61 protein-coding genes (1 of these 61 cut by a window edge) are annotated in these 54,766 nt (G+C 60.1%); 19 read left to right on the top strand and 42 right to left on the bottom strand.

All coding sequences use genetic code 11. The annotated features are described in order from the left end of the window. Positions 1-116: 116 nt before the first annotated feature. From HOP51_RS07240 to HOP51_RS07310, 15 genes are all read right to left on the bottom strand, one after another. Entirely contained in the window at positions 117-587 is a 471-nt protein-coding gene (locus tag HOP51_RS07240; protein WP_234273277.1) for a hypothetical protein, read from the bottom strand. A gap of 103 nt (positions 588-690) precedes the next feature. Beyond that, positions 691-1,233, bottom strand: a complete 543-nt coding sequence (locus HOP51_RS07245) for a hypothetical protein (protein ID WP_234273278.1) — start codon at positions 1,231-1,233, stop codon at positions 691-693. Positions 1,234-1,677: 444 nt separating this feature from the next. Beyond that, entirely contained in the window at positions 1,678-1,995 is a 318-nt protein-coding gene (locus HOP51_RS07250; RefSeq protein ID WP_234273279.1) for a DUF1889 family protein, read from the bottom strand. A 93-nt stretch (positions 1,996-2,088) separates the two neighbouring features. Then, the gene (locus HOP51_RS07255; protein ID WP_234273280.1) at positions 2,089-2,454 is read right to left on the bottom strand and encodes an SH3 domain-containing protein; all 366 of its coding nucleotides are present in this window, start codon (positions 2,452-2,454) and stop codon (positions 2,089-2,091) included. Between the two features lie 67 nt (positions 2,455-2,521). Beyond that, positions 2,522-3,406 (bottom strand): hypothetical protein, encoded by an 885-nt coding sequence (locus HOP51_RS07260; protein WP_234273281.1) that lies wholly within the window; start codon positions 3,404-3,406, stop codon positions 2,522-2,524. A gap of 103 nt (positions 3,407-3,509) precedes the next feature. Further along, positions 3,510-4,142, bottom strand: coding sequence for a hypothetical protein (locus tag HOP51_RS07265; protein WP_234273282.1), 633 nt, complete (start codon positions 4,140-4,142; stop codon positions 3,510-3,512). An 85-nt stretch (positions 4,143-4,227) separates the two neighbouring features. Beyond that, a complete protein-coding gene (locus HOP51_RS07270; protein WP_234273283.1) occupies positions 4,228-5,793 on the bottom strand; it encodes a P-loop ATPase, Sll1717 family in 1,566 nt (521 codons plus the stop codon). 264 nt (positions 5,794-6,057) lie between these two features. Then, positions 6,058-6,675, bottom strand: a complete 618-nt coding sequence (locus HOP51_RS07275; protein WP_234273284.1) for a DUF1294 domain-containing protein — start codon at positions 6,673-6,675, stop codon at positions 6,058-6,060. Positions 6,676-7,073: 398 nt separating this feature from the next. Next, on the bottom strand, positions 7,074-9,272 hold the full coding sequence (katG, locus tag HOP51_RS07280) for a catalase/peroxidase HPI (protein WP_234273285.1): 2,199 nt from the start codon (positions 9,270-9,272) through the stop codon (positions 7,074-7,076). A 532-nt stretch (positions 9,273-9,804) separates the two neighbouring features. Next, positions 9,805-9,987, bottom strand: coding sequence for a hypothetical protein (locus tag HOP51_RS07285; RefSeq protein WP_234273286.1), 183 nt, complete (start codon positions 9,985-9,987; stop codon positions 9,805-9,807). Between the two features lie 259 nt (positions 9,988-10,246). Then, the gene (locus HOP51_RS07290; protein WP_234273287.1) at positions 10,247-10,675 is read right to left on the bottom strand and encodes a pyrimidine dimer DNA glycosylase/endonuclease V; all 429 of its coding nucleotides are present in this window, start codon (positions 10,673-10,675) and stop codon (positions 10,247-10,249) included. A 150-nt stretch (positions 10,676-10,825) separates the two neighbouring features. Next, positions 10,826-11,542, bottom strand: coding sequence for a class I SAM-dependent methyltransferase (locus HOP51_RS07295; RefSeq protein WP_234273288.1), 717 nt, complete (start codon positions 11,540-11,542; stop codon positions 10,826-10,828). Between the two features lie 64 nt (positions 11,543-11,606). Further along, complete coding sequence (locus HOP51_RS07300) at positions 11,607-12,047, bottom strand: DUF1801 domain-containing protein (RefSeq protein ID WP_234273289.1); 441 nt, start codon at positions 12,045-12,047, stop codon at positions 11,607-11,609. Between the two features lie 17 nt (positions 12,048-12,064). Beyond that, complete coding sequence (locus HOP51_RS07305) at positions 12,065-12,466, bottom strand: ester cyclase (protein ID WP_234273290.1); 402 nt, start codon at positions 12,464-12,466, stop codon at positions 12,065-12,067. A gap of 154 nt (positions 12,467-12,620) precedes the next feature. Beyond that, positions 12,621-13,478: a helix-turn-helix transcriptional regulator gene (locus tag HOP51_RS07310; protein WP_234273291.1), complete on the bottom strand. Its 858-nt coding sequence runs from the start codon at positions 13,476-13,478 to the stop codon at positions 12,621-12,623. 247 nt (positions 13,479-13,725) lie between these two features. On the opposite strand from HOP51_RS07310, the gene HOP51_RS07315 reads away from it, so the two are divergent. Continuing rightward, entirely contained in the window at positions 13,726-14,832 is a 1,107-nt protein-coding gene (locus tag HOP51_RS07315) for an MFS transporter (protein WP_455423584.1), read from the top strand. A gap of 8 nt (positions 14,833-14,840) precedes the next feature. Here HOP51_RS07315 and HOP51_RS07320 read toward each other — a convergent pair whose 3' ends face one another. Next, positions 14,841-15,512 (bottom strand): TetR/AcrR family transcriptional regulator, encoded by a 672-nt coding sequence (locus HOP51_RS07320; protein WP_234273293.1) that lies wholly within the window; start codon positions 15,510-15,512, stop codon positions 14,841-14,843. 88 nt (positions 15,513-15,600) lie between these two features. Between HOP51_RS07320 and fabF the strand changes: the two genes are divergently transcribed. Then, entirely contained in the window at positions 15,601-16,866 is a 1,266-nt protein-coding gene (gene fabF / locus HOP51_RS07325; protein WP_234273294.1) for a beta-ketoacyl-ACP synthase II, read from the top strand. Positions 16,867-16,982: 116 nt separating this feature from the next. Here the strand turns inward: fabF and HOP51_RS07330 are convergent, their stop codons facing one another. The 4 genes from HOP51_RS07330 to HOP51_RS07345 all read right to left on the bottom strand — a co-directional run bounded on the left by HOP51_RS07330 (position 16,983) and on the right by HOP51_RS07345 (position 18,762). After that, positions 16,983-17,372, bottom strand: coding sequence for a DUF1801 domain-containing protein (locus HOP51_RS07330; RefSeq protein WP_234273295.1), 390 nt, complete (start codon positions 17,370-17,372; stop codon positions 16,983-16,985). Further along, positions 17,362-17,550 carry a thioredoxin domain-containing protein gene (locus HOP51_RS07335; RefSeq protein WP_234273296.1) on the bottom strand — a complete coding sequence of 63 codons (189 nt, stop codon included), beginning with the start codon at positions 17,548-17,550 and terminating at the stop codon, positions 17,362-17,364. Before HOP51_RS07335 ends, HOP51_RS07330 begins: the two co-directional genes overlap by 11 nt. Then, positions 17,551-18,201, bottom strand: coding sequence for a dihydrofolate reductase family protein (locus HOP51_RS07340; protein ID WP_234273297.1), 651 nt, complete (start codon positions 18,199-18,201; stop codon positions 17,551-17,553). It lies immediately after the preceding gene. A gap of 84 nt (positions 18,202-18,285) precedes the next feature. Continuing rightward, entirely contained in the window at positions 18,286-18,762 is a 477-nt protein-coding gene (locus HOP51_RS07345; RefSeq protein WP_234273298.1) for a LabA-like NYN domain-containing protein, read from the bottom strand. A gap of 192 nt (positions 18,763-18,954) precedes the next feature. Here HOP51_RS07345 and HOP51_RS07350 point away from each other — a divergent pair, with 192 nt between their 5' ends. The 5 genes from HOP51_RS07350 (at position 18,955) to HOP51_RS07370 (ending at position 23,790) form a co-directional block, all read left to right on the top strand. Beyond that, positions 18,955-19,803: a MurR/RpiR family transcriptional regulator gene (locus HOP51_RS07350; protein WP_234273299.1), complete on the top strand. Its 849-nt coding sequence runs from the start codon at positions 18,955-18,957 to the stop codon at positions 19,801-19,803. Between the two features lie 286 nt (positions 19,804-20,089). Beyond that, positions 20,090-21,127: a TRAP transporter substrate-binding protein gene (locus tag HOP51_RS07355; protein ID WP_234273300.1), complete on the top strand. Its 1,038-nt coding sequence runs from the start codon at positions 20,090-20,092 to the stop codon at positions 21,125-21,127. A gap of 15 nt (positions 21,128-21,142) precedes the next feature. Beyond that, the gene (locus HOP51_RS07360) at positions 21,143-21,784 is read left to right on the top strand and encodes a TRAP transporter small permease subunit (protein ID WP_234273301.1); all 642 of its coding nucleotides are present in this window, start codon (positions 21,143-21,145) and stop codon (positions 21,782-21,784) included. Beyond that, a complete protein-coding gene (locus tag HOP51_RS07365; protein WP_234273302.1) occupies positions 21,781-23,085 on the top strand; it encodes a TRAP transporter large permease in 1,305 nt (434 codons plus the stop codon). The genes HOP51_RS07360 and HOP51_RS07365 overlap by 4 nt, the downstream gene beginning before the upstream one ends. 3 nt (positions 23,086-23,088) lie before the next feature. Continuing rightward, a complete protein-coding gene (locus HOP51_RS07370) occupies positions 23,089-23,790 on the top strand; it encodes an aspartate/glutamate racemase family protein (RefSeq protein ID WP_234273303.1) in 702 nt (233 codons plus the stop codon). A gap of 9 nt (positions 23,791-23,799) precedes the next feature. Here HOP51_RS07370 and HOP51_RS07375 read toward each other — a convergent pair whose 3' ends face one another. The 6 genes from HOP51_RS07375 to HOP51_RS07400 all read right to left on the bottom strand — a co-directional run bounded on the left by HOP51_RS07375 (position 23,800) and on the right by HOP51_RS07400 (position 28,920). Continuing rightward, positions 23,800-26,010 (bottom strand): OsmC domain/YcaO domain-containing protein, encoded by a 2,211-nt coding sequence (locus HOP51_RS07375; protein ID WP_234273304.1) that lies wholly within the window; start codon positions 26,008-26,010, stop codon positions 23,800-23,802. Between the two features lie 231 nt (positions 26,011-26,241). After that, positions 26,242-26,508, bottom strand: a complete 267-nt coding sequence (locus HOP51_RS07380; RefSeq protein ID WP_234273305.1) for a hypothetical protein — start codon at positions 26,506-26,508, stop codon at positions 26,242-26,244. Between the two features lie 318 nt (positions 26,509-26,826). Further along, on the bottom strand, positions 26,827-27,573 hold the full coding sequence (locus HOP51_RS07385; protein ID WP_234273306.1) for an SDR family oxidoreductase: 747 nt from the start codon (positions 27,571-27,573) through the stop codon (positions 26,827-26,829). 25 nt (positions 27,574-27,598) lie between these two features. Next, the gene (locus HOP51_RS07390) at positions 27,599-28,117 is read right to left on the bottom strand and encodes a GNAT family N-acetyltransferase (RefSeq protein WP_234273307.1); all 519 of its coding nucleotides are present in this window, start codon (positions 28,115-28,117) and stop codon (positions 27,599-27,601) included. Between the two features lie 30 nt (positions 28,118-28,147). Then, positions 28,148-28,555 (bottom strand): nuclear transport factor 2 family protein, encoded by a 408-nt coding sequence (locus HOP51_RS07395; RefSeq protein ID WP_234273308.1) that lies wholly within the window; start codon positions 28,553-28,555, stop codon positions 28,148-28,150. Next, a complete protein-coding gene (locus HOP51_RS07400) occupies positions 28,552-28,920 on the bottom strand; it encodes a glyoxalase superfamily protein (protein ID WP_234273309.1) in 369 nt (122 codons plus the stop codon). The genes HOP51_RS07395 and HOP51_RS07400 overlap by 4 nt, the downstream gene beginning before the upstream one ends. 171 nt (positions 28,921-29,091) lie before the next feature. Here HOP51_RS07400 and HOP51_RS07405 point away from each other — a divergent pair, with 171 nt between their 5' ends. Continuing rightward, positions 29,092-29,514 (top strand): DCC1-like thiol-disulfide oxidoreductase family protein, encoded by a 423-nt coding sequence (locus HOP51_RS07405; protein WP_234273310.1) that lies wholly within the window; start codon positions 29,092-29,094, stop codon positions 29,512-29,514. Positions 29,515-29,733: 219 nt separating this feature from the next. Here HOP51_RS07405 and HOP51_RS21155 read toward each other — a convergent pair whose 3' ends face one another. Then, entirely contained in the window at positions 29,734-29,889 is a 156-nt protein-coding gene (locus HOP51_RS21155) for a GFA family protein (RefSeq protein WP_455423585.1), read from the bottom strand. A 55-nt stretch (positions 29,890-29,944) separates the two neighbouring features. After that, complete coding sequence (locus HOP51_RS07415) at positions 29,945-30,817, bottom strand: DUF3626 domain-containing protein (protein WP_234273311.1); 873 nt, start codon at positions 30,815-30,817, stop codon at positions 29,945-29,947. Positions 30,818-31,004: 187 nt separating this feature from the next. Between HOP51_RS07415 and HOP51_RS07420 the strand changes: the two genes are divergently transcribed. After that, the gene (locus HOP51_RS07420; protein WP_234273312.1) at positions 31,005-31,691 is read left to right on the top strand and encodes a type 1 glutamine amidotransferase domain-containing protein; all 687 of its coding nucleotides are present in this window, start codon (positions 31,005-31,007) and stop codon (positions 31,689-31,691) included. Positions 31,692-31,764: 73 nt separating this feature from the next. Beyond that, positions 31,765-32,358: a LysE family translocator gene (locus tag HOP51_RS07425; RefSeq protein WP_234273313.1), complete on the top strand. Its 594-nt coding sequence runs from the start codon at positions 31,765-31,767 to the stop codon at positions 32,356-32,358. An 8-nt stretch (positions 32,359-32,366) separates the two neighbouring features. Here HOP51_RS07425 and HOP51_RS07430 read toward each other — a convergent pair whose 3' ends face one another. After that, positions 32,367-33,200 carry an AraC family transcriptional regulator gene (locus HOP51_RS07430; RefSeq protein WP_234273314.1) on the bottom strand — a complete coding sequence of 278 codons (834 nt, stop codon included), beginning with the start codon at positions 33,198-33,200 and terminating at the stop codon, positions 32,367-32,369. Between the two features lie 217 nt (positions 33,201-33,417). Next, positions 33,418-34,041: an FMN-dependent NADH-azoreductase gene (locus HOP51_RS07435; RefSeq protein WP_234273315.1), complete on the bottom strand. Its 624-nt coding sequence runs from the start codon at positions 34,039-34,041 to the stop codon at positions 33,418-33,420. Positions 34,042-34,171: 130 nt separating this feature from the next. Here HOP51_RS07435 and HOP51_RS07440 point away from each other — a divergent pair, with 130 nt between their 5' ends. Next, the gene (locus tag HOP51_RS07440; RefSeq protein WP_234273316.1) at positions 34,172-35,119 is read left to right on the top strand and encodes a LysR family transcriptional regulator; all 948 of its coding nucleotides are present in this window, start codon (positions 34,172-34,174) and stop codon (positions 35,117-35,119) included. On the opposite strand, the gene HOP51_RS07445 is transcribed toward HOP51_RS07440, so the two are convergent. After that, positions 35,100-36,449 carry a cytochrome P450 gene (locus HOP51_RS07445; protein WP_234273317.1) on the bottom strand — a complete coding sequence of 450 codons (1,350 nt, stop codon included), beginning with the start codon at positions 36,447-36,449 and terminating at the stop codon, positions 35,100-35,102. The two genes, HOP51_RS07440 and HOP51_RS07445, sit on opposite strands and share 20 nt — an antisense overlap. 102 nt (positions 36,450-36,551) lie before the next feature. Then, complete coding sequence (locus tag HOP51_RS07450) at positions 36,552-38,267, bottom strand: methyl-accepting chemotaxis protein (RefSeq protein WP_234273318.1); 1,716 nt, start codon at positions 38,265-38,267, stop codon at positions 36,552-36,554. 209 nt (positions 38,268-38,476) lie between these two features. Between HOP51_RS07450 and HOP51_RS07455 the strand changes: the two genes are divergently transcribed. From HOP51_RS07455 to HOP51_RS07465, 3 genes are all read left to right on the top strand, one after another. Continuing rightward, the gene (locus HOP51_RS07455; protein WP_234273319.1) at positions 38,477-39,382 is read left to right on the top strand and encodes a cation diffusion facilitator family transporter; all 906 of its coding nucleotides are present in this window, start codon (positions 38,477-38,479) and stop codon (positions 39,380-39,382) included. A 97-nt stretch (positions 39,383-39,479) separates the two neighbouring features. Then, positions 39,480-40,100, top strand: coding sequence for an exopolysaccharide biosynthesis protein (locus tag HOP51_RS07460; protein ID WP_234273320.1), 621 nt, complete (start codon positions 39,480-39,482; stop codon positions 40,098-40,100). A 9-nt stretch (positions 40,101-40,109) separates the two neighbouring features. Beyond that, positions 40,110-41,057 (top strand): threonine ammonia-lyase, encoded by a 948-nt coding sequence (locus HOP51_RS07465; RefSeq protein ID WP_234273321.1) that lies wholly within the window; start codon positions 40,110-40,112, stop codon positions 41,055-41,057. 18 nt (positions 41,058-41,075) lie between these two features. Here the strand turns inward: HOP51_RS07465 and HOP51_RS07470 are convergent, their stop codons facing one another. Then, on the bottom strand, positions 41,076-41,678 hold the full coding sequence (locus HOP51_RS07470) for a LysE family translocator (RefSeq protein ID WP_234273322.1): 603 nt from the start codon (positions 41,676-41,678) through the stop codon (positions 41,076-41,078). Between the two features lie 97 nt (positions 41,679-41,775). On the opposite strand from HOP51_RS07470, the gene HOP51_RS07475 reads away from it, so the two are divergent. Further along, positions 41,776-43,170 carry an aminotransferase-like domain-containing protein gene (locus tag HOP51_RS07475; RefSeq protein WP_234273323.1) on the top strand — a complete coding sequence of 465 codons (1,395 nt, stop codon included), beginning with the start codon at positions 41,776-41,778 and terminating at the stop codon, positions 43,168-43,170. A gap of 153 nt (positions 43,171-43,323) precedes the next feature. Here HOP51_RS07475 and HOP51_RS07480 read toward each other — a convergent pair whose 3' ends face one another. The 9 genes from HOP51_RS07480 to HOP51_RS07520 all read right to left on the bottom strand — a co-directional run bounded on the left by HOP51_RS07480 (position 43,324) and on the right by HOP51_RS07520 (position 51,722). After that, the gene (locus HOP51_RS07480) at positions 43,324-44,319 is read right to left on the bottom strand and encodes a substrate-binding domain-containing protein (protein ID WP_234273324.1); all 996 of its coding nucleotides are present in this window, start codon (positions 44,317-44,319) and stop codon (positions 43,324-43,326) included. A 96-nt stretch (positions 44,320-44,415) separates the two neighbouring features. Continuing rightward, the gene (locus HOP51_RS07485) at positions 44,416-44,943 is read right to left on the bottom strand and encodes a gluconokinase (protein ID WP_234273325.1); all 528 of its coding nucleotides are present in this window, start codon (positions 44,941-44,943) and stop codon (positions 44,416-44,418) included. A 28-nt stretch (positions 44,944-44,971) separates the two neighbouring features. Continuing rightward, on the bottom strand, positions 44,972-46,255 hold the full coding sequence (locus tag HOP51_RS07490; protein ID WP_234251018.1) for a TRAP transporter large permease: 1,284 nt from the start codon (positions 46,253-46,255) through the stop codon (positions 44,972-44,974). A gap of 3 nt (positions 46,256-46,258) precedes the next feature. Further along, positions 46,259-46,849, bottom strand: a complete 591-nt coding sequence (locus HOP51_RS07495) for a TRAP transporter small permease (RefSeq protein WP_234251017.1) — start codon at positions 46,847-46,849, stop codon at positions 46,259-46,261. Between the two features lie 61 nt (positions 46,850-46,910). Further along, positions 46,911-47,981: a TRAP transporter substrate-binding protein gene (locus HOP51_RS07500; RefSeq protein WP_234273326.1), complete on the bottom strand. Its 1,071-nt coding sequence runs from the start codon at positions 47,979-47,981 to the stop codon at positions 46,911-46,913. A gap of 216 nt (positions 47,982-48,197) precedes the next feature. Next, positions 48,198-49,301, bottom strand: coding sequence for a serine hydrolase (locus HOP51_RS07505; protein WP_234273327.1), 1,104 nt, complete (start codon positions 49,299-49,301; stop codon positions 48,198-48,200). Then, a complete protein-coding gene (locus HOP51_RS07510; protein ID WP_234273328.1) occupies positions 49,298-50,404 on the bottom strand; it encodes an acyltransferase family protein in 1,107 nt (368 codons plus the stop codon). Before HOP51_RS07510 ends, HOP51_RS07505 begins: the two co-directional genes overlap by 4 nt. Before the next feature lie 234 nt (positions 50,405-50,638). Further along, positions 50,639-50,980: a hypothetical protein gene (locus HOP51_RS07515; RefSeq protein ID WP_234273329.1), complete on the bottom strand. Its 342-nt coding sequence runs from the start codon at positions 50,978-50,980 to the stop codon at positions 50,639-50,641. Between the two features lie 91 nt (positions 50,981-51,071). Then, complete coding sequence (locus HOP51_RS07520; RefSeq protein WP_234273330.1) at positions 51,072-51,722, bottom strand: LysM peptidoglycan-binding domain-containing protein; 651 nt, start codon at positions 51,720-51,722, stop codon at positions 51,072-51,074. Positions 51,723-51,987: 265 nt separating this feature from the next. Here HOP51_RS07520 and glnH point away from each other — a divergent pair, with 265 nt between their 5' ends. The 4 genes in view from glnH to HOP51_RS07540 are tightly spaced (at most 46 nt apart) and all read left to right on the top strand, a layout consistent with a single transcriptional unit that may run on beyond the window. Continuing rightward, the gene (gene glnH, locus HOP51_RS07525) at positions 51,988-52,725 is read left to right on the top strand and encodes a glutamine ABC transporter substrate-binding protein GlnH (RefSeq protein WP_234273331.1); all 738 of its coding nucleotides are present in this window, start codon (positions 51,988-51,990) and stop codon (positions 52,723-52,725) included. A gap of 46 nt (positions 52,726-52,771) precedes the next feature. Next, positions 52,772-53,428 carry a glutamine ABC transporter permease GlnP gene (glnP, locus tag HOP51_RS07530; RefSeq protein ID WP_234273332.1) on the top strand — a complete coding sequence of 219 codons (657 nt, stop codon included), beginning with the start codon at positions 52,772-52,774 and terminating at the stop codon, positions 53,426-53,428. Then, positions 53,425-54,153, top strand: a complete 729-nt coding sequence (glnQ, locus tag HOP51_RS07535; RefSeq protein ID WP_267957648.1) for a glutamine ABC transporter ATP-binding protein GlnQ — start codon at positions 53,425-53,427, stop codon at positions 54,151-54,153. The genes glnP and glnQ overlap by 4 nt, the downstream gene beginning before the upstream one ends. Continuing rightward, a protein-coding gene (locus HOP51_RS07540) for a C45 family autoproteolytic acyltransferase/hydolase (RefSeq protein ID WP_234273333.1) crosses the window boundary here: on the top strand, positions 54,143-54,766 show its 5' portion. Its footprint extends 432 nt past the window's final position; the window shows 624 of its 1,056 coding nt (coding positions 1-624); its start codon is at positions 54,143-54,145; its stop codon lies beyond the right edge, outside the window. Before glnQ ends, HOP51_RS07540 begins: the two co-directional genes overlap by 11 nt.

The following is a 54,766-nucleotide window of genomic DNA, read 5'->3' on the forward strand; positions in this document are numbered from 1 at the left end:
GTCCATGACCACAGCGGCTTTGCGCTTGGCGGTCCAGCGTTTGACGGTGGGTTCGTTGCTCATTTCGTCCTCCTGATGGCTGCACTATAGCCTGTGCAGCTCTGGAGGGGGTCACTTCAATGCTCCCATTCATAAACACTCTTCCCAAGATCTTCATCAAACTGAAGCCTCGGAAAGAATGCTTCCTTTGATTCAATTTCATGGGCTCGCTCTACAGCAGGCCCAAAAAAACCCAGTTCATCAATAAACACATCGCCAAATGCTACGCCCCCTCTTGCGAGGAAGCCTTTACTCATTAATCTAAGGATTGTTAGAGAAACGTTGTATGCAGCAATATAAGAAAGGTTCACATCGTTTTTTCTTTCATCTTCAACGCCATCTTTATAGTAGAAAAAGAAATACGCACAATCTGAAAACCCAAAAACTTTTCTATCATAGATGACATGAGCTATTTCTGCTTGGCGCTGCCCGTGAATAGCCACCTCCTCATGAAAAAGCCGATGAAGCTCGTATTTTTTTGAGAATTCAGTGGTATTTTTGTACCCAATCACGTCGACAAAAATAGCAACCATTTTTCTATAAGACATCAGCTATCACTCATTGTTGGCTAACGCGAAGCTTTGCGGCGATTTTGGAGCCGCAAAGCGGTGGAAAAATTGTCCGGCAACAGCGCATTGTTAGACCTTATCATCAGGAGTCTGCCAGCAACTTGCCTAATAAGAGCGCCAGCTTAATTGCCCAATACAGAAGCAGCCCAAACCCAGATAACATGAGTATAGTGGCAACTACAGTTAGCCATTTTGGGTAGATGGGCTGGAACTGAACTTGGATTAGCTGCGCTGGCCCTTGATCTGACCTCACCCTGAGCAGAACAGGCGATTTAATGTGACTGAGGTACTGAATATTAAGGAATTCTTTAGGGCCTAGACTGGCAATCTTGACCACATACTCGCCGTTCGGGTTTTGGTCCTCTGAATAAGAAATTGCCTGAGAAAACTGAAAATGATCTGGGCGTTCCTTATGGACGAGTTCGATATTGGTGGCGGCCTTTCTACCAGCATTTTGCAGCGTAAGGGAGTCAGTCTGGAGAGTTACCTTCGGATCGGTCACGTTAAACACGAACGTTCCCGGAATGAAGTACTGAAGTTTGGGTTTGTCCGCAAACCTTTGTAGAGCTAGCCCTACAACCAACGCAACAACGCCGGTGAGTACATGTCCCAGAACAGGGTCCATACCTTCTCCCTAAAGTCTAACGCCTGAATTAAGCCGCGCCGCGAAGCGGCGTCGGCTTGAATGATTTGTTAGGCATTAACCACAAGAATTTCTCTATCCCAAGCGCTGTGCCTCCCAGATGGAAACGGCCTGCGCCCAGGGAACCCCTGGCCTGTGATGGAAAGCGCGGAGATTTTTGCGAGGTCAAAGCGACGCCACTCGGGGAGCGGGCCGCCCGAGCTGCTGGAGCCGCCAATCTGATAGCCAAGGAATTGCACTACTCCGTCCTTAATGCCGAGGACGTGAGGCTCTGCTACACGGGGGTGGCCGCTGTAGGTGAATGAAACTACTGACTTGGAATGGATGGCTTGCTCGATCAACTGCTGGTTCATACGTGAATCCTCCATTGATGCCTAACGTCTGAATTAAGTCGACCCGCGAAGCGGGTTCGGCTTGAATGAATTGTTAGGCCTTACCCGATGCGATTTCGGCCTTGAGTCTTGCAACAGTTGGCTCACCCCAGTCGCGGGGGTGTTTAATAGCTACTCGACCACCATTGCCAATTCGTTCTGCCAGCTCCGCAAGGAATTTAGCATGGCGTTCTGGCCATTTATTGGCGAGTGCCAACTCCTCTATAGCATCATAGGTCAGCTGCTCTCCATCTGCTCGGAGTGCCTTGAAGAGTTCCTTTGCACGGGCCTCATCCAATGGGTGGGTGATGCCTGTTGCAATATTGACGATGGAGCTCAATGCCTTGATGGATCGCTTTACTAATTCAGACACTTATTGTTCTCCGAGTAAGGCCTAACGCCGGAATTAAGCCGCGCCGCGAAGCGGTGTTAAATGGACTGTTAGTCCGCTGCCAAATGATGGGCTTCATTGGCGGACCTCTTGAAGATTTTCAAGTGGAACCCACCCTGACTCCAGGCTGTCAGTGCTCTTACACCAGGCCCAGCCGTTCAAAGTCCTTGAACCGAGAAGCAAGCCACCTTTCCGCACATTCAGCTCTCGAGCCGTGTAGTCCTCACGGGCGCGGGCAGTCTTGTCATTGACGATTTCGAGTATCTGCACTGGAACCCAGCCGCCTTTCTGTCCAGGTGTTTCACAGAATACCCAGTTATCCCAGCCTTCCGGGCCTTCGTATTTCTCACCCACACTAAGAAGAGCGCCTTTTTTTAACGTAATGGGCTCGGGGTATTCGCTGGTGTGATCTTGAATCACTAGATATTGCTTGGCTTCCATGTTCGTATCCTGCGGACTAACGCAGCAATCACGCGCTAGTCGCGTGCATTGCATTGTTAGCAATCAGTTATCTAGTTATAAGACGATAATCAAGATACTCAGCCCCCTCACACCAAATATTGATGTACCCATTTTTAACACGCGGCCCTGTCTCTGAGAGAACAAAAACCATCTTTGGTTTGTTATCAGCTATTTTGTCCAGGGTGTTCAGATTGAAGCGCCTAAAACCCGATGCTTCTAACGTATTTATCGACATATAGGTCGAGGGCTTCTTGGTGGTTTCATTAAGAGCTAGGGTTTTCTCAAAAACAATAGAGTAGCCACTTTCTCTTTTATTGAACCACGCTTTGCCATAGAAAATTCTGAAATCATCTTCGAGTTCAGATACGTCTTGCCCATTAATTTCATAGAATAAATCGTTTATATGGATGACACCTGTTTCTGGCAGCTGCACCGTTATTGATTCTTTGGCCAAATACGCATCAATTAATGATGATAGCGTTTTCGAGCGTTGAATTTTACGCTTTCCCGCCTCTGCGTAATCTTTCGGCCGCGCCTTACCTTTTCCATCACCCTTTTCATTGGGGTCACCAGAACCCTCTGGCCGATTTGTGCTTGGAGGCTGCAAGTTTAGGCGGATTGCGTTATCCGTATACTCATCGCTGTCACTGTAGATATCTGAGCTCGTTCTTGGGCCATTCCTTTGGGCTCTGATATCTTTAGCTATATCACATTGAGGGCTGTGCTTGCCTACAACCTTGTAATAAGGATCTCGTTTCCTTTTGTGTTTTGGGCGATCCAGATTAGCACATGTGACAGGGGCGTCGCATTTTTCATCGGGGCACTGAAAGTTAAATTTTGACTTAATATTTCCTTCGTCAAACTTCCGGTCTGCATCTTGGGCAGTTATGCATAAATTGATATCTTCCGAGAATGCCTTTTCCAACTTCATGCGATTGCTCCCAATATTCTTCTAGTGCTAACGCCGCCAGCACGCGCGGCTTTTTAGTGAAGGCGAAGCCGTAACGGAAAAGCCGTCGCCGTGCCTGGCCTTGTTAGCCATTGCGTTTTAGTGCCTTTTCCGCTTCGGCCAAGTCTGCCAACGTAACCTTTGGGTTATTCTTCGCCATCTGAAGGAAAAGCTCGGAGTTCTGTAGAATGAGATGGGCGAAAGTACCCTTCTCAAGCTTGCTATTCTTGTGGCCTAGATCCTTCCGAATCTCTCTGAAAAAGTCTTCCATTAAGAAGATGGAGTCAGCGTCTGGGTTCCCCTTTTTAAGGTGGGTCATCCACTTAATATACTTGAGCAAAACATCTTGACCGCCCCACAACACCATTTTACGTTGCCATTCACGTAAGAAATCAACAAGACTCTTATCTTCCGCCTCTTCATCCTCTCCATGTTCTGAGTAGAAGACTTTGAAAAACTCTCTCAGAAACTCGTCGTATATCTCTGTTTTTGCTTGGCGATAATGTGCCTCTATATCTTTTTTCCGTTCATAGTACTTGCCCAACACAACCGTCAATGTTGACACAGATACTGTCGTAAAAGCAGTTATCGCAGCTAGTGCAACCCTTGAGTCTAAGGCTTTGAATTGGCCCCATATCTGAGAAATCAGCCAATACGCTCCCCAGAAGATACCGATGAGAAGTGCGAGACCGAACAAAAATGACAGAGCTTTCCTCATGAGTCTCCTTGATGGCTAACGCCATGCGAAGCGGCCGATTTGGAGGCGCAACCGCCCCGGAAAAGCGGTCCGCTTACGCTACTGGTTATGAGTACCCCCTATTAGTGCAGCATACCTTCAAAGCGCTGTGGATTATTATTCCTTGACTTTTATCGAACTCGTAGTTATCTGTACTGGGCTCTCGGTGCTTGAAATAAATAAAACCATTTTCCCCCATTCCACCAATTAAAGAACGGTAGTACATGTCCTCTAAAATATCTGAAGCCGAAACACCAGAGCAGTTCTCTTCAATAATTTCTTCAGCTTTTTCGTAGGGTATTGATTTCGTGGCTGGGCCTCTGAGGTAGTTACTCATTTGACCAAAAGCATTAAAAATCATCGCTATTTCGTCAGACGCATAGAAACTTGAAAGCTCATTCTTTAACTCATTCATAACTTCGTCACAATATCGACCTATGAGATGGTTTACGTCCTGCTTTGATAACGGCATTTTATAGCTGTGTGTTGACAGCGGCTTAAAAAATAACAATAAATCTCGAGGCCTAAAGAAAGTGTGGTCGAGTATATATTTAAAAGAGGATTTTGGTGCGTCTTTGCTACCACGAAAAGGGTCTTCAACCAACGAAAGCCAAGGATCATCTTGCTGAAAGCTGATACCTTCTATTTCAAAAGCATACCTAATACGGTCATTAATAAACTTTCTTATATTAAGATCTGTTTCGTCATCCCCCATATGGTATTCATCCTGATACCATTTTATTGGAAGAGAATATGACGCAAATATTTTTGCGGTATCCGAGCTTTTCGTTGAGAGCGTTTTGCTAATATCGTCCCGCAAAAGAATTACTACCTTGGAGTCGAGGTTATTTTTAGCAAAAAACTCATTATTCATTTCCTTGGACACCCTAAGCAGAGATATCAAGGAATTAACGGTATCATCTTTCTTGGCATCGAAGGTTATATCCAAGTCATCAAAAAACAAGACATAACTGTTGTCATTGTCACGCTCCTGAGGACTGGTTAGAACTTTCAAAATAACTTCTTTGAGGTGAGGAATAAGCTTGTAGAATGGAGCCCGCTCTTGCCTGATCTCCAAACTTCGATTCATTTTGCTCGAAAAGAACCTCTTCAGATAATTTATATCTACCGAGAACCCTTGCTTTTTAATAAGCTCCTTTGTCTCAGATTCTCGGACATCAATAAATCCAGAATTCCGTTTTATAAAATTCTTTAATAGACTGTAATCTTTATTGTTCTCTACCGCCTTATTATCGGCAAACAGCTTCAAAATATTGGTCAGTATAAGCCATTTATAGAGATTTTCTTTTTCAATCTCATGTCCAACATCAGCGCCAAACTGAACAATCTGTTCTAAGTTCGACTCACCCTGTCTAATGAACTTTGCATGGAGGTTGGGCTCTGTGTTTGAGATTTGGCAAATATGCTCCGCGAAAGCGCTTTTACCAGAGCCTTTTCTTCCTACGATGATAAATCGCTCATGTGCCAGGCCACCGATCAAGTCGAAATAGTCTTTGTAGACCTTTTCCAAAGGCATTCTTGAGTTTGGTAACGCTTCAGCCTCTGCTTCCGGCGCACCCAAAAAAATTGATTCACTTTTTTTGTTTCTTCCTGATAGCTTGGCAAAAACCATGCTCAAAATACCTTTTTATTCATTTGCTCATAACAGTGATTGGACTGCGCGTCCTGATATTCAATGAACATCCTGCGCGTTCAACAATATTATCTGACGCGCCACATTTCTCCCAACTTATTGTTTTTCATCGCACCTAAGTATAGCTCGGCTACCTATGTAGAACTCGCGCGCATGCTCGTTTTGCCGGTTCCAATATACTGTATGCGTTTTGACTAATGTTTAGGGTGCAGAAAAAGTCATGACGCGCCACAGCCCTAATCACTATTCACCGAACCCTAAACCAGCCCAAAGCCTCGCCGCCTCTCCCGTATAAACAAGCCACCCAACCACCCCACAATTCACCACCACCCCACACCAAAAAACCGCCTGAAACGGCTGCTTCCTGGTTTTGTGCCGAAACAACCGCTGCGCTATCAGCGCGCCGGGCCAGCCACCGATCAAGCCTACGAAGAGCAGCGTAGCTTCCGGTGTGCGCCTTCTGCCCTTCCCTGCGGCGGCTTTGTCGATGCCGTATATGGCGAAGGTGCTCACGCTTAGCAGCGCGTATGCCGCTATTAGCTGCATTGGCATGTGGCCGGCAGCGACCAGGGCTGCCAAGAGCGCGAAGAAGGCAGCGGCTATGACACATGCCAACATCAGCCCTTTGGAACGTGGGGATGCGTGGCGTGGCGCTTTGAGGTAGAGCGCCTTCTGCGCTTTCGGTCTGTTCTGGCTGTCCTGTGTCAGGTGGTAGGTAACCGGCTCGTTGAGTGTTGGCCGGCGCCCATCGCGGGGAAAGGCGCTGATGTGGACGAACACGCGAGGGCCGCCTGCGGCTGGCGTGATGAATCCGAAGCCCTTGTCATCGTTCCACTGTGTGAGCTTGCCTTCGTGCCGCATCAGTTATCCTTGGTTAATCAGGATGCTGTCAGAATGCCACGCACGGCCGAACGGTTCTGAATCAGTAGGTATTGCTGAGATAGAAGATAAAGCAGGTGTCGGGAGGGAGTATGGGAGTCGGGGCACGCTACCGCCCCTGCTGGCAGAATGGATGATGATTCGCATCATCCTAATGCGGCAGTCCCTGAGTACGTCTTGGCTACTTAGCCGTCTACTGCGGCTTTTTACTAACCGTAACCAAGGGAAACGTTTAGAGCAACGTCAACGAAAGCATGAGACGTTGCTAGTGCTGCTTCTCTTGATCGGAGTCGGACATAAAAAGACCCCGAAGGCTGGATAACCAACCTTCGGGGTCTGTTATTTATGCCAGGTCCGCGTTACTGCCGCGGACCTGTCGTTCAGCGGTGCAGGTCGAAGCGGTCGTTCTCCATGACCTTGACCCATCCTTTCACGAAGCGGTCGATCATGCGCTCTTCACCGCCGTTGGCGGCGTACTCCTCGGCGATGGCGCGTAGCTGGGAGTTGGAGCCGTACACGAGGTCGACGCGGGTGGCGGTCCACTTCTTCTCGCCCGTCTTGCGGGTGCGGCCTTCGAAGCGCTCTTCGCTGTCGTCGAGGGGCTCCCATACGGTGCCCATGTCGACGAGGTTGACGAAGAAGTCGTTGGTCAGCTGGCCGGGGCGGTCGGTGAGGATGCCGTCGTTGTTGTCACCCACGTTGACGCCGATGGCGCGCATGCCGCCGAGCAGCGCGGCCATCTGCGGTACGCTGAGGTTGAGCATGAAGGCGCGGTCCACCATCAGGTGTTCGGCCGGAATGGAGGTCGCCTGGGGCTGCATGTAGTTGCGGAAGGCGTCGTGCCTCGGCTCCAGGTAGGCGATGGTATCCACCTCAGTCATCTCCTGGGTGGCGTCGGTGCGGCCCGGGGTGAACGGCACAGTAACGTTGTGCCCGGCCGCCTTGGCCGCCATCTCGACGCCGACGCTACCGCCCAGCACGATCATGTCCGCCAGCGAGATGTTGGCGTCGGAGGCGCTCCTGATCTGCTCGAGCTTGTCGATGACGTCGTACACGCCGGAGCGCTGGTTGACGTCCCAGCCGGTTTGCGGCTCGAGGCAGATGCGCGCACCGTTGGCGCCGCCGCGGTGGTCGGTCTGGCGGTAGGTGCAGGCCGAGGCCCAGGCGGTGCTCACCAGCTGCTTGGCAGTGAGGCCGGAGTCGGCGATCTGCTGCTTGAGGGTGGCGATCTGCTGATCGTTGACCAGCGGCCCCTGGTGATCGGGTACCGGGTCCTGCCACACGAGCTCTTCGTCGGGCACCTGCGGGCCGAGGTAGCGGGCGCGCGGGCCCATGTCGCGATGCAGCAGCTTGTACCAGGCGCGGGCGAACTCGTCGGCGAGCTTGTCCGGGTTCTGGTGGAAGTCCTTGGCGATCTCCAGGTAGGTGGGATCGGTAATCATCGCCATGTCGGCGGTGTTCATCACCGGCGGGTTCTTCTTGCCCTCCACGTGGGCATCAGGCACCCAGAACCCTTCCTTGACCTCGACCGGCTCCCACTGGTTGGCGCCGGCGGGCGATTTCTTCACCTCCCACTGGTGGGCGAAGATGGTGTTGAGGTAGGAGTTGTCCCACTTGGTCGGCGTCGGGGTCCAGGCGCCTTCGAGGCCGGAGGTCACGGTGTACTCGCCGAGGCCGGTCTCGTGGGTGTTGGCCCAGCCGATCCCCTGCTGGTGGATCTTGGCGCCTTCGGGCGCTTCGCCCACGGCATCCGGCGAGCCGTTGCCGTGCATCTTGCCAAAGGTGTGGCCGCCCACCGTCAGCGCGACGGTCTCGCGATCGTTCATCCCCATGCGGGCGAAGGTCTCGCGAACGTCCTGGGCGGATTTCATCGCGTCGGGAATGCCGTTGGGGCCTTCCGGGTTGACGTAGATGAGGCCCATCTGCACCGCGGCGAGGGGGTTGTCAAGCACGCGGCTGCCATCTTCCCAACTACCGGTATAGCGCTCGTCGTTGGTGGCGAGCCATTCGGTCTCGGGGCCCCAGTAGATGTCGTCCTCCGGCGCCCAGATGTCGGCACGGCCATAGCCGAAGCCGAAGGTGCGAAAGCCCATGGTTTCAAGCGCTCGGTTGCCGGCGAGCACCAGCAGGTCGGCCCAGGAGATTTTCTCGCCATATTTCTGCTTGATCGGCCACAACAGACGGCGCGCCTTGTCCAGGTTGCCGTTGTCGGGCCAGCTATTGAGCGGGGCGAAGCGCTGGGCGCCGGTACCGCCGCCGCCACGGCCATCCAGCGCGCGATAGGTGCCGGCGGCGTGCCACGACATGCGAATGAAGAACGGGCCGTAGTGACCCCAGTCGGCGGGCCACCACTCTTGCGAATCGGTCATCAAGGCATCGAGATCGGCACAGAGTTCATCGACGTTAAGCTGCGAGAACGCCTCGGCATAGCTGAAGTCGGCACCGAACGGGCTGGCGTCGGGGTGCTTCTGGTGCAGGATGTTGAGCTTGAGCTGGTCGGGCCACCAGTGCTCGTTCCCCTGCAGACGGGACGTGGTGCGCGCAGCCCACTCCGGGCGTGTAGGCTTTTGATCGGACACGGTCTTCTCCTCGACTGGGTGGTGGCCTATAGGACATTTGGGCTGATGATGTTGTATCGCCTCGAATGGAGCGCCTTCTGACCGAGCCAGAAGGAAGTGAGGCATCCTGTAAGCCGTCAATTACAGTGAAGGATTCAACACCGAAGCCGTCAAGCAAGAGGGAGACTTTCGGCTCGATAGGGACAGACTATGAGAACGATACTTGCAGGCACCGACATTGGAAGAGCCGCCACCGAGACCGGAGATGGTGCATCGTCGATGGCCATACGGCTGAGCTAGAACATGCGCTCGCCGGGCAGCCGGAATGCTTGCCGAATCCACTCCGCCACCAGTCGTCATGCTTCCACTCCGGCATGGCGACGATGTAGGCCTGCACCGGGGCCTCGCCGTCACCCTTGGGGATCTGCGGGTTTCCTCCCGAAAGAAGCTTCGGCTTGGCTTTTGCCGGTGGGTTGGCCTTGCTGCGTGTCATCGCCGCTTCCCTCCTGGTCAATCTGAACAAAGGCTATTGACGTGGCGCTGTAGGCGAAAATTAGGCCTGCCGTCCCATGAGCTGCTCATACCACTCCCGATAAGGCGTGTTTTTAACCAAGTGCCGATTGAAGTCCTGGGCGCCATCATTCCACCACACCGGCCCACGCTCGCCGAGAGCAACCTTTGCTTCGTTGACCGAACTGCGAGCTGTTGCCAAACGCTCCGCATCATCCGCTGCCATTGCTGCCTTGACCTCCCGACGGGCAGCCATGAGGTCTCGAACAAGCCTCTCACGCTCCTTAGCCGGTAGGTTCGGGTTTGAGAGTCGCCACAGTCGGCCGTGAACCACCATGTATCGACCGTCGGGCGTTAGCGGATGTTCCATAAGGGCCTTCCGTACGGGATAGCAGGGGCATTCCGCATTAACCGAGCAGGCAGCTTTAGTAGAGCGAAGCGTAGCAGATCGGAACACCTTGAGCTGGTGTATTTTGAGCACGTTTTCACTGACGCTCCCATGATTCCACTTCGCCGGGACGCACATCGAAAATAGGGTGTGCCTGTGGCAGTTCGATGACTTTCCATTTTTGGTACAGTGCAGGGTTACGCACCTTAAGCTTCGCTAGGAGATGCTTCCATTCGTATTTCATCTGCCCGGCAGTGACGGTAAGAGAAACCGTTTCTTGGGCCGGTTCGATTTTGCTTACGTCAAAGGCATAGCCACGCGCCACAGCCTCCAAATGAATAATCTTTAAATATGAAGACATGGCAGAAAGCGGTGTCGAGTGGTCTCTAAATCGGTACAACTGCGGATGGTTGCGATAGCCACGTGTATCGCCACGCAAAACAGCTTGCGCCAGTAATGCCTCCCTCCATAGGGCAACGAGGCCTTGGCGATCGAGATACTTGGGATGTAAGGACCAGAGACGCATTTATGGTATTCCACAGAGATTTGGCTGCGTGCGCGTTTATCGAATCCAATGCGCACGCTTGCCGTGCCTGCACGTGTTAGCCGGTACTTGATAGGTTTAGCTTGACCATTTTTCGATTATTCTCCCGCTTCAAAACACGTTTGCAACAGGTTACGTGGCTAGGCGGCTTTGATATGTGCGCTTTGATAGCCAAGCATGTATCAAACCAGCCTGGAAGAAAGGCACCGGAAGCTCGAAGCCGCCTGCCTCAATGATTGACGCCACCTTGTCCGGCGGGAGGACACCCACATCGTGGGCGTAGGCTTTGCGCATGCGTTCCACCGCTTCTGGAGAAATATCCGCCGCGGACATCATGTTCATCCAGGCATGAAGTAGAACGTCGTATTCACGCGAATCGACATCAGATGCCAGGTCGGAGCTCGCGAGAATGCCGCCCGGCTTGAGCCTTTCTGCAATTTCGCTGAAAAACCGGGAACGCTCTACCTGGTTCAGGATGAACTGAGATACCAGAAAGCAGGTGGCTGCATCATGCCATTCCATCGTGGGAAGTGAGGCAAGATAGCCTTCGTGAAAAGTGCAGCGAGACACAACGCCTTCTTTTTCAGCTCGTTGACGACAGATATCCAGCATAGAGCCCGATGGCTCCACCGCGGTAAAACGCCACCCGGGATGCTTCGAGGCGAGGTAGAGCAGCTCATCTCCGGTGCCCACTCCTACACAGAGGATACGTGCATCCGTTGGCAGTTCAGCAAACAGCGACCCGAGGAGCAGGTGCAAGCAGCTTCGAATCGGTGCCGTTTTGGCCCACTGCGCATCGTAGCTGGCAGCCTGCTGATCGAATAACGCCTTGATTTCGTCTTGGTGCATCTTATTCTCCGTCCTTGTTTCCAGCGATGGCTACGGGTTCGATGAGCATTCGCTAGAACGTTCTCTAGAACATTCGCTCGCCGGGTAGGTTGGATGCCTGGCGGATCCACTCTGCCAGTTGGTCCTCGTCGATCTGGTCGTCCTGGTGGATATGCAGGTAGCGGGTGTTGGGGTCCTTGGATTCGATGGGCGGCGGTGGTTCCAGCGAGGCGCCGTTGAGAAACGCCACCTTGATGTACTTGGTGAAGCAATGGAACGTGAGGAACCACCCCTGGCCCTCAATGCCATAAAAGGGCGAGTTCCATCTCACGGCCTTGCGCACATTGGGGGCCGCACGCACGATGAGCGCATCGAGCCGGCGCCCGACGTCTTGCTTCCACTCCGGCATGGCGTCGATGTAGGCCTGCACCGGGGCGTCGCCGTCAGCCTTGGGGATCTGTGGGTTTCCTCCCGAGAGGAGCTTCGGCTTGGCTTCTGCCGATGGGTTGATCTTGCCGCGCGTCATTGCCGCTTTCCTCCTGATCAGTCTGAAGGAGGCACTAGCTGCGCCTCGATAGCCGCTTTGTCGATGACGGACCACACCTCTGCAATTTTCTTGCCGCGGAACTCATAGAACACGTTCTCGGCAAAGGACACCCTTCTTCCGCAGACCGCCAGCCCAAGAAAATTACCTTTGGGTGTGCAGTGGAAGCGAAGGCGGCTGGCTATGAAGGGCGGATCGGCAACCAACAGCTCGACATGGAAGGATAGATCAGGGATCTCGGAGAAGTCTCTCTCCAGCATGCCCCGGTAGCCTGATACCCCGAGAGGCTCGCCGTTATGCTTGACGTCCTCATGAACGAAGCGCGCCAACGATGGCCAATCCTGCCTGTTCAAACAGGCGATGTAGTCTCGATAGACGTTCGATAGTTCGGTCCTGGTCACCTGGGGTCTCCTCTTATACGGTAAGGCTCGACCATCGGCTGGTAAGGCTGCGCCGATGCAGGGAGGGGCAGGCTACGCGGGACTCCGCTCCTACCCGTGGCATCGAGCATGCTTTCCAGCTCGCTCTCGTTGACGTCGAGCATCGGCACGCGTGCTATGCCTGTGCCGGGTCTTGCTGAAGCCACTGTTCGAAGACTTGACTCTCAGGTTGTCCTTCCTTTGCTGCATAGTATACGAGACGCAGATGATGATTTTCGTCGATGGTTAAGGATGTATGCTCAAACGCCACGTGACCTACCGTTGGTATCTGCAAATGACGAATGCCTAGGCAGAGTCCATGGATGTCCTGCTGTTGCCACCAGTTTTTGAAATCTGACGATACCTTTTCCAGCTCCCCCACCAAGTTGGTGATATCAGTATCATGAATGGCACGAACGAAATCACGACGGAAGCTCGACAATATTTGTAGCGCCTGTTCATTCCAAGGGGTAAAAAGTTCGCGCATGACCGGGCTAGTAAAGAGCATCCACAACAGATTACGCCGATTCGCAGGAACACTTGAAAATCCAAAAACTCGGTCCGCGGCTGGATTCCAAGTCAACACATCCCAGCGCAAGTTGAGTACGTAAGAAGGGCATGAAGGAATATCACTCATCAGCCGAGTGATCAACGGCGGCACCACACACAAAGTACGCCCTGACTCTGGCGGCAACCGTTGATGAGCCAGCAAGAAAAGATGCCGACGCTCGGTCGCATCCAGCTTGAGTACTCGCGAGAGATTGTCGAGGAAGGCAGAGGACACCTTGATGTCCCGCCCTTGCTCCAGCCACGTGTACCAGGACAACCCAACCCCGGCCAAAGCTGCCACCTCTTCGCGGCGCAGCCCCGGTGTGCGCCGCCGGCCACCTGCAGGCAATCCCACCTCTTTCGGTGTAATTCGTTCACGGCGACTACGAAGAAATTCGGCCAACTCTGCCCGGGTGTGCTGGGAAGCTGTCAGAGGTGCGCTCATCCGGTTACCTCAAGTAATAGCATAAACGGTCAAATTGTACTCTTCGAGAATTCGAAGAAACTATCTTACCTCGCTGGCGAGCCCGAGATCAGGAATCTTGCTTGGCCAGGAGAATACATTCTGATGTGTCATAAACCTGTAAAGGGCTACGAGCATGCACACACCCAACCGAACTCCCATCTACCTAGTAGCGTTGGGCGCCTTTGCCCTCGGCATAGCTTCCTACGTTACTGCTGGTCTGATTCCTATGATCGAAGCCTCATTCTCGGTTTCCGTGGCAGTAGCCGCCCAGTTGGTCACCGCTTTTACCCTGGCCTACGGGTTGGGCTCACCAATCGTCGTTGCACTGACTCCAGCGCATCGTCAACGCACCGGCCTGCTGTTGTCTTTAGGCTTGTTCGTCATCGCCAATGCCGCCAGCGCCCTGGCCGAAAGCTTCACTGCACTAATGGTCTGGCGTGCCATTGCCGGCATAGGCGCCGGCGTGTATCTGGCCATGGGCATTGGCGCCGCAGCTGCTGTTTCCGCTCCAGAGCGCCGTGGCAAGGCCATTGCCATCATCATGGGCGGCATGGCTAGCGGTGTGGTGTTAGGCGTTCCTCTTGGCTTATTGATCGCCGAGCAGATGGGCTGGCAATCTGCCCTGTGGCTAGTCGCGATTCTCGGCTCGATGGCCTTCACCGGCCTGCTGCTGAAGCTCCCGGCCCTGCCCGCAGCCACAGCCAGCTCGCTAGGAAAAAAACTGGCTATCCTCAGCGACGGCCACGTGCTGGTCATACTGACGGTTTCCTTGCTTGCGGCCATTGCCAGCCTCGGCATGTACACCTTCATCGCTCCCCTCTTGGCCGACACGGCTTATGGCGCCGTGCGCTCAGTCACACCCTATCTTTGGATTTGGGGCATCGGCGGAGTTGTCGGCAGCTTTCTGATCGGGCCATTGGTAGATCGCCTCAAAGGCCCGAATCTGATCTTTGCCATTATGCTGGTTCTTGCTGTATCACTGTTCTTGCTTCCCCTTACAGCCGCGCTGAGCGCTTGGTTGGTGATGTTGCCAATCGTCCTGTGGGGGGCCGTTGGCTGGGCCTTGCAGGTACCGCAAAACAACGAGCTGATCCGAGCTCGCCAAGCCCAGGGCGATGGCAACCTAGCTATCGCACTGAATGAATCGGCGCTCTATTTGGGTAGCGCCATCGGTGCTGCGGCGGGCGGCTTCTTGCTGTTGCTACAGCTGCCCGTCTGGACACTGGCCACCTGCGCTGGCGGCGTCGCAGTTTTGGGGGCTTTGCTACAGATCGTCAACCTACGCCGGCAACCAGCCCTAGCGATCGAGACACAAGCCAGCAGCTGCAATTGAGCCATAGCCTAGGCCACACTCGCGGGGTTCCGCTCCTGCCCTGCGTCGCCCAGCATGTCTTCCAGCTCGCTCTCGCCAACGCCGAGCATCTGCAGGATGTTGCGCTGGGCGGCATCGAGGATGCGCTGGCGTTCCTGCTCGTTGGGCAGGCTCTTGGCGATGGCCACGGCACCCACCAGCGAGGCGAGAATGACGCGGGCCTTGTCGGCGATGATCTCGCGGTCGGGCTCGAAGGGGAGCTTCTTGAGGCGGCTCAAGGCAATGAGCCGGGTTTCCAGCATCTTCTTCATACGCAGGTAGGAGGCTTCGAAGAGCGTGCGGATCTCGGCGTTCTCGTTGCCGATCTCGTTGAACAGTACCGTCTCGGGCCCCGGCTTGTGCTTGCGTTCCAGCTCTTGGAGGTTCCAGCAGTTGGCGACAAGCTCCGTCAGGTGCTTCACCGAGAGCGGCCCCTTGACCAGCCGGGCCGCGCGGCTGCTCTCCAGGGTTTCCCTCACCGAGGCATGGTAGAGCGCTTCCTTCGAGGAGAAGTGCGCGTAGAAGGCGCCGTGGGTCATCTTGGCCAGCTTCATGATCTGGCCGATGGAGACCTTTTCGAAGCCTTTGCGGCTGAACAGCTCGATGGCGGACTTGAGGATACGCTCCCGCGATTTGGCCTTGTGGTTCGTCGAGTAGGGCATGGCAACCTCTCACTCCGCTGAATATTACCTTGATCATATCAAGCTCGGTGCTAGCGTGGCACAACCCCAAGCTGTTCAGGAAATTACCATGCAATCACCGCTCGTCATCACCGGCATGGGCATGATCAGCCCGCTTGGTTGCGGCGTCAAGGCAGGCTGGGAGCGTCTGCTTGCCGGCCGCTCCGGCCTCTCTACGATCAGCCGATTCGATACCGGCGAGTTGCCGATCAAGGTGGCAGGCTCAGTGCCCGACATCGAGGAAGATCCCCAAGCCGGCCTCGACCCGGACCGCGTGCTGGACGCCAAGGAGCGTCGCAAGCTGGAGCTGTTCAGCCTGTACGCCATGGCCGCCGCCGAAGAGGCGCTGAGCCAGGCCAACTGGTTCCCCGAGAGCGATGCCCAGCGCCTGGCCACGGCCACCATCGTCGGCTCCGGCATCGGGGGCTTCCCCACCATTACCCAGGCACAGAATACCCTGACAACGCGCGGCCACCGCCGGCTCTCCCCTTTCACCGTGCCGGCTTTCCTGGCCAACCTGGCGGCGGGTAACGTCTCGATCCGCTACGGCTTACGCGGGCCGATCGGCTGCCCGGTCACGGCCTGTGCGGCCGGTGTGCAGGCCATCGGCGACGGCATGCGCATGATCCGCAGCGGTGAGGCCGAGGTGGCCTTGGTGGGCGGCGCCGAGGCCTGTATCGATCCGCTGTCGCTGGCCAGCTTCCACGCCATGAAGGCGCTTTCCACCGAGCAGGACGCCCCCACCAAGGCGTCGCGCCCCTTCGATCAGGCACGTAACGGCTTCGTGATGGGAGAAGGCGCGGGGCTGCTGGTGATCGAAACCCTGGCCCACGCCGAGGCACGCGGCGCCACGCCGCTGGCCATACTCAGCGGCTACGGCACCAGCGCCGATGCCCACCACATCACTGCCGGCCCGGAAGACGGCGGCGGTGCCGCAGCGGCCATTCGGGCTGCGCTGAGAATGGCGGGGCTCTCTCCCGCCGATATCGACCATATCAACGCCCATGCCACCTCGACGCCGGTCGGCGACCGGGCCGAGATCGCCGCCCTGCGCAACGCCTTCGGCGACGCCCTCGGCGGCATCCCGATCTCCGCGACCAAATCCTCGACCGGCCACCTGCTCGGTGCCGCCGGCGGCGTGGAGAGCATCTTCTCGGCCTTGGCCGCCATGCACGACCGCCTGCCCCCGACCCTGAACCTGGAGCACCGCGACGAGGACCTGCACGACCTGGATATCGTCTCAGGTGAGGCGCGCCAGCACGCTACCCAGCATGTGCTGTGCAACGGCTTCGGCTTCGGTGGGGTGAATGCCGCGCTAATCGTGAGCAAGGTGTAGGTAGGTTAAGGTGCGGGCCAGTTCCTGCACTGACTACCACAAGCGACAACACCCCGAGCCAGGTACGGGCTCGGGGTGATGCTCAAAAATTACCCCATGCTGGCTTCGGCCCGGCTTTACTTCAGCCTTTCAAGCCGCCCCTTGCGTTTTGCTATGTTCTTGTAATCCCACTGAATGTCGCGCGCTTTTCCGAGCCAGCGCTCGAGATTCTCCACGTTGACCTGCTCGACTGCGGTGTAGCGGGCTTCCGCGGCCTTGAAGCTGCCCTCTTTCTGCAAGCCTTCCTCTTCGAAGGACTGACCGCTCCAGAACAGCAGGCGCACGCAGTGTTTGAGCTTCTTGTAGCCGACGATTGGGTTCCCATCCAAGAACCAGACGGGATGGGCATGCCACACCTTGTTATCAGCCTCAGGCAGGTAGTGATCGATCGTCTCGGCAAGCAGATCGCATATCGCCTTATCGCTGGGCTCCTGCTGTTCGTTGTACTTCAAGGTGTCAGGATGCATCGTTTTCCTCCGTCAACAGGACCTCGCTGCACTCGCCCAGATGCAGCAGGATCGCACCGCTCTCGACGCGATAGGGCAAGCCGGCCTCTTCCAGTGCCCAGCGCACCCGCAGGTCGCGCACGTAGCCGCGCGGCAGCTCGGATACCCAGTCGAAGGTAGTGAGGATCAGGTCGGCCATTCAACTTCTCCTTCTGAGAACGACATGGGTGACCCGCTCGCTGGGCACTCTCTCCATCCATTGGTAACCGAGAGCACGCATGTCGAGACCGGCGAACAGGTTCTCCCCAGCGCCGAGCAGCACTGGCGTGCTGGCAAGATGAAGCTCATCGACGAGCTGCGCCTGCAGGTACTGCTGAATCGTTGCCACCCCACCGCCGAGGCGGACATCCTTGCCGTTGGCAGCTTCTCTGGCTCGCTCCAGAGCCACATGAATGCCTTGGGTGACGAAGTGAAATGTCGTGCCGCCAGCCATCTCGACGGGATCGCGTGGGTGATGGGTCAATACGAAGACCGGCATGTGAAACGGCGGGCTGTCGCCCCACCACCCCTTCCAGCTCTCATCCGGCCAGGGGCCGCGTACAGGACCGAACATGTTACGGCCTATGATCCAGGCGCCGACGTTCTCGAAGCCGCGGGCCACGAAATCGTCGTCAGTGCCGGTTTCTCCGCCCTCCTTGCCCAGCACGCGCTGCTGGAAGGTTGCGGTCGCAAACTGCCAGTCCTGGTTCTCCAGGCCGTTGATGCCCATTGGATTTTCCAGGCTCTGCTCGGGGCCGGCGGCAAAGCCGTCCAGCGAAATACTGAAGCATGACACGCGTAGCTGACTCATCGTGGCCTCCGTTGGGCGCGATATCTGCTCACTAGTCGAAGGACCCGCACAGGATTCGACACCCACTGGCCAGCCCAGCGCTCCCTAAGACAGCAGGAGTCTCTCGTCGATGCCCTTGAACTCGTTGGCGGCGTTCATCAGTGAGTTAGCCGTCAGCTGCGGCACACCATAGACCTCTACCACCTTCCCATGGACCTGCCGGATCTTGTCTACCAGCAGGTCGAAATCGCCGTCGCCCGAGACCAGCACGATGACATCCGCCTGCTCGGCGTATTCGATGGCATCGAGGGTAATGCCGACGTCCCAGTCCCCTTTTGCAGAACCGTCCGCCCTTTGAATGTAGGGCTTCAGCTTCACCTCGAAGCCGATGGCGCGAAGGATGTTCTGAAATTCCTGCTGCTTCCGGTCGCCCCTGTCGATGGCATAGGCGATGGCCTTGACGACCTCTCTGCCGGCAGTGGCGTCGGCCCAGAACTTGTTGTAATCGAAATTGCGCTTATAGGCTTGCCGCACCGTGTAGTAGACGTTCTGGACGTCCACGAAGATCGCCACTTTCACCATGTCGTTGCTCTCATTGGTTCACATCCGGATGAATGAAAACGCAAGCGCCCCGAGCCAGTATGAACTGACCCGGGGCACTTGTGTGCTCCGGTTGCTGCTTTCGCTGACTTAATCGCCAAGCCTGCGGTTCGATGGTTGCGGCACCGTTCCTCACCGGACATGATGTCTGAAACCACAGTTTCAGGAGTCGGCATGGCCAGATCCTCGCAGGCGCGTTCCTTTCTCTCCCGGGTACGCAGCGCCCTGCCCTCCTTGCACCCGGCCGAGCGCCGGCTGGGCGAGTTCGTGTGCGATTTCCCCGGGGAAATCGCCAGCTACGATGCCCAGGAGTTGGCAAAGTTTGCCGGGGTCTCCAAGGCGACGGTGTCGCGCTTCGTACGCCGGCTCGGCTACGAGAGCTACGAGGCGGCGCGCAAGCACGCCCGCGAGGAGCAGGCCACCGGCTCGCGCCTCTTCCTGCAGAGCGTGGCCCTGGAGCCGGGCGAGCGTTCCCTGGCACTCAACCTCGACCAGGGCAAGGACAATCTTGACCGAACCTTCTCGGCGATCACCCAGGCGCAGGTGGACGCCGTGGCCCGGACCATCCTCGACGCCCGCAAGACCTGGGTAATCGGCTTTCGCGCCAGCCACCCTTTCGCCGACTATCTGCGCTGGCAGCTCACCCAAGTGGTGGAGCAGGTGGTCAGCCTGCCCGGCGGCGGCGAGACCCTGGGCGAGCACCTGGTCAGCATACGCCCCGAGGACTGCGTGGTCGTCATCGGCCTGCGTCGCCGGGTAGCGATCACCGAACAGGTGCTGGCCGAGGCCCGCGAGTGCGGCGCCCGGGTGCTCTATATCACCGACGAAGGGCTAGCCCCGGACCCCAGCGTCACCTGGCACTTCCGCTGCTGCACCCTGGCCGCCGGGCCGCTGTTCAACCACACCGCCGTGATGGCGCTCTGCCACCTGCTGGCCATGCGCACCATCGAGCTTGCCGGTGAAGATTCGCGCCGCCGCCTGCGCCGCATCGAGACGCTGAACGACAAGCTCGAGGAGCTCTAGACCATACCCGAGGGCGGGCGAAGGCAGCACCATCTTGGCGCATAGCGCTACCAATCTGCACACTTTCCGAGGCAAAAAAGAAACAGTCGCGCGGCGGACGAAAAGGCGATTCTGGAGTAATAGGCTGTTTTTGTTATGAAACTGTAATTTCTTTTTAACGATGGCATGAAATTTGGATCACTTGTAACGATTGCCGCCGCCTGAACGCGGCGGACCGATACCGCCACCTGGCGCCCAGGGGAGCCGCACTCCCTCCCAAGGTGCCGCCGATGACAGGACCAAGACAATGCTGAAACGTACCGCTCTGGTAACCGCCGTCTCCGCCGCCCTGATGGCCTCCGCCGCCCAGGCCAGTGCGCTGTCGATCCAGGTTCTGGGCCAGCCTGCCGGCTCCGGCCTGATCGCCCAGCAGAAGGAGCAGCCCTTCTTCACCAACCTGGCGGACAACACCAGCCTGGATATTACCGTGCAGTACCTGCCGGTGGACGTGGCGGGGGTTCCCGACACCGACGGCCTGCGCGTGCTACGTTCCGGCCTCTTCGATATCGTCTCCCTGCGCGGCCCCCAAGTGAGCCGCGATGAGCCTTCCATCCTCGGGCTCGACCTGATCGGGCTCAACACCAGCTTCGAGGCCGGCCGTGAGCACGTCGCCGCCTTCTACGATTACGTGGACAGCCGCCTGCAGGAGCGCTTCAACGCCAAGCTCTTGGGCACCTGGCCCGCCGGCCCCCAGGTGATTTTCTGCCGCGGCGAGATCGGCGGCCTGGATGACCTGCGCGGCAAGCGCGTGCGCGTAGGCGACCAGAGCGCGGCCAACTTCGTCGGCCAGCTCGGCGCCACCGGCATCTCGATGCCCTTCGGCGACGTCCAGCAGTCGCTCTCCCGCGGCGTGATCGACTGCGCCATCACCGGCCCCGCCTCGGCCAACTCCGGCGGCTGGCCGGAAGCTACCACCACGGTGCTACCCATTGCCTTACAGCTGGCCATCAACGGCTATGCCATCAACCTCGATACCTGGAACAGCATGACCGAGGAGCAGCAGACCCAGCTCGAGTCGGCCATCACCGAGCTGAGCGACGAGATCTGGGCCTACTCCGAGGAGCTCTATGAAGACGCCATGCGCTGCAACGCTGGCGAGACACCCTGCGAGTACGGCACCTCCTACTCCCTCACCGAGGTGCCGGTGACCGAGGAGGACCTGGCCAAGGTGGCCGCCGCAGTGGAAGAGGTCTCCCTGCCGATCTGGGCAAGCCAGTGCAATGCCGCTGCCGCGGACTGCGAGGACGTGTGGCGCGATACCGTCGGCCAGAAGCTCGGCCTCTGAGCCCGGGAGGCGACGATGACGATCTATGCTCGTATTCTCGGCATGCTGTTTGGCGCCATGATGCTGCTGCTCGCCCTGCTGATCACGGTGGAAACCGTGATCCGCAAGGTCTTCTCGATGTCGCTCGGCGGGGTCGACGAGCTGGGAGGCTATGCCATCGCCATTGCCGCCCCGCTGGCGTTCTGCGTGGCCATGGTCGAGCAGTCCCATATCCGCATCAACCTGGTGCACATGCGCCTGCCCTTCAGGGTGCAGGCGGTGCTCAACGCCCTGGCTGCCCTGACCCTCGGGCTTCTGGCAGCCTTCCTGCTCTACTTCACCATCCAGACCGTCCAGGACACCCGGCTCTACGGCTCCATCGCCCAGACGCCCCGGGCCACGCCGTTGATCTACCCGCAGACCGTGTGGCTGATCGCCATGGCCGCCTTCACCCTGGCCGCCACGGTGCTCACCGCGCAGGCCATGGGGCTGCTGGCGAAGGGCGACTGGAAGGCGCTCAACCGTCACTTCGGCCCGAGCTCGACCCAGGACGAGCTGGAAGCGGAGCTCGAGGACCTCAAGCAGCGCGAACAGCAAACAGACGAGCTGCCGCTCGCCGAACCGCAGGCGGATGAATCCCGCACCGGTAACCCGGCGCGCAAAGGAGGCCAATCATGAGCATTCCCCTGATCGCCTCGGCGTTCTTCATCATGCTCGGCCTGATGCTGCTGAGCATTCCGGTGGCCGTGGCCATCCTCTTCGTCGGCGTGATCGGCGGCTACCTGATGCACGGCTTCCCCCTGGTGGACATGATGGGTGGCGTGGTCTGGAGCAGCCTGAACAGCCCCTCCATGCTGGCGATTCCGCTGTTCATGCTGCTCGGCGAGTTGCTGCTTCGCGGCGGCATCGCCGACCGGATGTACGCGGCGCTCTCAGTGTGGTTCAACCGCCTGCCGGGTGGGCTGCTGCACACCAACATCGCCACCTGCACGCTCTTCTCCGCCACCTCGGGCTCGTCGGTGGCCACAGCCGCCACCGTGGGCACCATCTCGCTGCCGGCGCTGCAGAAATACCGCTACCCGGTGCGCCCCTCGCTTGGCTCACTGGCTGCCGGCGGCACCCTGGGCATCCTGATTCCCCCCAGCATCAACCTGCTGGTCTACGGCCAGTTGGCCAATACCTCGGTCAGTCAGTTGTTCGCCGCCGGGCTGATCCCAGGCCTCACCCTGGCCCTGCTCTTCTCCGTCTACCTTTTTATTGCTCACGGCAAGGCGGGCAGCTCCGCCATGGTGGAGGTCAACCTGCCGCTGCGAGAGAAGTTTGCCCTCTCGCGCCACTTGGTGCCGCCCTTCGTCATCTTCGGGGTGGTGATGGGCAGCATCTACGGTGGGGTCGCCACGCCCACCGAGTCCGCGGCCATCGGGGTGATGATCGCCCTGGCCTTCATCGTGGGCGGGGGCAAGCTGAGCCTCGACCTCTTGATCCACTGCTCGCTGCACGCTGCCAAGACCACCGGCATGGTGATCATCGTGCTGATGTGCGCGCTGCTGCTCAACGTGACCCTCTCGATGCTGGGGGTGACCCAGGCGCTGACCCAGTGGGTGGCTAGCTTCGGCCTCACCCAGGTGGGCCTGCTGCTGGTGCTGCTGCTCTTCTACGTGGTGCTTGGCACCTTCATGGATGCCATGTCGATGCTGGTGCTGACGGTGCCGATCACAGTGCCGATGGTGATGGCCGTGGGCGTAGATCCCATCTGGTTCGGCATTTTCATCGTGCTGATGTGCGAGATCGCCCTGATCACGCCGCCGGTAGGCATGAACCTTTTCGTGGTGCAGGGGGTGCGCAAGGATGGCGGTAGCTTCAATGACGTAATTTGGGGCTCGCTGCCCTTCGTGGCGATCATGGCGCTGTTCACGCTGGCCATCATGGCCTGGCCTCAGATCGTGATGTGGCTCCCCGACCTGCTGGCGGGGCGCTGACCCATGAATCATTACCCTGGAGACGCCACTCCGCCGGCCCCCGTTCGCGTGCTGGCCATCAATCCCAACACCAACCCGACCGTCACCCAGCGAGTGCGGGAAGTACTGCAGGCTCAGGCGCCGCCCGGCGTGATCATCGAGGCGGAGAGCCCGCATCAAGGGCCCCGGGCGGTGGAGAGCAGGCAGGACAAGACCCGCGCCGCCGGCCACGTGATGGCGCTGATCGAAAGCCGCATGGCGCAGGGCTACGCCGGCTATATCCTCGCCTGCTTCGATGACATCGCCGTCGCCGAGGCTCGCACTCTGACTGGAGCCCCGGTGATCAGCCTGGCGGAGGCCGGCATTCGCCGCGCGGACGCCACCGGCGGCCCCTTCACGGTGATCACCACCTTCGAGGGCGCCGTGGCCACCATTGAGGCGCTCTGTGAGTGCTACGGCGTGAGGGAGCGCTGCCGCGTAGTGGCCACTGGCATCGGCGTCAGCGAGACCGCAGCGCGCACACCCCTGGCCGAGACGCGGCTGGCAAGCCTCTGCGAGCGAGCCCATGCGGAGGGGACACGCGCCATCGTGCTGGGCTCCGGCGCCTTCGCCGGACGCGGTGCGCAGCTTGCCAGGCGCCACGGCCTTCCGGTGATGGACGGCTTCGCCGAGGCGCTGGCCTTCGTGCTGCGCCAGGCGGAGCCCATGAGGGCCCGGAACACCTAGCGCCTTCGCTCAGGTGGGAGTGCACAACCCCGCCCGCTTGGCGCGATGGGCGTGCAGCTTCTTGTAGCTCTCGATCAGGCGCTGGTGCTTCTCCAGGCCTTCGAGCTGCATGTTGGTGGGCGTGAGGCCGTGGAAGCACACCTCGCCGCTCACCGAGCCGACCACTGCGGCCATGGTCTTTTCGCCGAACATGCGGGTGAGGTTGTGCAGGTAGTCGTCGAGCTCCAGCTCGTCGTCGAGCATGATCTCCAGCACCGCGGCCATGGCCTGGTAGAACAGTCCGCGCTCCACGGTGTTGTCGTTGTACTGCTGGAACATCTCGACCCGCTCCAAGGCCTCTTCATGCTGGCCAAGCGCAAGATTGATCAGCAGCTTCAACTCGAGGATGGTGAGCTGCCCCCAAACGGTGTTCTCGTCGAACTCGATACCGATCAGGGTGATGATGTCCATGTGCTCGTCGAGCTGGCTTTCGTCCAGGCGCGCCAGCAGGTCGGCAAGCCGTTCGTCGCTCAGGGCGTGGAGATTGAGGATGTCCTCGCGGTAGTCCAGCGCCACGTTGGTGTTGTCCCAGATCAGGTCGTCCACCGGGTACACCTCGGAGTAGCCCGGCACCAGGATGCGGCACACCGGTGCGCCCAGGTCTTCGTGCACGGCCATGTAGGCCTCGAGGCCCAGCTCTTCCAGGATGCCGAACAGGGTGGCCGCTTCCTCTTCCGTACTGTTTGAATCGCTGCCGGAGAAGTCCCAGTCGGCGAACTCGACGTCGCTCTTGGCACTGAAGAAGCGCCAGGAAACCAGCCCCGAGGAGTCGATGAAGTGCTCGACGAAGTTATTCGGCTCGGACACCGCCTGGGAGTTGAAGGTCGGCGGCAGGAAGTCGTTCAGGCCTTCGAAGCTGCGCCCCTGCAGCAGCTCGGTGAGGCTGCGCTCCAGCGCCACCTCGAAGCTAGGGTGGGCGCCGAAGGAGGCGAACACGCCGCCGGTGCGCGGGTTCATCAGGGTCACGCACATGACCGGGAACTGGCCGCCGAGTGAGGCGTCCTTCACCAGCACCGGATAGCCCTGGGCCTCCAGCGCCTGAATGCCTTCGAGAATCCCCGGGTAGCGCTCGAGCACTTCCATGGGCACGTCCGGCAGCGCCAGCTCCTGTTCGAGGATCTCGCGCTTCACCGCACGCTCGAAGATCTCGGAGAGGCACTGCACCTGCGCCTCTTGCAGCGTGTTGCCGGCGCTCATGCCATTGCTGAGGTAGAGATTCTCGATCAGGTTGGAGGGGAAGTAGACCGTCTCGCCGTCCGACTGGCGCACGAAGGGCAAGGCGACGATGCCCCGCTCCCGCTTGCCGGAGTTGGTGTCGATCAGGTGTGAGCCGCGCAGCTCGCCCTCCGGGTCGTAGATCTCGCGGGTATACGCGTCGAGGATGCCCTCGGGCAGCGCGTCGTTGGGCCCGGGCTTGAACCACTCCTCGTTGGGGTAGTGCACGAAAGCGCTGTTCGCGATCTCTTCGCCGAAGAACTGGTCGTTGTAGAAAAAGTTGCAGCTCAGGCGCTCGATGAACTCACCCAGTGCTGAACACAGCGCGCTCTCCTTGGTCGCCCCCTTACCGTTGGTAAAGCACATCGGCGAGGCGGCATCGCGAACGTGCAGTGACCACACGTGGGGCACGATGTTGCGCCAGGAGGCGATCTCGATCTTCATGCCCAGCTCGGCCAGCATGCCGGACATGTTGGCGATGGTCTGCTCCAGCGGCAGGTCCTTGCCCTCGATCCAGGTGTAGGCGTCCTCGTCGGGCTGCACCATCAGCAGGGCCTGGGCGTCCTCGTCGAGGTTCTCCACCGTCTCGATCTGGAACTCGGGGCCGGTCTGCACCACCTTCTTCACGGTACAGCGGTCGATGGAGCGCAGGATGCCCTCACGGTCCTTCTCGGAGATGTCCTCCGGTAGCTCGACCTGGATCTTGAAGATCTGGTTGTAGCGGTTCTCCGGATCGACGATGTTGTTCTGAGAAAGCCGAATGTTCTCGGTGGGGATGTTGCGCGCCAGGCAGTAGACCCGCACGAAGTAGGCCGCACACAGCGCGGAAGACGCCAGGAAGTAGTCGAACGGGCTTGGCGCCGAGCCGTCGCCCTTGTAACGGATGGGCTGGTCGGTGATGACGGTGAAATCGTCAAACTTGGCTTCAAGCCTGAGATTTTCGAGAAAATTGACTTTGATTTCCATGACGGGCTACCGATGGGGAAGTGTTGCTGACGCAAGCCGAGGCGCGCAGTCTACCACACGGGTCCACACCTTTCGGCAATCGGTGGCACGGCATGGTGACATCAGGTTTTGGTCATGTAGCGGCGTGGGTAGATTGGCCGGCGAAACGCCGCGCTACAGGTTACAGGTGCGAGCTGAATTGCAGGTGCTCCTGCCACCGCTCGGTAAAAATAACTGCCAAGGTACATAGCATTAGCCGCGAATCAAAGCAGCCCCTGGCGGTACGCGGCGCTGCATGTCGTAACAGTCACCGGGAGGCGGCTGCTGACCGGGCGGAGAGTCGTGATACCAGATACGGCACTCACCCGGCGGAGGCATGTGCCCTGGCGGAATGCCGTATCCACCGGGCGCATGGGAACGCGAATAGTCGCCGCCGGAACTATAGGCGACACAGCCGGTGAGCAACACGGCAGTCAGCGTGCTGACCGATACAGCGCCTAGCGTAGAAAAGCGAATCATGAGGATTCCTGCTCCTGTAATTCCCCAGCCCTGGGTAAACGTGCCGAAGCGGCAACATAGCGAGTTTGCCTTTAGTTTGTCCACAGTTCGGGGCTTTGCCCAGACTGGACATCGAGCATTGTGTGGGAGATTTAAGAGGGGAAAACAGAAGGCGGGCTCGGGAACACAAGAATCTACCCGGCAACTGGTTACCGGTTAGTTCCCTGCATACTTGTGTTTTTTGGTCAGAGCCGTCTCTGCGGCTTTGTTTACGAAAATTAACGTTGAGTAACACTTAAAAGCAACATAGACATTAGGCTAAAGCATGGCCTGCCGCCGCTATCTTCCTCCGGTTACGTCCAACAGCGTACCGGTGGCGTACGAGGCTTCATCGGAGAGCAGCCAGAGGATGGCGCGAGCCACTTCTTCCGGCTGCCCGCCGCGCTGCATGGGCACGCCCGCCTTTACCCGCTCGACCCTGCCGGGCTCGCCGCCGCTGGCATGGATCTCGGTGTAGATCACCCCAGGGCGCACGGCGTTGACCCGAATGCCCTCGCCCGCGATCTCCTTGGCCAGGCCGATGGTGAAGCTGTCGATAGCGCCCTTGGCAGCGGCGTAGTCGACGTACTCATCCGGCGCGCCGAGCCGCGAGGCGATGGAGGAGACGTTGACGATCGCCCCACCCTCCCCACCGTGCCGGGTCGACATGCGCCGCACGGCCTCCCTGGCGCAAAGAAAGCTGCCGATCACGTTGGTGGTCAGTACCCGGCTCAGGCGCGCGGCGTCCATCTCCTCCACCCGCATCTGCCTTTCCAGAATGCCGGCGTTGTTGACCAGCGCCGTGACCGGGCCGAGCTTCTCGTCAACTTCGGCAAACAGGCGCATCACGTCGTCCTCGTTGCCAACATCCCCCGCTATGGCAATCGCCTTGCCGCCGGCTTGGGCGATCTCCTCGACCACGGCCTGTGCTGCCGCCTCGTTGTGGCGATAGTTGATGCACACGGCGTAGCCGCCAGCGGCTGCCAGGCGGGCGGTGGTCGCACCGATGCCCCGGCTGCCGCCGGTAACCACCAAGACCTTTTTCAATGCGATTCCTCCGTAGACTGGGTTTTCATGATTGTCCATCTGCAAGAAAAGCTTCGTGGAAGTTAACAGTACCCTGCGGGACACGCTCGCCGAAGGGCAACACGAAGAAGTATTCCAGCGGCACGCCTTCATAGACGAGCCCAGGTACATTACGGAACCCGAACTTGACGTAATACTCAGGGTGGCCGACGAGACAGCAGCCTTGGGCGCCTATGGCTTGCAGCCGAGCCAAGCCCTCTTTGATCAGCGCCTTGCCGATACCCTGCCGCTGGTATTCCGGCAGTACGGAAACCGGCCCCAAGCCATACCAGCCCGTGGTGTCATCCGAGACGCTTACCGGCGAGAAAGCGATATGGCCCACCACCCGACCTTCCCTCTCCGCTACCAGCGATACTGCCAAGGCGCCAGCAGCGCGTAATTCGGCGACGATGAACTGCTCGGTATGACTGCTGTGTTCCATTTCTCGAAAAGCCGCGACAGTTAGGTCGTGTATGGCGTCTATATCGGCAGCTGCTTCTTCACGTATGGCGATGTTTGCTTCCATTTAGGTGTCCCATGGCGGCCGATGGCCAATTTAGCTACGGTCGACGATTCTGACGATTCGCCCCCCGCCGAACGTGAACTCGGTGGTGCCATTCAGTTCGAGCAGGCTGCCCGCCTTCGGCCCGCCGGGAATGTCCTGCGCCAGGCGGCCATGGTAGTCGATCTCGGCCGTGGCGCCGTCCTGACTGAAAACCAGAGAGGCCACACGCTGAAAGCGCTCGGTGAAGAGCCCCTTGGCCCGCTGCGCGAGCAGACGAAACTCCTCGATGCCGCTTGCCAAGGTGGTCAGCTCCTCGCCCGAGTAGTTCTCGAACTCAATGTCCGGTGCCAGAATGGCCACCATTCCTTCGATGTCGAAGTCATTGTAGGCGGCAATGTAGCGCTCGATGAGGTCGCGTTTCGTTGCATCGTCCGTGATGGTTTCCTCTAAGGTGCTCAAGTACTGATGGCATCAGTGAAAATGAGCCGGTTGCCGAACGGGTCTGCAATCTTCATCTCCTTGCAGCCCCAGGGCATCGTTTCCAGCCCCGGCTTGGCGTACGGATAGCCAGCGGCATTCAGTTGCTTGTGAAAAGCTTCGAGTTCGTCGGTCTCTATGCGCACCGCCGCCCCCGGACTGCAGTCGCCATGGTGCTCGGAGAGGTGCAACACGCAGTCGCTCTTGGAGACTTGCAGGTACAGCGGCATGCCCTCGGCAAAGCGATGCTCCCAATCCACCGCAAAGCCCAAGAATTCAATGTAGAACTCCCTAGCCTTGGCTTCATCAAAAACACGCAGTATCGGTGTCGTCTTGCCGAAGCTCATTGTTGTTTGCCTCCTGATGCGGATCGATGCTCGAAACCTGGTATACCGCGAATCGGATCTTTCGGCTAATTCTACGCCTGCTCTTACCCGCTTTCTTGCCGACCTTGCCACTACACTACTTAGCCCCCATGTCGTTAATGAAGCCTCGCCAACGTAGCCAGGGAGAGCAAGATGCCGGAGAGCGAGTCCAGCGAGCGAGATCGGCCGAACCGCCAGCTCCGCCTGGTGTACGACGGCGAATGCCCAATGTGCCGGCGCTACGTGCGCTGGCAGCGCATTCGCAGGGAAGTCGGGGAACTGGAGCTCATCGACGCCAGGCAGGCAAGCGAGGCGCGCCGCGAACTCACCGCCCGGGGCATCGATCTGGATGAGGGCTTTGCCCTGCAAATCGGCAAGCGCTGGTATCACGGCAACGAGGCTCTGCACCGCCTCACCCTGCTCGGTACCCGCAGCGGCGCGTTCAATCGAACGATGTATCGGCTCTTTGCGAGCCAGGAGCGCGCGGCACGGCTTTATCCACTGCTCAGGGCATGCCGCACCGGCTTGCTGAAGTTGCTGAGAAGAGGCGCCATCGACAACCTGGGGCGAAAGTGAGCCTGACGCTGCGATACACTCAAGGCATTTCCAGCCCTCGATGCTGATGCCACTCGGCGATACTCTCCTCGGAGTAGCCGGCGAAGCAGCGATCGCCTTCCTTCGCCTCGCCTTCCACCCAGGCGGCTTTGCTGTTCAAACTCTTCCGGTCATCGATCACGGCATGATAAACGCCCTGATGCGCTGCCCCCTCGACCTGCTATGTCTCGTCGTGATCGCTCAGGTTGATGGCGTACCACCACTGCCAGCGTTCTTGCGGCAGATGGAGCAGTAGCAGTGTTGAGAAGGGTCTGGATGCGGCGATTCGACGCTGAAACGAACCGCACCACAGCGGTAGAACCCTCCAAGCAACATACTTTCCCTCCTTGGCTGCATGTCGGGTCCATTCGCAGCCTAGGCCTAGATTGCAATGACCAAAACGCACTGGCATTTACAGGTTCTGGTCTCCGAAGCGAGCCAGATAGTGCCAAATTTTTTTCAACTTCTGAGCATCCATGACTTCTTCGTTAACCGCCTTTCCTATGATTTCCGGTGTCAGCCAGCCATCGACGGCAATTTCTTGGCCTGCCCTGACTATTTCATGCCCTCGAAAGCCAGGATGCTGGTTCATTTTTTCAGCCAACAACTTAAACCCCAAGTGCCATGTAATCTCAAAAGGCAACTCACTAGCCAACCTTTCAACTTCGGTATTCTTGTAACTAGGATCCAGCACCAACGCCTGAATATCTTCATAAATATTTATCACTCCATGAATATGCGCTTCGATATAGTGATCAAGAGAATCTCTTTCATCGGTATCCGCCATTTCAATCAAGTGTCCTACATAGGGTCCTGCCCCGTAGCCTCTAGGGCCAAAAAAGCTTTCGGGGTAACAGAATGTCACCCTATCCAGCAATGTCGACTTGAGCTTGAAATACGAGGAGCCGAAGCGAGGAGAGCCTCCAGAAGCAAGCTTCTTATAGTTCAAAGCCCCATACTTCGGACGTGCGGAAGGCGCACAGCTATCGTAGACGCCCTTGAATGCACAGCTTTCCCATACCCACCGAGCACCGCCTGGAAAGGCGGTTAGACCTCCATTACTGGTTCGTGTTTCGAACTGTGATTTCAGCACTCCATCACTGTTAATCGCTGCCAGCACAGGCATTCCTGTTGCTGTCAAACGATCAGGATGAAAATTAATCGTCACTTCCAACGTATCAGTTACGACTTTTCCGCATCCGATTTTCCTAAAAAAATCAATACACTTTGATTGAGGATTACTCAGAGCACCTAGATTATTTTTCGTCTTCATTTCATCATCCATAAGGCGCCTTGGTCCGACAGCCTGTGACGCCAGTGACATTCGTGAGGAGCGAGGGCAACACCTTCTTAAGGGTAGCCTGTTATTGCCGCATGCTTTTAGGCCATACGGCAACAGACACGCTATGCTCCTGTATAGCCTGTAAACCATGGATTCGGTTGGCCACCGGCATCCAAGAAAGGAGAGCTTCATGAGTTCACGCATTCTGATGGTATTGACCTCTCACGACCGTCTCGGCGATACCGATGAGCCTACCGGTTTCTGGCTGGAGGAGTTGGCGGCGCCCTACTACGCCTGCCTGGACGCCGGTGCCGAGGTGGTGCTGGCCTCGCCCAAGGGTGGCAAGCCTCCGCTGGACCCGAAGAGTGACGCCGAGGAGAGCCAGACCGAGGCTACCCGCCGCTTTCAGCAGGACGATCGGGCCCAGCAGGCGCTGGCCAATACGCACAAACTGAGCGAGGTCAGCGCCGACGATTTCGACGCCATCTTCTACCCCGGCGGCCATGGCCCGCTCTGGGACTTGGTCGACGATGCGGATTCGATCCACCTGATCGAAACCTTCTGGGCACAGCAGAAACCGGTTGCCGCCGTATGCCACGCTCCCATCGTGCTGCTCCATGCGCGTGACGAGGAAGGGAATCCGATCATCCGTGGCCGCCAGGTCACCGGCTTTACTAACGAGGAGGAAGAGGCCGTGGGCCTCACCGAAATCGTTCCGCATCTGGTGGAAAACTCACTCAAGGAGGGCGGCGCCCACTATTTCAAGGCCGATGTCTTCACGCCCTACACCCGCCAGGACGGGCGGCTGATCACCGGCCAGAACCCACCCTCCTCCGAGCCGACGGCCAAACTGCTGTTGGCGGCACTCGGGAAGTAACACCTCAATTTCGTTCAATACCGCGCCCTAACGACGAGGCAGGCTTGGCTCATTGCTACCCAGGAGGATGACGATGAGCCTTGCCATGATTCTGCCGATGTCGGCGTTTGCCCTTGCGGCTTCGATCTCGCCGGGGCCGGTGAACCTGGTCTGCCTGAGCAGCGGCACGCGCTATCCCCTCTCGCAGGGTTTGGTGTTCGTTACCGGCGCGACGCTGGGCTTCGTGGTGCTGTTCGTGGCCGTGGGGCTGGGGCTCTATTCGGTGCTGGCGGTGGTGCCGGGGCTGGATCGGGCATTGCGCTGGGCCGGTGTGGCGTTTCTGCTCTACCTGAGCTGGCGACTGTTCCGCGACGATGGCCGCTTGACCGAGAGCGAAGCCCGGCGGGCGCCGGGTTTCATGACAGGGGCGCTGATGCAGTGGCTCAACCCCAAGGCGTGGCTGGCATCGGCATCGGGCATCGGTGCCTATACCAGCGGCAGTGATCTGAATCAGGTGTTGCTGTTCGCCGCGCTCTACCTGCCGATCTGCTGGTTGTCGTTGGGTAGCTGGGTCTACGCGGGAGCCTTCCTGCGCCGCTACGTACACAGGCCAGCCGTACTGATGACGGTCAACCGCACGTTGGCGCTGCTGTTGGCCGTTAGCTGTCTCTATCTCCTGCTCGAATAGACGCCGAGTTACTGCTCGAGCGAAGGCTGGCGATATTGCTTCGGCGTGGCAGCCACCAGCCGCTTGAAGGTGCGCTGAAAGTGCGGCTGATCGGAGAAACCGGCGTTCAGCGCTGCCTCAGCGATGGGCGTGCCGTCCTTCAGCTCACGCTGGCCCAGCTGAATGCGACGATTGACCAGGTAGGCGTGAGGCGTGAAGCCGAAGTGCTGCTTGAAGGCGCGAATGAGGTGGCCGGGGCTGTAGCCCGAACGCTCGCACAGATCGTCGAGAGAAATGTCTTGCGTCGCGTTCTCGTCCAGGTAGGCGGCCAGCTCGCGTAGCATGGCCGGTGCCTCGGGCAACGGTTGGGCGGACCGGCCGGCGAGTTCGTGCATAAACGAGGCGAGGTATTCGACCACGGCCGTCTGCTTGTCCAGCAGATCGCGGTTCGAGTCCAGCAGGCATTCCGCCATGTGGCAGTAGCCTTCGTACCACCTGGGCTCGCCAAGCACGGCGGTGGCGATATCCTTCCAGCACGGCGCATCCAACAACCCCGCGTCGAAGCGCAGGCGGGTCAGCCAGGCGGTATCGACATAGAGCATCAGGTAGCCCCAGGGCCGGTCATCAATGGCACTGCAGGCGTGCATCCAGTCGGGATTCATCATGACCAGGGTACCGGCGCTGACGTGATAGCGGTCGCTGCGGTAGCGAAAGGTGCTCTCCCCGGCGGTGATGGCGCCCAGTGACCAGTGGGTATGGCTATGCGGCGCGTAGCAGATCTTGCGGCCGTCCTCGACCTTGCGCAGCTCCACATGGGGCATGCGCGAATCGCGCCAGAACAACGGCTTGGTGGCATCCGACATGGCGGGGCTTCCGAAAGTACCGATGCCTCAAGATAGCGCTCGCCGGGCGGCACTGCCACCATTACCGCGAATTCAGGCCCTACGTCAGCATCAGGCTGAATATCTGCCAGGGGAACAGACGCAGTGATCTACTTGCTTGCGCTCGTTCGTGATGCGTATGGGCAGAACCGAAAGATCAGTCGCAACTCACACCGACACTAGCGCACTGCCCGGCAACTCAGGCGGCCTGCCGTGGTTTGACCGCTTGGGCGATGGCTGCCTGAGCAGAAGCCATGGCGCTTTCCCGTGCTTCATCGCCCATGGCCACACCCTCGGCGCGGATCACTGTGACATCGTCGATACCGATCAAGCTGAACACGGCGCGCAGGTAGCGCTCCTGAAAATCGTTCTCGGCATCGGGCCCCTGCGAGTAGATGCCTCCACGCGATGAGGCAATGATCACCTGCCGCCCGCCGGCCAGCCCCACCGGGCCGTTTTCGGTGTAACGGAAGGTTCTGCCGGCCTGAAGGATACGATCGAGCCAAGCCTTCAGTTGGCTGGGTATGGTGAAGTTGTACATCGGCGCACCGATGACGATGACATCGGCGGAAAGAAATTCTTCCAGCAGGGTCTCGGTGACCTGCGCCTCCTGGTGCTGTAGCCCGTTGCGTTCCTGCTCTGACACTCCCGCACCGGCCATTATCTCGCCGGAGAGGTGACTCGGGGGCGTTGCCACCAGGTCGCGATAGACGGTTTCGAGTGCGGGCAAGCTGCCCTGCAAATGTTCGACGATGCGAGCAGAGAGCTGACGGCTGATGGACTGCTTCTCGAACAGGCCGGAATCCAGGTGCAGTAGTTTCATCGGTTTCTCCTTGAGGCGGTTGGAGGCGCTTAACGCCATGAGCCCACCTTAGGATTCACCCACTCAAGCGACTAGTCGGTTATTATTGAATTCTTAGTTCCAAAAATGGAACAATTATGGCGAGGCGATCATGCAAGACCTCAACGACCTCTTCTACTTTGCTTCGGTGGCAGAGCATGGCAGCTTCACCGCCGCGGCCCATGCCCTGGGCATGCCCAAGTCCACACTGAGCCGTCGCATCAGTCAGTTGGAAGAGCGCCTGGAAGTGCGCCTGCTGCACCGGACCACGCGACGCCTGACATTGACGGATACCGGCCGCGCCTATTTGACTCACTGCCACGACCTGCTGGCGGCGGCGGAAGCGGCCGATGGTGTCATCGAACAAGTTCGGGAAACGCCGCGCGGTCGCGTGGTGATGAGCAGCCCGATTTCGCTATCGCAAACGCTGCTCGCCCGTGCCCTACCCGAGTTCATGCTGCGCTTTCCCCGTGTGGAAGTGGAACTGGACGCCACCAACCGGCGCGTGGATCTCATTGCCGAAGGCGTGGATCTTGCCCTTCGCGTTCGATCGCGGCTGGAGGATTCTTCGCTGGTCTCGCGCCAATTCGCCGTCAGTACTGCCGTATTGGTGGCCAGCCCCGCGTTGGTCGAGCATCTGGGCTCACCGGAGGTGCCAGCCGACCTGGAACGCTTCCCCAGCCTCTCCATGCGCTTCGCCGATGGTCGCCATGTCCTTACCCTGACCGAGCCAGGCGGCACGAGCCAGACCGTTTCCCTGACACCCAGGTTCGTGACCGACGACATGCAGGCCCTGCAAGAAGCCGCCATTGCCGGCATCGGCCTCGTGTTGCTACCAAGCTTCGTCTGTCGCGAAGCCGTGGCCACCGGCGAGTTGCAAGTATTGTTGCCGCACTGGCAATTGCCTGATGGCCAGGTTCATGCGGTGTATCCCTACCGGCGCGGCCTACGCCCCGCGGTGCGCCAACTCATCGATTTCCTGGCGCAGCGGCTGCCAAGCCTGGCCGAGGAGATGGGTATCTCGCATCCGGGGCAGGCACTCAATACGCCTTGCTCTTGAATTCCAGGTCGTAGTTGTTGAGCAGCGGTGGCATCGGCTTGCTGCTGAGCAGTCGAGTCGGCGGGTTCAGTTGGTATTCCCGCCCTTTCAGCAGTCGGGCCAGCATGTGGCTGGTGACGAGCAGCACTACGCGCCGCCCGGGGCAAATGCCGGTACCACCACTGAACGGGATCATCGGCCAATTGCCGGCTTCGCCCGGCTGCAGCCACAGGTCGGGGTCGAAGCGGTTGGCGTCGTCCAGGTGGCGATCGTCGCGGTGAAAATAGGGAGCGAGCATGAGTATGGAGGTTTCCGCCGGCATTACGCCGTTCTCCCACTTCGTCTCCTCGGTGGTCTGGCGCAGCACCATTGGCGTGGTGGGCCACAGTCGCAGCGATTCGAGTACGCAGGCGCGCAGGTAGTCGAGTGTGGGAGCGCGCTCCAGGTCGTTCCCGGCGATCTCGTCCTGGGCCCGATCGGCGTGGGTGGGGTGCGCGGCCAACAGTGCCAAGGCACGGAGGGTGGCCATGCCCGCCGGGTCGAAGGCGAACAGGTATTGCGGTACCTGATGCTCCGGCTTGGTATCTTCATTGAGAGGCATGCGGGAAATCTCACCAGCCAGACTGCCCGCCTCCCCACGCTTCAGATAGGTGCAGAGCCGTTCATGGAAGGTGTCTCGCAGGTGATCGTGACCAGGGTGGAAGAAGGCCCAGTTGGCGGCGGAGCGCAGCTTGGTCAGCATATCGGACAGTCCCCGGTCGTCGCGAGCGGTATCGCCCAGCACCACTCTACGTACCACCCGGCTCCAGGCCGAATCGAACATGTCCCAGTCCAGCTTGCCGTCGTGCCTGTCGACATGGTCGAGCAGCTCGCAGGCCTCCTCCTCCACCACCTTGGCGAATCGCGCACCCAAGCCGTGCACCGGGCATTCGCTCTGTAGCACTTGTTCATTGAAGCGCCGCCGCTCGGCGCGCTCGGGCCCATGAGAAACCAGCGCCATATCAGGCTCGAAGTGCTCCAGCGCCTTTCGCTTTGCCCACTCGGCGGTGGCGAACGGCTCAGGCGTCTCGTTCAGTACCCGGTTGGCGTGATCGGGGTCGAGGATCAGCGCCATTGGCCTGCTGTCGGGGGTGTTGAGCATCAACGGGCCGGGGCCGTACTTCTCGTTGAGCTGCTGAAGGCGGCGAATAGCGCGCTGGTCGAGGCCGAGCTTCTCCGCCATGCTCACCGCCTTGGGCCGACGCACGATTACACCCTTGGCGATATTGGGAACGAAGACATCCCCCATCACGGCAAGCGTTTCACCGACGGTCGCCGTGGGTAATGCGTGATGAACCGAATCCCTAGTCATGTTGCACTCCTTTCAGACCGACTGCCTAAATGGCAGTCTAGTCGGGTGAGCGCCGGTCCATCACCGTAACCCGTTGATTATGACAATTCTTTACACCCGCTATTAGAACTCGCTCCAGTCGCTCTCCGCCGCAGAACGTTGGCGGACGCTGGCCGGCTTTGGATCGCTCAGCTTGACCAACTGGTGCTTTTCGCGCTCGTTTTCCCTTCCGTCGACTTGCGCCTCACGCGGGACGGCGCCCTGGCGCCCGGCTCCCGTGACGGCTGGAGCGGTGTGTTCTCCGACCCGGAAAGTAGCGATCAAGGCGGCGAGGCGGCTGGCCTGATCCTCAAGCGAGGCAGCAGCTGCACTGGTCTGTTGCACTAGGGAGGCGTTCTGTTGGGTCACCGAATCCATCTCGGTCAGCGCAGCATTGATCTGTTCGATGCCGCTATTCTGCTCCCGCGTGGCGGTGGAGATCTCGGCCATCAGCGCACTCACCTGGCGGATCGAGGCAACGGTTTCATCGATGGTCTCACCGCTGCGCTCGGCCTGCTCGGCACCGCTGGTAATGCGCGAAGTGGTGTCCTCGATCAGGCTGCGAATTTCCTTGGCCGACTCCGCACTGCGGCTGGCAAGGGAGCGAACCTCGTTTGCCACCACCGCGAAACCGCGGCCCTGCTCGCCGGCCCGCGCCGCCTCCACCGAGGCGTTCAGTGCCAGGATATTGGTCTGGAAAGCGATGGAGTCGATCACACCGATGATGTCGTCGATGCGCTTGGCACTCTCGGCGATCTCGCGCATCAGCAGGACGGTACGCTCGACTTCCTGGCCACCGGCCTCGGCGGTTTGCGAGGCGGAGGCGGAAAGCCGATCGGCTTCGATGGCCGTGTCGGTGTTCTTGCTGACCGTGGAAGCCATTTCCTCCATGCTGGAAGCTGTCTGCTGCAGGGCGGAGGCCTGCTCTTCGGTACGCGAGGAGAGGTCCTGGCTCCCCGAGGCGATTTCTCCGGCTCCGGTGAATACGTTCTCGCTGCTGTCACGCAGCGATACCACCAGCGTCTTGAGCTTCTCCTGCATACGTCCCAAGGCGCTGTAGAGCTGGCCGATCTCGTTGCGACCGCGATCCTCGATGCGTGCGGTGAGATCGCCATCGGCGATGCGCTCGAAATGCGCAATGGCTTCCCGTAGCGGTGTCACCACCACACGCATCATGGCAATGCGAATGGCCAACGCTGCCGCCAGGGCCAGGACGAGCAGACCGATGGCGACCATGCCGATCCGGTCGTCCAGCGTTTCCACCTCGGCAATGGCAGCGGCGCCACGTTGTTCACTGTATTCGATGAAGGCCTCCATGGCATCGTCGAGCTGCGCGCCCAGCTCGGCCAGCCCCTCCTGCTGACGCTGCACCTGGAACGGTGCCGCCTCCAGCAGCGGCACCAGGCCTTCGTTGACATAAGCCTCGTAGGCTTCGGTAATGGCCGCGACATAGGGCGCCCGGGTACCGGCGGAGTCGATCGGAATCTGGCGGAACTCAGCAAAGCGTTCCTGCGCCGTCTCCACCGCGGCTATCGCCAGCTCCTGGTTCTCACGGCCAAGATCGGGATTGCCCTGGGTACTGTGGGCAGCATAGCGATCAAGGAAGGTCTGGGCTCGCAGCACGTTGACCTGGGCACGGTTGGCCAGATTGGAGAGTTGCACGTTGGTTTCCGCCAGCTCGTGCAGCGCAGCTTCGCTGGTGGCGCTGGAATAGAAGCCCAGGCCGCTGATCAGACCAATCATCAAGACCAGCGTGGCCAAGGCGGCCGTCAGGCTCCACTTGACAGAGAGATGTTTCATCGAACCGCCCCCATGTGTAACGATTCCTTGAATGAAAAGACCTATGCTCTTCATCGGCGGAAAAGTCATATGGTTTAGCCGGATTAGCCAATTTCTACTTTTATCTAACAATCGCTCTCCTTCTCGTAACGTCGAGCCCTATCGCTTCCCCTCCTCCAATCGATACCGCTCGGCTACCATGTTGGGTTTTCCGTTCCGAGGTTCACGCCATGCAAGCCTCTCTCGAGCAACGCGCACTCAAGATATCCATCGTCGTTACCCTGCTGGTCTCGAGCCTGGGGGTGAGCTTCGGCTTGATGGCCGGTTCCCAGTCGATCCTGTTCGACGGCGTGTTCTCCACCATCGATGCCGCCATGTCGGCACTGGCCCTGCTGGTGGCACGCCTCGCCGTGCGCGAAGCCAGCCATCGCTTCCAGCACGGCTACTGGCATCTGGAGCCGCTGGTCGCCGCGCTCAACGGCAGCATCCTGATGCTGCTGTGCTTCTACGCCTTCCTCAATGCGCTGCAGGGACTCATGGAGGGTGGCCAGCCGTTGGCCTTCGACGTGGCCATCGCCTATGCCGTGGTGGTGGCTACGCTGTGCTACGCCATGGTCTTCTACCAACGGCGCATCAACCGCCGGGCACAATCCGAATTCGTGCGCATCGACATGCAGGGCTGGCTGATGGCGGCACTCATTACTACCTCGCTGCTGGTCGCCTTCGTCATCGGCCTGCTGCTACAGGGTAGCCAGTGGGAGCATCTGACCCGTTATATCGACTCATTGCTGCTGGTATTGCTCACGGCCTGCTTCATGCCGGTGCCGGTGGGTATCGTGCGGCGTGCGCTGCGCGAGATCCTGCTGATTGCCCCCAGCGACATCGATAGCGAAGTCCACGCGGCCATGGCACCGGTGATGCAGCGCGAGGGGCTGCTCGACTACTTCAGTCACGTGGCCAAGGCAGGGCGCGGCCACTATATCGAGATCCATATCGTCACCACACCGGAGTTTGCCACCGAGCGGGGTATCGCCGTGCTCGATGAAATCCGCGAAGAGATCGCCGCAAAGCTGAGCCCGCCACCGGAGCGTCGCTGGTTCACGGTAGCCTTCACCGCCGACCCGCGCTGGGCATAGCCCAGCCTCATCGCCTGGGACATGGCCCGGCGCATAATGGCTATGCTGGTGTCAGTGGTAGATGTCTCGCAAAGGAACGAGAGAACGAGGAGAAAGGATGCAAGCCTCACGCGACAACCAAGCGGACGATTCCAATACGGAGCCGCATAACCTGGTCGAACTGATGCACGCCATCGAGTCGATCAACACGCCTTCAGGCCGGATTCGCTTCGACGAGGTACTCGATGCCATCGGTCGGCGTGCCTTTGGCCCGCTGCTGTTGCTGGCAGGTCTGGTCACGTTGATGCCCATCGTCAGTGGCATTCCCGGCGTGCCGACCTTGATGGCGCTGTTTACCCTGCTTGTCTGCGTTCAGTTGCTGGTCGGACGGCGCACCTTCTGGCTGCCAGGCTGGCTGCGCAATCGCACGCTGCCCAGCGACAAGGTCCACACTGGCTTGAAGTGGATGTACAAGCCGGCCAAGTGGGTCGATCGCCTGCTGCACCCACGCATCACCTTCATGACCGGCCGCCAGGGCGTCCGCCTGACCGCCCTGGCGTGTTTCACCCTGGCCCTGGCCATGCCGCCCATGGAACTGGTGCCGCTCACGGTCAACATCGCCGGTGTTGCGCTGACGCTCTTCGGCTTGGCGATCATGGCTCGCGATGGCCTGCTGTCGATCCTTGCCTTTCTCCTCACCGGTCTCAGCCTGTTCGTCATTCTCTACAACCTGCTGTAGGAGACCGCCATGCTCCCGCTCGAACGCCTGCAGGAAGCCCAGCGCCTGATCGCCGATACGCTACTTCCCGCTCCCATGCTCCTCGATCATGTGCTGTCGGAGCGGCTCGGCAGGCAGGTGTGGCTCAAGGGAGAACTGTTTCAGCGCACCGGCTCGTTCAAGCCACGTGGCGGCCTGCATTGGGTTCGTACCGCCAGCCGGCAGGAGCTGGCCGGCGGGCTGGGAGCGGTGTCGGCGGGCAACCACGCCCTGGGGCTAGCCTGGGCAGCAGGCCAGGCCGGCATACCGGTCACCATCGTGATGCCGGAAAATGCCAGTCAATTCAAGGTGGAAGGCAGTCGCGAACTGGGCGCCGAGGTGATCCTGCACGGTGACATCAACGAGGCCTGGGAGCTGATGCACCGGCTGGTGAATGAACGCGGGCTGACCCTGGTCCACCCCTACGACGACGAGCGCATCATCGCCGGCCAGGGCACGGTGGGGCTCGAGATACTCGAACAGGCTCCGGAGGCCACTGCCATTCTCTGCCCGGTGGGTGGCGGCGGGCTGATCGCCGGCATCGGTTCGGCTACCGCCGCGCTGCGACCTGGCCTGGCGCTGTTCGGCGTGGAGCCGAGCGGCGCGGCCAGCATGGCCCAAGCCTGGGCTCAGGGCGAACCCTCGCGGCTGGAAAAGGTCGCGACCTGTGCCAAGAGCCTGGGGGCGGCCATCGTCGGTGAGCATACTTACCCCATATGCCGTGAAACCGTACGGGCGCTGGTACAGGTAGACGATGCGGCCATCGCTCGAGCCATGCACCATCTGCTCTACCAGACCAAGCTGATGGCCGAGCCGGGCGCCGCAGTGGGTGTGGCCGCCTTGCTGGAGCAAACCGTCACGCTGCCGGCATCAGGCGATGTCGTGGTAGTGATCACCGGCGGCAACATGAGCCGGGAGGAACTGGCGCCATTCCTTTGACGCCAGCCAGGCCCGGGTTCAGCCGAGGATGAAGATGACGCAGGCTGCGGTCAGCCCACCCATCGTCCAGTTGAAGATCCGCCAGGCGCGTGGCGTGTCGAGCCACTGTCCAAGCGCCATGCCGAACCCCGCCCATACGGCAATGCAGGGCAGTGCCACCAGTTCGGCAAAACCCGCAAGGAGCAATGCGTTGACCACGGTATCGCCGCCCTGGGGCAGGAAGCCCGCCATCAGCGCCAGCCCCATCACCCACGCCTTGGGATTGGCAAACTGGAAGGCCGCCGCCTGCCAGAAGCTGAGGGGACGCCCCTCGCCCTTGTGACGTAGATCGGGCGGCGGCGCGGTGGCGATCTTCCAGGCCAGGTACAACAGGTAGGCACTACCGATCACGCGTAGGGTCATCTGTACGGCGGGATAGCGCTCGAAGATCAGCCCCAACCCCAGGGCGATGCCCGAGAACAGCAGGAAGCAGCCACCCAAGATGCCGAACATGTGCGGCAAGGTGCGCATGAAGCCGTAGTTGGCCCCCGAGGCCGTGAGCATCATGTTGTTGGGCCCGGGGGTGATGGTCATCGAGATCATGTAGAGGGCCGCCGGCCCGAGGAATGCCAGAGCTTCCATGTCATTGAACCCATACAATTATGCTATTTGATTGGAAAGTGCGCACAATTATTAGCATAATGACGCTACATATTCCGTCAAAGGTTTTATTGTCACCATGACAATATGGGTTCCACAGCTCGCTGACGACGGCGTTCGCTACCGCGCCATCGCCGAGTCCATCGCGCTGGCCATTCAATCCGGCGAACTCGCCGCAGGGCAGAAACTGCCGCCGCAACGCCAGTTGGCCGACCGCCTTGGCGTCACGGTGGGTACCGTAACCCGCGCCTATGCCGAAGCCGAGCGCCAAGGCTGGGTCAGTGCCCGGGTCGGCAGCGGCACCTACGTGCGCAGCAGCGAGGGCTCGTCAAAACAGGAATTCCTCGCCAGCCGGCCGCTAGAAGACGGCACCATCGATCTCAGCCTGAGCCTGCCGCCACCGCATCCGATGCGTGCCGCCAGCCTGGGGCGTGTGCTGCACGAAATAGCCGACGAGGCGGCAGTGTTGCAGCGCGCCGTGGAATACCAGCCGGATCGTGGCGTACCCGCACATCGGGAACAGTTGGCCGCCTGGATGATCCGCCTCGGCATGCCCGCCGAATCCGAGTCGCTGCTGGTCACCCAGGGAGGCCAGCACGGCATCAGCCTGGCCCTACAGGCACTGACAAGACCGGGCGAGCGTATCGCCGCCGACGTGCTCACCTATCCCGGCCTGCTCACCGCCGCCAGCCAGGTACATCTCAAACCGCTGGGTGTACCGATGGACGATCAGGGCATGGACATGGATGCCCTGGCCCGGCTCTGCGCACAGCAGCCACCGCGGCTGGTTTATGTCACACCGGACCAGAACAACCCGACCGGTACGCCGCTGAGCGAGGCCCGGCGCGAGCGCCTGGCGGCCCTGGCACGCCAGCATGATTTCTGGATCGTCGAGGATGGCGTGCAGCACCTGCCCGAGCCGGAACGCGGCACGCCGATCTATCGCCTGGCGCCCGAGCGTACCCTGTTCATCTTCAGTACCTCCAAGGTACTGGCCGGCGGATTGCGCATCGGCACCCTGCTCGCCCCGCCGGCGGTGCGCGAGCGGCTAGGCACGGCACTGCGCGCCCAGAGCTGGATGGCACCGCCGCTGATGGTCGAGGCGGTGTGTCGCTGGGTCGCCAGCGAAGAGAGCGACGTCCTGCTCGAATGGCTGTTCGAAGAGCTGGGCGAGCGCCAGCGCATGGCCCGGGAACGACTGTCCGGCTATGCCGTGAGCGGCCGCCCTCATGGCAACAACCTGTGGCTGCCACTGCCGGAGGGGCTGCGCAGCGCCGTGTTCGTCGAGGCGCTGGCCCAACGCAACGTGCTGGTGAGCAGCGCCGAGCCCTTCTGCGTTGGCAGCGAACCCGCGCCCCAGGCGTTGCGGCTGTGCCTCAGCGCAGCGCCATCCCGCAGCGTTCTTGCTCAGGCACTGGATACGCTGGCCGAACTGCTCGCCGAGCCCCCGGCCGCACCCTGGCAAACTTTGTAGCGATTGCTCTGCTAGCGCACCACGCCAGTGGCGAAGGCAAGCGCTTGCGTGTGGTACGTGTGGATGTCCACCTGACCCGTCTCGATACCATATCGGAGGGGCAGCCCAAGCTCATCGTCGAAGAGAGTATGTGAACGAGGGCATGTGAACTCGCTAAAGGGTCATCCCCGGCTCGATACGGTAGCCCAGGTCGATGGCACGGTCCTGGGTCGTCTGCCCCTGTATGCGCGCCAGCAGCTCCCTGGCCGATCGCTCGCCGATCGCTTGCCGCGGGGTGACGACGCTGGCCAGGCGAGGGGTCATCACCTGCCCCATGTCGTGGCCGTGGAAGCCGGCAATGCCTATCTGCTCAGGCACCCGAATGCCGCGCCGCAGGCACTCGAAGTAAGCACCAACCGCCACGTCGTCGTTGGTGCAGAAGATGCCATCGGTCTCGGGATGCTCCTGCAGGATCTCGCCCAGTAGTGCCGCGCCCACGGTATAGGAGGAGCGCTGGCTGCGCTGCAAGGTCAGCGGTGGCAAGCCATGCTCCTCCATGGCCTTGCGATAACCCTGCTCGCGCTGCAGGGTGCGAGGGTCGAGTCGTACGGCGAGATAGACGATTCGACGCCGGTCATGGCGAATCATCTCACTGACCATGTCGTAGGCGGCCTGCACGTTGTCGTAGCCCACCGCCTGATGCAGCGGCGGGGTCAGCACATCCATGATCTCGACGGTAGGGATGCCGGCAGTCTCGAGCATGCGACAGGTGCGTGCCGTATGGTGGCTGTCGGAAAGGATCACGCCGTCCACGTTATAGGAGAGCAGTGAGGCCAGGCTGCGCTCCTCGAGTTCGGCACTATAGCCGTAGTGAGAGAGCATGAGGTGATAGCCGAGCGGCTCGGTGACCTTCTCGATACCCACCAGAACGTCGGCGAACACCTGGTTGGTCAACGACGGCACCAGCAGGCCGATGGAGTGGCTGGTGGCGCGCGAAAGCAGATCGGGAGCGCGGTTGGGAATGTAGCCGACCTGCTCCGCCACGGCGAAAATGCGTTTGCGCAATCCTTCCGATACCGTCGAAGGATCGCGCAGGCAGCGACTGACGGTCATCTTGGTCGCCCCGACCCGGTCGGCGATGTCCTGGAGTGTCGGTCGTTTCTTCTTCACGGTGCCCCACTGGCAGTTGGTGGTCCTGGCGCATGCCGATGGCGCCCGCCGGCATGATAGCGAAGTCGCACCACGCCTGCCGTCGCTTGCACCCGATCAGTCGCGGCGCCGGCGACACTCGGGCTTCGCCTGCAAAAAGGCCGTCACGATGGCGTCGGGAGTGGCGGCGATGTTGCTCACTACCGCCTCCAGCGCATCGGGGGCCTCGAGATCGTGAAGCTGGCTGTCCAGCATTGCCTCACCGCGAAAGAAGTGCTCCTCCCGGGCGATCAGGCGCTGGCGCAGCTGCTCGCGCTCCCCGTCGAGAAACAGAAAGATGAGCTCGGGGTCGCCGCGCCTCAGGAGCTCGCGGTAGGGCCGCTTGAGCGCGGAGCAGGCCAGCACCAGCGGGGCATCGCGCCGCCGATGGTCGCCGATCAACCCGGCCAGCGTCTCCAGCCACTCGCGACGGTCCTCGTCACCGAGTGGAATGCCATTGGCCATCTTGTCGATGCTGGCCGGCGAATGGTAATCGTCGCCGTCGATGAACGTGACGCCGAGGCGGCTGGCGAGCAAGGCGCCGATACACGACTTGCCCGACCCCGACACCCCCATCACCACGATGCGGCATGAGGTTGTTTTCACGACACCTCCCGGTTGTCAGTTGCCGCACTCAGTTTCCACGGACTGCAGCCATATCGGGCAGCCAGGTCACGATCCCGGGGAAGGCGATCAACACTAGCAGCACCACCAGCAACGCCGCATAGTAAGGCAGCATCGCCCTGACCAGTTGCTCCATGCTGACCCGGCCGACGCCGCAGCCGACGTAGAGACAGGTGCCGACGGGTGGTGTCAGCAGGCCGATGCCGAGGATGAAAGACATCAGCACGCCAAAGTAGACCGGGTCGACCCCCACCGAGGTGACGATCGGGGTCAGCATCGGCGCCATGATCACCATCGCCGGCGTCAGGTCCATCACGAAGCCCACCAGGAGCAGCAGGCCGGCCACGATCAGCAGCAGCAGGAACGGCTCCTGGGTGATCGCTTGCACCTGGCGCACCAGGGTCTGCGGCACCATGTTGATGGTCAGGAACCAGGCAATGACGGTGGCGAAGGCCAGCAGCAGCAGCACCATGCCGGTCAACCTGGCAGTGCGGATCAGCATTCCCCACAGTTCCCGCGGATGAAACTCGCGATAGACCGCCAGCGAAATGAACAGCGAAAAGAGCAATGCCGCCACGGCCGCCTCGGTGGCGGTGAAGACACCGCCGAGAATGCCGCCGACCACGATCACCGGCAGCACCAGCGCCAGCCACGCCGCCTTGAAGGCTTGCCACAGGCGGCCCAGTTCGAAGCGCCGGGTCTGCCCGGCATGCTCGATGCTGGCCATGATGAAAGTGGTCACCATCAGCGCGAAGCCGATCAGCAAGCCCGGCACTATCCCGGCGATGAACAGGCGGCTGATCGAGGTCTCGGTGACGATGCCGAACAGGATCAGCGGTATCGAGGGCGGGATGATGATGCCGATCACCGAGGAGACGGTGTTGATCGCCGTGGCGTGCGGGGCGGAATAGCCCTGCTGCTTCATTGGCGGAATCATCATCGAGCCGGTGGCGGCGGTATCGGCCACCGCCGAACCGCTGATGCCGCCGAAGAACATCGAGCCGGTGATCGCTACCTGACCGAGCCCGCCGCGCATGAAACCGACCAGCGCGCCGGCCAGATCCATCAGGCGGCGGGCGATACCGCCATGGCTCATCACCTCACCCACCAGGATGAAGAAGGGAATGGCCAGCAGCGGAAAATTGTTGACCCCGCGAATCGACTGCTCGATCAGGATCGACAGCGGAATGTCAGAAAGGATGGCCATGACCACGGCGGCAATGCCGAGGCCGAAAGCGATCGGCAACCCGATGGCGATGGAGGCGAACAGGATACCCAGGAAGATCCACAACATGGCTCAGTCTCCTGCCGTTCGGTGGGCGTGTGCCGGATCGCGGATTAGGCGCAGGCACTGCCAGGCCCGCCATAGCGACACCGCCACGATGAACAGCGAGCAGAGTACCAGCGAGACGTTGATCAGGTTCCAGGGCACGCCAAGGATGGCGGTGCGTCCGGTGGAGCGGGACATCACCAAGTAGCCGCCCCACACCATGATGCCCATCAGCGTGGCGATGATCAGGTGCTGCAGCAGATAGAGCAGATAGGCGGCCCGCGGCTTGAGCCGGCGCACCAGGAAATCCACGGCGATGTGCTCGTAGCGGGCGAAGGCGGCCGCCGCACCGACGAAGATCAGCCAGATGAACAGCATGCGCGCCAGTTCATCGGCCCAGGGCAGCGAGCGGTTGAACAGTGAACGGCCTAGCACGTTGGCCGACACCGAGACGACCAGTGCCACCAGGATGGCCGCGATCAGGTGTTCCATGAGACGGGTCAGCCAGCGGAAGACCGCAGGGCCGCGATGCCCTTCGGTGTCGAGCTCGAGCGGCTCGCGCCTGGGATCTTCCAGGTAGATGCTGGCCTCGTCAGGCAGTTGGGTGGGCGAAGTCATGCAGGGCTCCGTGCAGGGCAGGGGAAGCCCCCCTGCCCTGCCAAGTCAGACGGATGGAGGATTACTGGTTGGATTCGACGATGGACTGGATCTCGGCGATCAGGTCCTCGCCGATGCGCGGCGCCCAACGGTCGTACACCGGCTGAACGGCTTCCTGGAAGGCGGCGATCTGCTCGTCGTTGAGACGGGTGACCTGCATACCGCGCTCCTCGAGCTGCTCACGCGACCAATCGTCGTACTCGGTGGCCAGTTGGATCTCGTACTCGGCCGACTGACGCGCCGCCTCCTGCACCAGCTCCTGGTACTCAGGCGCCAGGCGATCCCAGGTACGCTCGGAAATCATCATGATGAACGGCGTATAGACATGGCGTGTCTCGGAGCCGTAATCCTGCACCTCATGGAAATTGGAGGTCAGGATGGTGCTCCAGGGGTTTTCCTGGCCGTCGACCACCCCCTGCTCCATGGCCGAGAACAGCTCACCGAAGGCCATTGGTGTGGGGTTGGCGCCGAGGGTCTCCCAGATCGACAGGTGGACCGGGTTCTCCATGGTGCGCACGGTCAGGCCGCGCACGTCGAGGCCGGCCACGTCTTCCGGCGACTCCACCGGCCGTGCGCTGTTGGTGAGCTGGCGATAGCCGTTCTCGGAGAAGGTCAGCGCCTTCAGGCCGGTACCTTCGAAGCCGTCGAGCATGCGCTGGGCGGTATCGCTCTGCATCACCGCGATGGCCGCTTCACGCGTCGGCAGCAGGAAGGGCAGGTCGAATACCGCCAGTTCCTGCACGTAGGTGGTCGCCGGCGACGAGGAGGGATAGGTCATGTCCAGCGAGCCGGTCTGGAGCATCTCCATCATCTGCACGTCATCGCCCAGTTGGCTGTTGGGGAAGACATTGACGGAGATACGCCCTTCGCTGCGCTGATCGAGAATATCGGCGAAGTACTGCACGGAAAGATACTGCGGCGAACTCTCGGCCAGGCCGATACCCATGCGCAGGGTATGGCTGCCGTGGTCACCCACCACATCGCCCTCGATGGCAGGCGGGTCGGAGAGATCGGGGCTCTGGGCGTAAGCGATACCCAGGGACAGGGTGGCGGCACCGGCTAGCGTGAGGGTATTGCGCCAGATGGTGGTCATGGCGGACTCCAGTCGATTTATCGTTGTGAGTTGGCACGTCTCATCTTTCCCGGAAGCTTGCACGACTCCCGAGGCGTCGAATGTCGGCATGACTTGTTACCGGTAACATTCGATGTTATGAAGGCTAGGCCAGTCGCTTCGGGGCTGTCAATGTAAAACCAGTTAACAGCGCCTAGACGTTGGTCGTAAAGTGCGGCCAGTGAGCATGCTTATCGCTCACCCTTCGAAAGCCCCCGCCTCCCATACAGCCCGCCCCACTGCCGCCAGTATCTGCTCGTTGCGGGCCAGGCTGAGTTCGCCTCGGGCGCAGGCAACGATGATGACGCGGTGGGCGTCGTTACCCTGCCCCTGGGTGGTAATGCCGGCATCGCAGGCAAGCCGATGCTGGGTGCCGGTCTTGTGGGCTAGATGGACGTTGCGCCCCAACCCGGCCTTGAGCCGGCGCTCACCGCTGGTGGTACGGGTCAGGATTGCCAATAGCTCGGCGGTGCCTTCGGGCCCTAGCGCCCTACCCTGAGCCAACGCCTCGAGCAGATCACCGAAAGCGTCGAGCCGGCCGCTGTTGAGGTCGGTGGCATAGTAAAGGCGGAAAGCCGCATCAATGCTCGGCAGCAGCAGCTCCTGCGGGGCGAGACCCAGGCGTTGGCGCAGCCACGCCACTCGGGCGGCGTCGTCCTGGCGCTTGCGCAGCTCGATGAAGTCCATGCCATTCAGCTCGAAGGCGCTCGGGTGCAGGTTGGCAAAAGCATGGCGGCGTACATCCACCAAGGTGGTGATCGGCCCCAGCCCACCTGCGCGAGTGAGCTGGCGAGCCCGGCGGTTGACGCTTTCCAGCCCCAGGTGACGTATCAGCATGTCGCTTGCCGTGTTGTCGCTGACGATCAGCATCGATTCCAGCAACTGACGCAGCGACAAGGCACTGCCCGGTGGCGCCCAGTTGGTGGAGCCGGCACCGTCGACATAGTCGCTGCGCAACAGGGTCAGGCGATCCTCGAGTGACATCTCGCCCGCCTCGACACGGCTCATCAGTTCTATCGCTACGGGTAGCTTGACCAGCGAGGCCAAGTACCAGCGTTCACCATCGCGCCAACCCAGGCGCGCCCCCGTATCGAGGTCCCGCACGTGCACCCCAAGCTCACCATCAAAGCCAGCTTCGAGCAGTGCCAGCCTCGCTTTCAGACGATCGGCCCAGGGCGGCTCGACCCAGGCGTCAACCTGCTCCGCCCAACCGGGCTGCGCCGCGGCCAGCGACGGCAGCGCCATGGCCAGTATCAACAGCGCTTGGACGAGCCCCTTACGCCAGAGCCCTTCTTTCCTCATCGACTCCACTCCCTGTACCAGCGCACCAGGGCAATCCAGCCCGCAGTGAGAAGAATCAGTGCCAGACCGATTCCCAATACCTGGGGATAGCTGTAGACCTGCCAGGCGCCCAGCAGCAAGCGGAAGATCAGGAAGATCACCACGATATGAAAGATGAAGGCACGCAGGGCATCGTTACCGATCACGGTAAGAGGCTTGAGCCATCTTGCCGCACGGCTACCGCCCAGCAGGCACAGTGCCATGATCACCAGTGCTCCGCCGGTACTGAACAGCATGAAGGGTACCTCGGGGGGATGCTTGCCGACGTTCCAGGCCACGGCCATCAACGCCGCATACCAATCGGGCAGCGAAAGCACCACGAAGCCCAGCAGAAACAGCGCTCCCAATCCGGCCAGGCCTGCCAACAGTCGACGGCGAGTGGCGATTTCGCCGTACCAGCGCAGAATGGCCTCGCCGACCAGTAGACCCAGCATCACCAGCGGCAGGCGCGACAGTTGGCCCCAGGTATAGTGATCGGCATCTTCCACCAAGAGCGCCTTGAGGATTACGCTGTCCCAGAAGTGGAAGTGGCGTTCGAGCATCACCGAGATCACGCCCACCGCCACCGGAGCCAGCAACCGCGACCACAGCGGCATGCGACACCACAGCGGCAGCACCCAGGGCAGCCACAGCAGCGCCAGCGCATAGAAGCCAAGAATCTCGACCCAGATGGCGAAGCGCTGGTAGAGCAGCGTGTCGAGTATGTCCTGGGGCGTGAAGAGCGGCAGCATTTCGACGATGGTCAGCGCCTTGTACCAGAACATCACCTCGAGCCCCCGCAGCATCAGCTTGAGCCGTCGCCTGGGCCAGTCGGGCGTGCCGACCTTGGGCAGGAAGGCCACCGCCAGGGCAATACCGAACACCAGGATGAACAGCGAGGAAGAGAATTTGGTGATGAGATGGATCGGTACCATGCCCCAATCCGGCACCTGACGAATACCCAGCAGCCCACTGACCGCATGGCTGAGAATCATCAGGGCAATGGCGATACCCCGGGCCAGGTCGATGGCATCGATTCTGGTCGACAATGGCGGCAGCTGTGGCCGCTGGGTGAACCCGATCATGCGGCTCCCTCGCTGAGTCAATCGCTTCCCTAGGCCTTCTACGAAAAGTCGTCGAGCGCAGGCCAGACAAGGCAAAAATCGGCGACAAATCGTCAGGATTGACGATTTGGGCAGCTCCGCTGCTCGTAGAGCGAGCGACAAGGATGTCGCGAGTCCAAAGCGGAGTTTACGCTGCGTAAATGAGTAATTTGAGCCGATTTTTAACGCCGTATGGGCAAGCGCAGACACTTTTCGCTAAGGATTCTTGAACGGCTCGACGCTCTCCAGCGTCATACGCCGCCCCTTCGTGGAAGAGTACTCGAAAACACCAACGACTCGCACCGTTTCACCCAGATGAGGGGCGATACGCTCGTGGGGAAATATCTCCACGCGATTCAGATCTTCGTCCTCGATCCAGTAATGCAGCGGATCCTCGAAATGCCGCTCCCATCCCTGTGTCGCCACACGCGAGCCATCGAGCTGCTCGGCTTGGTTGACGAGCACCGCCAAGGATGCCTGGCGGACTTCTTCCCCACGATCCGAGCAAGCCGTGAGCGCGAGCAGGGCGAGCACGACCATTCCCCATCGACGTATCAATTCCACTCCTTACCTGCCTGACCGCCCTTGAGCGGTCTTTCAGTTGGTTAGCGCCTACCGCCGTTTGCGTGAGACGGCGGTAGGCAAGGCTTCAGCGAGGAATCACCAGGGTCAGACCAGGCCAGACCAGATCAGGATTGGGCAGCACGTGCCGATTGGCCTCGTGTATCTCTTCCCAGCGTTGGCGGTTGCCGTAGAAGCGTCCCGCTATGGCGGCCAGGGTGTCGCCTCGCTGCACCCGGTAGAGGTTGGCATCCTGTGCCCGGGCCACCAGCCGCTGCTCACGCTCGAGCTCGGCGATCAGTTCGTCGATGCTCTCTTCCAGCGCCGCATCGCGACCGCCGGCACGCATCAGTTCCGCTCGTGAGGATCGAATCGCTCCCAATGTAACGCTGGCTGACCGCAGCGCGCCATCGAGGTCCAGCTCACCTCCCTCTTCAGCTGGCAAGCGTGCCCGTAACGCGCTCAGTTCACGCTGGGCATTACGCAGCTCACGCTCGCGTGCCACCAACTCCTCACGCAGTGCCGCAGCGTCCTGGCCGACCGCTTCAGCCTCTTCACTCGGCTCGGTACCGGTCTGCTCGGCCTGATCTGCTGCAGTTGCCTCAGGCTCGCCCTCGTCATTCTGCTGGGCCCAGCTGGCCGCACTCATGGAGATCGCCAGCAACCCAGCCGCCAGCAAGTAAGGAAAGGGCGAGAGCCGCGTGCAACGCTCTCGCAACGGAGTAAGCATTTCGCTCATGACGCAACCTCTTCGCTGTTGTTATGTCGCCGGGCCGACGCCCGCCAGAGCCATCGACCGCCAAGAGAAGCCGGGCCAGCATAAAACTCGCCCAAGGGAACAGTATGGTCAGAACGGCACACTCATGCCCGCTTGCTAATCAACGCAAGGCATAGATGCAAATTTATTGAGCATTAGATATTTTTGTGCAAATATATTTGCATCGAGAGTTCAGCACCTCCTTCTCGATCTTTGCTCAACAACAAATACCTCACGAGGAAGTTCGATGAAAACGCAAATACTCTGTGCCGCCATGGGGGCCAGCCTCGCCCTTGCCTCTACTGCCTTTGCCGACAAGCTGATCGTCGCTACAGACACCGCCTTCGTTCCCTTCGAATTCATGCAGGATGGCAAGTACGTCGGGTTCGACATCGACATGTGGAGAGCCATCGCCGAGGAGAACGGCTGGGAATACGAGCTACGACCGATGGATTTCTCTGGCATCATACCGGCCCTCCAGACCAATCAGGTCGACGTGGCACTGGCCGGAATCACCATCCGCCCGGATCGCCAGGAAGTGATCGATTTCTCCGACGGCTATTACGACAGCGGCTTCACTCTGATGGTCCCGGTGGAGAGCGAGATAGAAAGTACCGGCGATCTGGCCGGACGCACCCTAGCGCTGCGCATGGGAACCTCAGCGGCCGATTACGCTCAGGAGCATTTCACCGAGACCGAACTGAGGTTGCTGCCCAATATCGACAACGCCTACCTGGAGCTGCGCACCGGTCGCGTCGATGCCGCCATGCACGATACCCCCAACGTGCTCTACTACATCGCCACCGCAGGAGACGGCCAAGTGAAAGCCGTCGGGGAGCAGATGATGGCTCATGAGTACGGCATCGGTTTCCCCAAGGGCAGCCCTCTGGTGGAAGACGTCAATGCCACCCTGGCCGCCATGCGTGAGGACGGTCGCTACGACGAGATCTACGAGACCTGGTTCGGCACCCGTCCCGGCCAATGAGTCGAGTAACAGCGCCCCTCATCCCTGACGAATCTCGAGGTTCCCAATGAATACGGACTGGTCCGTCATCGTCACCTTCATGCCTCAGTTGCTCAAGGGTGCTCAGATGACGATCTTCATTACCGTTGTGGGGCTGTGCGGCGGCATGGCGGTCGGAGCCATCGCTGGCCTCATGCGCGCCTACGGCAATTGGCTGCTCAACTACACGGCGATGGTCTACATCGAGGTGATTCGCGGCACGCCCATCGTGGTGCAGGTCATGTTTCTCTACTTTGCGCTGCCAGTGCTGGCCAGTATTCGCATCGACCCGCTCACCGCCGCCATGATCGCCATCGTGATCAATGCGGGTGCCTACATCGCCGAGATCGTCAGGGGTTCCCTGCAATCGATCAGCCGCGGTCTCGCCGAGGCCGGGCTGGCTCTCGGCCTGCCCCGCTGGAAAGTGCTGGTATACATCGTCGGGCCACTCGCCTTCCGGCGGTTGATTCCGCCTCTCGGCAACCAGTTCATCATCAGCCTGAAGGACACCTCACTATTCATCGTGATCGGCGTCGGCGAGCTGACACGCACCGGGCAGGAAATCATGGCGGCCAATTTCCGTGCCGTGGAGATCTGGAGTGCCATCGCCATCATGTACCTGATCATGACCGGCAGCCTGACCCTGCTGCTGCGCTTCATCGAGAGAAGGATGAAGATTCTATGAGCATCATTGAATTCAGGAACGTATCCAAGCACTTCGGTTCGCTCAAGGTGCTCGATGAGGTCGACCTTGCCATCGACCGCGGCGAAGTGGTCGTGTTGATAGGTCCTTCAGGATCAGGTAAATCGACGCTGCTGCGCTGTATCAACGGGCTGGAAACGATCACCGGTGGAGACCTGGTGGTGGATGAACTCAGCGTGCTGGCCGGTAATGCCAGGCTTAGAGAGATTCGCCAGGAAGCCGGCATGGTGTTTCAGCAGTTCAATCTCTTTCCGCAACTGACCGCCGTGGAAAACGTCGCCTTCGGTCCCAGGCACGTGCGAGGGGTGAACCGCACGCAGGCGCGGGAACAAGCGCTGGCCCTGCTCGACAAGGTGGGTCTGAAGGATCAGGCCGAGCAGTATCCCGACTCACTCTCCGGTGGGCAGCAGCAGCGCGTCGCCATCGCTCGGGCGCTGGCCGTCAAACCCAAAGTGATGCTCTTCGATGAGCCGACTTCGGCACTCGACCCCGAGCTGAAGCAGGAAGTGCTCAACGTGATGCGAACGCTTGCCGAAGAGGGCATGACCATGGTGGTAGTGACCCATGAGATGTCCTTCGCCAGACAGGTGGGCTCACGCCTGATTTTCATGGAACACGGCAAGATCGCGGTCGACGGCGATCCGCGAGAGATGATCTCGTCTCCTACCAACCCCAGGCTCAAGGATTTTCTCAGACATGTTCATTGATCCGCCGAACGGCATGGAGCACCGAGCCGGGCTTCGATGCCTGCGCGCTTCCGGTGATCACAGGCAACTAGGCATCACGCTCGGCCAGGCCGGACACCACGCCGTGCATGACAAGCTGCTATCCAGCGAGCTGTGGCAGGATATCGTCCATCCCCGTCACGATGCAGCGGTCGCTCGCATGCTGGCATGCTGCCGAAGCCGTTTTCCCTGGGTGGTCGAAGAGCTTGAGGGACTGGCCGAAGGGCTCCAACTGCCCTTCCTGCAGGTTTTCGCATGGAACAGTCGGGGAGACCTGCTTGCTCACTGCCCGGACGGCTGCACCACCGTCGCCTTGCCCGGACATGAGCCCTGCATCGGGCACAATGAAGATGGACTTCCCTGCTTCGATGGCGACGTATTCGTGGCTCAGCTGTCGCCTGAAGACCAGCCGGCCTTCATGGCCTGCTGCTACCCGGGGTCGCTGCCGGGACATACCTTCGCCCTCACCGAGGCCGGCATCGTTCAGACCGTCAACAACCTGCGTTTCGATGGCGTAATACCCGAGATTCCCCGTATGGTGTTGGGGCGCGCCATGCTGGCCGAGCTCTCACTTAACGCCATTTTCAGCCTGCTG

It is taken from the genome of Billgrantia zhangzhouensis (assembly GCF_021404465.1).
Classification (GTDB): domain Bacteria; phylum Pseudomonadota; class Gammaproteobacteria; order Pseudomonadales; family Halomonadaceae; genus Halomonas; species Halomonas zhangzhouensis.

Bases quoted from the DNA above. Each gene is read 5' to 3' on its own strand.
- HOP51_RS07380 (WP_234273305.1), bottom strand. From the start codon at position 26,508: ATGATTCGCTTTTCTACGCTAGGCGCTGTATCGGTCAGCACGCTGACT.
- HOP51_RS07490 (WP_234251018.1), bottom strand. From the start codon at position 46,255: ATGTTGTGGATCTTCCTGGGTATCCTGTTCGCCTCCATCGCCATCGGG.
- HOP51_RS07360 (WP_234273301.1), top strand. From the start codon at position 21,143: ATGACGATCTATGCTCGTATTCTCGGCATGCTGTTTGGCGCCATGATG.
- fabF (WP_234273294.1), top strand. From the start codon at position 15,601: ATGCAATCACCGCTCGTCATCACCGGCATGGGCATGATCAGCCCGCTT.
- HOP51_RS07285 (WP_234273286.1), bottom strand. From the start codon at position 9,987: ATGGCAGCGGATGATGCGGAGCGTTTGGCAACAGCTCGCAGTTCGGTC.
- HOP51_RS07390 (WP_234273307.1), bottom strand. From the start codon at position 28,117: ATGGAAGCAAACATCGCCATACGTGAAGAAGCAGCTGCCGATATAGAC.
- HOP51_RS07415 (WP_234273311.1), bottom strand. From the start codon at position 30,817: ATGGATGATGAAATGAAGACGAAAAATAATCTAGGTGCTCTGAGTAAT.
- HOP51_RS07350 (WP_234273299.1), top strand. From the start codon at position 18,955: ATGGCCAGATCCTCGCAGGCGCGTTCCTTTCTCTCCCGGGTACGCAGC.
- HOP51_RS07330 (WP_234273295.1), bottom strand. From the start codon at position 17,372: ATGCATCCTGACACCTTGAAGTACAACGAACAGCAGGAGCCCAGCGAT.
- HOP51_RS07460 (WP_234273320.1), top strand. From the start codon at position 39,480: ATGCAAGCCTCACGCGACAACCAAGCGGACGATTCCAATACGGAGCCG.
- glnP (WP_234273332.1), top strand. From the start codon at position 52,772: ATGAATACGGACTGGTCCGTCATCGTCACCTTCATGCCTCAGTTGCTC.
- HOP51_RS21155 (WP_455423585.1), bottom strand. From the start codon at position 29,889: ATGCAGCCAAGGAGGGAAAGTATGTTGCTTGGAGGGTTCTACCGCTGT.
- HOP51_RS07440 (WP_234273316.1), top strand. From the start codon at position 34,172: ATGCAAGACCTCAACGACCTCTTCTACTTTGCTTCGGTGGCAGAGCAT.
- HOP51_RS07300 (WP_234273289.1), bottom strand. From the start codon at position 12,047: ATGACGCGCGGCAAGATCAACCCATCGGCAGAAGCCAAGCCGAAGCTC.
- HOP51_RS07240 (WP_234273277.1), bottom strand. From the start codon at position 587: ATGTCTTATAGAAAAATGGTTGCTATTTTTGTCGACGTGATTGGGTAC.
- HOP51_RS07370 (WP_234273303.1), top strand. From the start codon at position 23,089: ATGAATCATTACCCTGGAGACGCCACTCCGCCGGCCCCCGTTCGCGTG.
- HOP51_RS07465 (WP_234273321.1), top strand. From the start codon at position 40,110: ATGCTCCCGCTCGAACGCCTGCAGGAAGCCCAGCGCCTGATCGCCGAT.
- HOP51_RS07275 (WP_234273284.1), bottom strand. From the start codon at position 6,675: ATGCGGCACGAAGGCAAGCTCACACAGTGGAACGATGACAAGGGCTTC.
- HOP51_RS07310 (WP_234273291.1), bottom strand. From the start codon at position 13,478: ATGAGCGCACCTCTGACAGCTTCCCAGCACACCCGGGCAGAGTTGGCC.
- HOP51_RS07400 (WP_234273309.1), bottom strand. From the start codon at position 28,920: ATGAGCTTCGGCAAGACGACACCGATACTGCGTGTTTTTGATGAAGCC.
- HOP51_RS07505 (WP_234273327.1), bottom strand. From the start codon at position 49,301: ATGAGGAAAGAAGGGCTCTGGCGTAAGGGGCTCGTCCAAGCGCTGTTG.
- HOP51_RS07290 (WP_234273287.1), bottom strand. From the start codon at position 10,675: ATGCGTCTCTGGTCCTTACATCCCAAGTATCTCGATCGCCAAGGCCTC.
- HOP51_RS07510 (WP_234273328.1), bottom strand. From the start codon at position 50,404: ATGATCGGGTTCACCCAGCGGCCACAGCTGCCGCCATTGTCGACCAGA.
- glnH (WP_234273331.1), top strand. From the start codon at position 51,988: ATGAAAACGCAAATACTCTGTGCCGCCATGGGGGCCAGCCTCGCCCTT.
- HOP51_RS07265 (WP_234273282.1), bottom strand. From the start codon at position 4,142: ATGAGGAAAGCTCTGTCATTTTTGTTCGGTCTCGCACTTCTCATCGGT.
- HOP51_RS07425 (WP_234273313.1), top strand. From the start codon at position 31,765: ATGAGCCTTGCCATGATTCTGCCGATGTCGGCGTTTGCCCTTGCGGCT.
- HOP51_RS07255 (WP_234273280.1), bottom strand. From the start codon at position 2,454: ATGGAAGCCAAGCAATATCTAGTGATTCAAGATCACACCAGCGAATAC.
- HOP51_RS07450 (WP_234273318.1), bottom strand. From the start codon at position 38,267: ATGAAACATCTCTCTGTCAAGTGGAGCCTGACGGCCGCCTTGGCCACG.
- HOP51_RS07270 (WP_234273283.1), bottom strand. From the start codon at position 5,793: ATGGTTTTTGCCAAGCTATCAGGAAGAAACAAAAAAAGTGAATCAATT.
- HOP51_RS07365 (WP_234273302.1), top strand. From the start codon at position 21,781: ATGAGCATTCCCCTGATCGCCTCGGCGTTCTTCATCATGCTCGGCCTG.
- glnQ (WP_267957648.1), top strand. From the start codon at position 53,425: ATGAGCATCATTGAATTCAGGAACGTATCCAAGCACTTCGGTTCGCTC.
- HOP51_RS07405 (WP_234273310.1), top strand. From the start codon at position 29,092: ATGCCGGAGAGCGAGTCCAGCGAGCGAGATCGGCCGAACCGCCAGCTC.
- HOP51_RS07420 (WP_234273312.1), top strand. From the start codon at position 31,005: ATGAGTTCACGCATTCTGATGGTATTGACCTCTCACGACCGTCTCGGC.
- HOP51_RS07355 (WP_234273300.1), top strand. From the start codon at position 20,090: ATGCTGAAACGTACCGCTCTGGTAACCGCCGTCTCCGCCGCCCTGATG.
- HOP51_RS07245 (WP_234273278.1), bottom strand. From the start codon at position 1,233: ATGGACCCTGTTCTGGGACATGTACTCACCGGCGTTGTTGCGTTGGTT.
- HOP51_RS07455 (WP_234273319.1), top strand. From the start codon at position 38,477: ATGCAAGCCTCTCTCGAGCAACGCGCACTCAAGATATCCATCGTCGTT.
- HOP51_RS07260 (WP_234273281.1), bottom strand. From the start codon at position 3,406: ATGAAGTTGGAAAAGGCATTCTCGGAAGATATCAATTTATGCATAACT.
- HOP51_RS07315 (WP_455423584.1), top strand. From the start codon at position 13,726: ATGATCGAAGCCTCATTCTCGGTTTCCGTGGCAGTAGCCGCCCAGTTG.
- HOP51_RS07445 (WP_234273317.1), bottom strand. From the start codon at position 36,449: ATGACTAGGGATTCGGTTCATCACGCATTACCCACGGCGACCGTCGGT.
- HOP51_RS07520 (WP_234273330.1), bottom strand. From the start codon at position 51,722: ATGAGCGAAATGCTTACTCCGTTGCGAGAGCGTTGCACGCGGCTCTCG.
- HOP51_RS07335 (WP_234273296.1), bottom strand. From the start codon at position 17,550: ATGGCCGACCTGATCCTCACTACCTTCGACTGGGTATCCGAGCTGCCG.
- HOP51_RS07320 (WP_234273293.1), bottom strand. From the start codon at position 15,512: ATGCCCTACTCGACGAACCACAAGGCCAAATCGCGGGAGCGTATCCTC.
- HOP51_RS07470 (WP_234273322.1), bottom strand. From the start codon at position 41,678: ATGGAAGCTCTGGCATTCCTCGGGCCGGCGGCCCTCTACATGATCTCG.
- HOP51_RS07500 (WP_234273326.1), bottom strand. From the start codon at position 47,981: ATGACCACCATCTGGCGCAATACCCTCACGCTAGCCGGTGCCGCCACC.
- HOP51_RS07475 (WP_234273323.1), top strand. From the start codon at position 41,776: ATGACAATATGGGTTCCACAGCTCGCTGACGACGGCGTTCGCTACCGC.
- HOP51_RS07340 (WP_234273297.1), bottom strand. From the start codon at position 18,201: ATGAGTCAGCTACGCGTGTCATGCTTCAGTATTTCGCTGGACGGCTTT.
- HOP51_RS07295 (WP_234273288.1), bottom strand. From the start codon at position 11,542: ATGCACCAAGACGAAATCAAGGCGTTATTCGATCAGCAGGCTGCCAGC.
- HOP51_RS07495 (WP_234251017.1), bottom strand. From the start codon at position 46,849: ATGACTTCGCCCACCCAACTGCCTGACGAGGCCAGCATCTACCTGGAA.
- HOP51_RS07375 (WP_234273304.1), bottom strand. From the start codon at position 26,010: ATGGAAATCAAAGTCAATTTTCTCGAAAATCTCAGGCTTGAAGCCAAG.
- HOP51_RS07430 (WP_234273314.1), bottom strand. From the start codon at position 33,200: ATGTCGGATGCCACCAAGCCGTTGTTCTGGCGCGATTCGCGCATGCCC.
- HOP51_RS07345 (WP_234273298.1), bottom strand. From the start codon at position 18,762: ATGGTGAAAGTGGCGATCTTCGTGGACGTCCAGAACGTCTACTACACG.
- HOP51_RS07435 (WP_234273315.1), bottom strand. From the start codon at position 34,041: ATGAAACTACTGCACCTGGATTCCGGCCTGTTCGAGAAGCAGTCCATC.